The following is a 50597-nucleotide window of genomic DNA, read 5'->3' as shown; positions in this document are numbered from 1 at the left end:
ATCAATAGAGCTTCCTCCAGTTTTGTTATGAGCCATTTTTACAATAGTAAATTAGGGATCTGCAATATTATACGTTAAATATAACATTGCTATTACATTTTAAAGAATTAATATTAAACAGAGAACTTGTGATCTTTAACCCCTGCAGATTCTTATATTCCAGCTTTTCTAAACTTCCTTTAATTTTTCGGGAGTTACTGAGTGGAATTGATTATGGATTATTTGATGGTACAAAACAAGGCATTGAATCTTCCCACGGACTGTCTGTTAATTGTTTTTTATCAGTGCCATCGGCATTCATTATAAAAATAGCGCCATAAGGCTGAAAAGTATCATCATAAAGGGCTGCCTCATCTTTGAAACCATAAATACCGCTACTCCACATAAGGTGTTTACTATCATCAGTCCACATCGCGTGGGCATCATTTGCTGGTGATGTGGTAAGTTGACGCAAATCCGTTCCGTCGGGCCTAATGGTATAAATATCGAAATTATTGTTGTCATGCTTTCTAGTAAAAGAAATTAACTTCCCGTCAGGGGACCAAAAAGGCAGGTTATCATAATCCGTTGTCAGTATTCTAATACTATGGTCTTCCAGATTTAAGATGCGAAGGCCATCATTTTTTGCTCCCCAGGCACGGTAAACAATCTTCTTTCCATCAGGAGAAAAACTGGGAAATCCGGAATTTAGCGTACTGTCAGTTAAAGCAACTAATCCTGTTCCGTCTTTTTTTATCATCATTATTTTTGCCGCACTCGTTTTGCGTGATTGTAAAAAACCGCCATAACCGAAAGCAATCCATTGACCATCTGGCGACCAAGTAGGCATAAAAGCGACACCGTTGGTAGGAGTAAATATCCTTTTCTTGTTCGTTCCATCAGCGTCCATTATAGAAATCCCTGAATCTGTCGCCTTATCGGTAAGAACTAATTTACCATTCTTCGAAAAGTTGGGAAACACATCGGTGTATTGATATTGATAATTTTTATCCCAACTGTAAAGTGGTTGATTTTGCGGTCGGGGGCTAAAATCTACTCTTTCAAACACAACCTTTTCACCATCTGGCGACCAAGTTGGGGAATGGATGTTTCCTTTCACAACCACCGTGTCACCAATGTACATCAAAGCTGGCTTTATACCACCTTTGACAAGATATCCTATTTTGCTATTTTTCAAAAATTGAGGTACCAATTTTAAGCCTGGGCCTGAAGTAATATTGGTTCTTTTGCCTGTCAATAAATCAATAGATACTATTTGCGACGTTGCTTTTTTAGCTAAGTTAGGTCTCCTTGCGTTCCATGTATCTTCCGCTGAGATTTCGTAAAAAACGACACTTTTTCCATCGTGCGACCATTTGGGCGCGCCGGCACAAATGCCCGGTTGTGAAATACGACGAAGCCCGCTACCATCCGGATGAACAATGTATATGCTCAACTCCTGAATATGTTCCCAACCCGTTCCGTTTCCGTGCCCTCTCCATTCTGTGTTACGGTCAGACGAAAAAGCGATCCATTTACCATCCGGGGACCATGAAGGATGGAAAAAGCCGTCCGGTTTTGTTGAGTCTCCCTGTATTGTTGGTTTCCCCGTTAGGTTACTCAATTTGCGGGTTTTTATATCCAAAATCCAAATATTTGCTTTATGAGCAATCCGGGTAGAAACGAATGCAAGTTTCAAAGCATCGGGTGAGAGGGCGGACTGGTCATCCAATGCGGGGCCGTCTGTTAAACGTTCCAAACCAGTTCCGTCGGGATGCACCCGGTAGATGTCAGCCTGGCCAAAACCATTTTGTTCAGAAGTAAAGGAAATCCATTTCCCGTTTGCTGCGTAGGAAGCATGATAGTCAAATCCCGATTTACTCAAAAGCGGGTGTTCGCCGGTACCATCTGAATTTGCAACATATAACTCAGACGACGACGGGCCGATACGGTTCATCAGCATCACTTTTTTAGTTTCTTGATTAACCGTCTGAGCCAAGTTCAAGAGGGGGCATGCAGCCAATAGTCCAACAAAAGGTATTATTACGGCTTTAAAAAATGCTTTTCTCATAGTTTTATTTGTTTAATGACAGTTCAGTCGTTTTTATTGAATTATCCCGGAAGCAATATTTAAGGTTTTACAACCCTAAACCCTCCATTTATAAGTATGTTGCTAAGAACCCCCACAAATTTGAATCAAAAAAATATAATAGACAATTCAGTGAAAATAATCGACCATTTCGGGTTTTGGATCTGAATGTTTTAGATCTAAGCAGTTATCGACAGAAATAATGTAATTATCGGGAATTTTCGACCTGTTGCCGACAAATATTAATATTTATATCAGTTAGCTGTAATATTGTATTAAAATCTGAAGGGGTACAATTATGACTATTATGTTACGTAGGCAGGCAAATCTTCTAAGCCATATAATAGGTTGGCTGTTGTTGTCATTTGTAGTGCTTTTTTACCATCCACTAACGTGGGGGATTACGCTTCCAATAAGGTTTTGGTTAAAACAAATATTATTACTGGGAATGCTTATGGGTGTGTTCTACTTTAACATCTATTTTTTGATACCAAAATTATTATCAAAAAAAGAACGGTTTTGGTATGTCATTTCTGTAATAGTCTTGATCTTGTTATCTACTTTATTAAATAATTATGCTAACCTCGTTTTTAATATTTACGGACTAATAGAAAATAGGCCAACACGAATTAGTCAAAAAAATTTCGGATTGGCTTACGATACCTATATACCTACAGTTATGCTTTTATTGATCGGTTTTGGCACAACGATTAGCTTTATCAAAAAATGGCAAGAGGAAGTAAACCTACGACAGCAATTAGAACAAGAGAATATTAAATCGGCACTCACCTTGCTTAAGGCACAAATTAATCCGCATTTTTTCTTTAATACTTTGAATAATATTTATTCATATACGCTATCTGACGGAGATGTTGCAAGAACGGCAATAACCAACCTTTCAAAAATGATGAGGTATGTACTGTATGATACCGAAAGCGGATTAACACCTTTAACCAAGGAGATGGCTTTTATCAGCGATTATATTGATTTAATGAGATTAAGATTAAGTGCTAAAACAAAAATCGACTACGATGCACCTACTCAAATAAACGGGCATATGATAGCCCCAATGCTGTTTTTACCATTGATCGAAAATGCTTTTAAGCACGGTGTCAGCAATATCATTGAAGGGACGATAACTATCAAAGTTTTTCAAAGCCCCAACAGTATTGTATTAACGGTTACTAATCCTTACTACGAAGCTAAACGATTTAATGAAGATAAAAGCAATGGCATTGGCCTATTAAACACTACCAAACGACTAGAGCTGCTATATCCGGGGAAATATACATTAATTACTGGACTGATTAATAAATCGCTCTACGAAGCAAAGTTAACCCTAATGTTATGATATTAAATTGTATCGCTATTGATGATGAGCCGCCTGCACTTGACCTTTTATGCCGGTTTATTCAGCAAACTCCCTTTCTTATTTTAGGTGCTTCCTTTTCGAACGGAATAGAAAGCTTGCGCTATATTAATGAAAATAATGTGGCTGTAATATTCCTGGATATTCAAATGCCAGATTTAAGTGGAATTGAACTTGCGCGTATTTTAAAAGGAAGAAACACAATTAATACACCAGCTATTATTTTCACGACTGCATTTGACCAGTTCGCATTAGAAGGCTTTAAGGTTGATGCAGTCGATTATCTATTGAAACCATTCGGTTATCAGGAATTTTTAAGGGCGGCAAATAAAGCTTTGAAATGGGCGGAGTTAAATGTAAATTCTTTGAGTATTAAGCCAAAAGATGAAGATGTTATATACCTAAAAGTTGACTCTCAAAAGGTAAAAATTCCTTGCCAGGACATTATTTATATAGAAGGGCTTAAGGATTATGCTAAAATTCACCTTAACACATCAGAGAAAAGCATCCTAACATTAATTACGCTTAAAGCAATGGAAGATAAATTGCCGAAAGGCAGGTTTATGCGGATACACAATTCATTTATCGTTTCGCTTGACAAAATCAGTTCAGTAACAAAGACTACTGTTTTCTTAAATAAAACTATGCTGCCTGTTTCCGATAAGTTTAAGGAGGAGTTTAGCAAATTTATTGATAGGTGGCAATAGTTTTTTTAGTCAATTAAGTTCGCATTATCTTTATAAAAATGAAACACACATAAGAAAGTAAGCCTGCTTAACTATGTTTAGGTTTATTTCGATTTCGTAATAATGAATAAACGAAAAAAGAGCCCCAGCATAAAGTTGTAAAATGTAAAAACTTGAAGTTAAGTTCTCTAAAGGAGTACTGTGAGTTAATATTCACCGACGGTTTCTCCCGAAATTATAATTAGCGCAGATAAGGTTAGACTTGAGATAGTAATTGTGAACTTACTGACGCACGCTGCCAAATACTCACCGCAGGAGGAACAATCTCCATCGAATTAGAAAATCGAGGTGGGGTGGTTAAGTTGATGGTGATTGATAACGGAATAGATATACCGCTCCTCGTCAAAAAATGATATTTGAAAAATTCTCCCGCGCGCACGAAGCATCGCAAAAATATGCGGGTGTGGGTATTGGCCTTCATATTTCCAGCCAGATCGTCCGGCAGCATGGCGGGGATATTGGAGTATATAGCGGGGCAGGAAATGGAGCAAAATTTTGGTTCGAACTGCCACTCTATTTCAATAGCCCTAATAAAGTTTAAAACAATAATAATTACTATGGAATACTCCTATAAGTTGTTTATGTTTATAAATGACTTATAGACAGTAATTAAATTAAAAAGATGTTCAATAATTCGAAATTCATCGATAGGGAACCCGTATATGTTTCTCTACTTGAAGAAATGAGTCAGATAAGAGAATGGTTACAAAAACATCCCTACATGGTTATTGTTGATGAGGATCTTGAAAAAGTTGGTATTGTTACCGCTAAGGATTACCTTAATTACCCTCATCACTGCTTAATCGACTGTGATTTTACAAAACCGATCGTGTCAATGGATCAAACTGCTAATGATGTTTTTTTACTTATGAAAGCATCGGATAACCACTACCTACCGGTACATGTAAATCATCAATTGATCGGCGTGATCAGTCTAATTTCAGTGACCGAATATTTTATGCAGCAAATTAGGTAAAGGGTTCAACAAGATAATCAGGCCAAAGCTGATCAGATCTGTTGATGTAATAATAGTAAAAGTTCCTCTTGGGCCATGAAAAGACCGGGTAAAGGAGCGATTTGGCTTAGATGAGTACTGCAGACCCGGAAATTTCAAAATGACCGATTCAACCCGGATTTTACATCGTGATCGTCCCTTTCCTATTATTGCGATATGTAAGTTTTGAAATAGATCGATACCTAAGTGAACTTTTTCCTTACAAAGGCATCAAAATGATTAAAGTAATAATAAAGCCTTACTATGTGCGAAAGTTATACTATTGTGCCTAATCAAATCTTTCTAAAAACAACCTGATCTGAATGCGATTTTTATAGAAACTCAATAATAAAAAATAATGCCAAGCCAATGAAGTATCCAACTGCGATGGAATTGCTGATCTGCAGGTTTAAAATGGCGGTTTGAGCATCTAAAACATAATGCTCATCAAAGGTAGAAGCTTTAGCCAGTCGAAGATCGCTTACCCTGATCTCACCACATTTCGATCTTGGGATACGGGTAAAATGATCCATTTTTACTTCTAAAAAGTGTGCCCGTAAAAGACAATAAATGTATCCAGATCCTGATACTAAGGTGAAAAATAAAAAAAGTTCACTATACATAATTAGGGGAGATTAGGTAAGTAACGATTGATTAACCGCGGCAGCAAAAAATGAAATTAAGATTCATCTATCTAAGTTGTATTATAAAATCTAATTGTGATTTTATTTAAGATTTTAAATTTTTTTATCATTTTTCTGAAATAATTAATAAAGCTTTATATGAAGGTATATCTTTGGGTATTTTATAATTTTATACGGACGTAAAGAAAAGAGGTTATATGCTTTGTAACTTTTAAATTCAATTAAATATTTCTATCAATAAAATAATCATCAGGTAGTTGAGGAAACAATTATTAGAATGTTGGCCGATGAACAGGTAGGCAGATCTGGCGCAATAGTTATCGAAATTAAAGTTTGAAGAATTGATTGTAAAAAGTACCGACGCGACGGCTGCAAATATCATTAACTCTTTACATAGCTTAGCAAAAAAAGCTTTTGCTAAGACAAACGAAGTTAACAGTTATGTTGCTGAAATAATAAAATAAGCAAATTCTGTATCTTTGATTTTAATTGGCAGGATTTCCCGACTATAATAACTCAAATATTTTTAAATCTTCCCTCTACAAAGTCAAGCAAATTATCAAGTGTACCATTAAATTCATCGAACTTGTTAATTCCTAAAACATGACCCAGTTTTTTTTCGAGTTCATAGCTTATTGTATTTAAGTAAGTTATAAACTTTTTTCCTTTGTCAGAAAGGGTCAATATTTTGATCCTTGCATCTGTTGATTGTTCTTCCGCGCTGACTATATATCCTAATTGAAGAAGTTCGTTAGTCAGACGGTTCATACTTTGTTTGGTCATATCTGCACACGCTGCAAGCTGATTGTTGTTAAAATCGGCTTCAGCCAATTTTATTAGAGCTTGCAAATGTCCCATCTTAATAGCTGTATAGCCGTCTGATGCCCAGCGATGTTCACTAAGAGCCGTCATCAGACGGGTCAACTTATGCAGTTTTGCTGCCAAATTTTGATGTTCCATAATTATTTATCAAATATAGTAAGTGCTATTGACTAAGTAGTCAGCATTGCTTACCTTTGTTTTAAATTTACTATTATGATAGAGATTAACCCTTCAGATATTTCTGTAGAAGCCCGATATAAATTATTAACGGGCAGTATCACACCGAGGCCGATAGGTGTTATTAGTACAATTTCGGCGAATGGAATAACTAATTTCGCACCATTCTCCTATTTCAATATTGCAGGCCATGCGCCAATGGCAGTTTCATTCGCCGTTGCCGGGCCAAAGCCTGACGGGACTGAAAAAGATACGCTGCGAAACGCCAAATTACCGGATGATGGCGGTACCGGTGAGTTTGTAGCCCACATTGCTACCGAATCGTTCGCGACAGCTATGGCTAAATCCGCTTTTCCGCTAACGGAGGATCAATCAGAATTTTATTTCACCGGCTTAACAGCAGTAACAGCCAAAATGATAAGGGCTCCACGGATTAAAGAGGCCCCTATTGCATTTGAGTGTAAAACGATCCAAGTTGTAACGATAGGCAGGTCAAGGTTAATTATCGGTGAGATTTTATATATGCACTTTGCAGAGCAGATACTGCAAGACAACTATCGCGTCGATTATCAGGCCTTAAAAGCTATAGGCCGTATGGCAGGTTCCCGGTATTGCAAAACCACAGACGTATTTGAGATAAAGGACGAAAAGTTTTTCCCGGGTAATAACTAAGCACATGAATCAAGAACTCATCAATCAATTATTGCACCGCGCGCTTGATGAAGCGGGGCGGTTAAACATTGCCATTACAGTTTCGGTAGTAGACAATGGAGGCCATTTGGTCGCTTTGTTAAGACAGGAAAATTGCAGTTATTTCGGCATAGCCGCAAGCAGGAAGAAAGCAGTGACTGCTTCACAATTAAAATTACCAAGCCATGTATTAAATGGTGTTATTAAGCAGTTTCCTGAGCTTCAAAGATCATTGGATCATAATAACGACATAGAATTATTGCCTGGAGGATTTCCGGTTGTGATAAACAGTATCGTCATTGGCGGATTAGGTATATCAGGGGGAAACTTTGATCAGGATAGGATAATTGGAGAATATGCAATAAAGGTAATTTAAAATCTAACGAAGCTGATTTATAGTTGCTCGGCTTTACCAATCGTTATCGGTGTAAGTCAGCAACGATTGAAATGCCGGTTTTATCGCCGAAAGTCTGCGGTGATACTTTTGTAAACTTCCCTTACTTCATTACGAAACCGTATGACCGCTGGATAGCCTAAGGTCAGTCTAAAACTGCCAACATTTTTTTAGTATACAACTGGATACCATTGGGAGGGGGCTGGGCATTCGTGCATACTCGGTAAATGAGGGATAGTCCTATTTTATCTTGCGCCAAAGGAGATGCGGTTATGAACGGATAGTGCTTTCGAATGCTATTTATAACGAGGCTGATTAGTCACAAATTCAAATAATCGGCATTTGGCTGCTAATTTTTACTTTTTTGTACTTAATATTATCTCACATCGTTAATACTTCAACTGCCAAGATTTTAATTTGCTTTATTACATGAAAAAGTTCCTTTTCTTGATTTTGCCTGCATGGGCACTTTTTGGTTTATCTTCATTTCATAACGTCCCTAATAATTTTCTAGGAAATGGTCAGCAACCGCAGGTAAGTGTTGACACAAAAGGGATCGTAAGGGTGGTATTCGGCTCGGCCGATCAGATCTTTTGTGCCACTTCCACTAATCATGGCGTATCGTTTGGCAAACCGTTGCTTGTTGCCAAAGTTCCGGAAATGCATCTGGGTATGTCTAGGGGCCCGCAGCTCGCCAGCTCTCAGAATTACTCAGTGATCACTGCAATGGACAAAACCGGGAACATCCATTGGTACCAACTCAATCATGCTAATGCTAAATGGAAATCTATGGGTGTTGTAAATGACCTGACAGATTCAGCACCCGAGGGACTGATGAATATTGCAGGTGACAATAAAGATAATTTCTATGCGGTTTGGCTGGACACCAGGGCAGGAAACCATAACCAGATCTATTTTTCATCGTTGACCGAGAAAGCGCCGAAGTGGTCAAAAAACATCATGGCTTACCAATCACCCGACCAGCACGTCTGTGAATGTTGCAGGCCAAGCATTGCTGTTAAGGGAACAAGTGTAGCGCTGATGTTCAGGAACTGGCTGGACGGTTCAAGAGACCTTTATGTAACCCGTTCATCCGATCAGGGAAAAACTTTTTCTCCGGCAGTCAAAATGGGTATGGATACATGGAAACTGAACGGCTGCCCGATGGATGGCGGCGGCCTGCACATTAGCCCGTCAAATGCGGTACAGACTGTATGGCAGCGTAAGGGAGAAATTTTTTATGCCACTCCGGGTAATCCTGAAACGTATATCGCCAAAGGACGCACATGCAGTATCGCCGGCAACGGCGCAAATCCGCTGATAACCTATCAGACCGGCGATACCCTAAATGTCGTTAAATTCCCTCAAAAAGCCTCGATGATGATAGGCACTGGTGGTTTTTTGAAAGCGGCCCAGCTTAATGCCAATACCAACTTTTATGTTTGGGAACAGGATAAACAAATCAAATATCGAAAAATGTAAACTTTTTAAACTTTATAGAAGTAGGCGTGGTTATCTTGATTGCCACAAAGGCATATGACTTGTTCAGGTTTGTCGGCAAGAATCCCTCATAAACTAGTTTAACGCCAGGACTAATATCAAGGCCTTGTGGTCTTTTTTCAGCGTCGAAATAATTCATCAAGATACATACCGCATTTTTTGCCATTATTGGATAAATGCTTTCAAACTATGGAGCATCACGGCCTTATGCTCCAGTTTATCCCCTCCGACACCGCAATAAAAGCATATGCCTACGTTTTGGCACGTATCACATCGAGATTGCAAAAAAAAGACCATACAGCCCTGTTTACCTAGATAAAGGATGACCTGAAACGTTTAGAAGGTATTATAAACGACCTTTATACGGTTAATATAATGATTGAAAACAATGATGCGGGTTATTTTAGAAAGAGAGACCTTCATGATGACCCGTATACCAATATTAAAAAAAATATGGTAGCGGCGTTGTAAAACCCATCCGGCCAGAATACTCTCACGGCATTGGCTGTGCCAGAATAATATGTGCAATACGTAGCAATAACGTAGGCACCAATGGCATTACAAATGCAGTAATGATCATGCACATCAAGCAATTTGTTGGCGGGGATGAATGGGATAAGGATGTACCTAATGCCATAATCTTTGCGGTTGATAATGGCGCAAAAATTATCAATATGAGCTTCGTTAAGTACCAGTCGCCCCAAATACAATGGGTAGATGAAGCTGTTAAATATTCCGAAATAAAAGGTGTCCTTTTACTAAGCGGTGCAGGCAATGATGATGTTAACACAGATTCAGTAATCAGCTATCCTACTGCTGTATACAACGACGGTAAAAGAGCTTCCAATGTGATCAATGTTGGCGCATCAGGGTATGATTCTTCTTTAGTAGCAGATTTCAGTAACTACGGAAAAGCCAGCGTGGATATATTTGCCCCCCGAGTAAATATAACTACGACGAGTGTTAATAATGAGCTGTAAACAGCAAGCGGCACCAGCTTTTCGGCACCTATAGTTTGCGGCTTAGCAGCGTTTATATGGAGTTATTATCCTATGCTAAATTACAAACAGATAAAATATTGTATTGAAAGATCTGCTACTCCAATAGATACATAGTAATTAAACCAGGTAATGATCAAAAAGTGCCATTCAGAAGTTTAAGCAAGGCAGGCGGAATTGCGAACGCTTACGGTGCTATTGTGATTGCCGAACAAATATCAAAAACAATCAAACAGCAAGGTCGGCCAATTCTTTACTGATTGTTATACTTTGAACTATTTATAAAGCGCTAAACCAATATCTTGGCTAATTCATAAGTTTTAATTCGAAATCATGAGCAAAATAATATTCACCTGCTTTCTGAGCCTAATTACCGTCAACGGTTTAGCACAAGTGCCACCAAAAAACTGGCAGCTGCTGGATTATGGCAATGACAGTATTCATGGTATGAGTGTAAACAAAGCCAGGGTAACTTTATTAAAAAATTTAAGACCAAAGCGAAAAGTGATTGTGGCCATTATTGATATAGGTATGGATGTTTCGCACCCTGCATTTAAAGGCGCTATATGGACTAATCAAAAAGAGATTTCCGGTAATGGCGTGGACGACGATGGTAACGGCTATATCGATGATGTGCACGGGTGGAACTTTGTTGGCGACTGCGAAGCTGAAACTTACGACTGCGTACGGGAATATGTGAAATATAAAAGCATCTATGAAAATTCAACTGATAGCTTAACGCCCAAATACAGGAATTGGAAAGAAATGAAAAAGCAAACTGAAGAAAATTTGGCTTTCCGGAAACGCATTTTTCAAAGAACCGAACCTGCGATTTCCGCATTGAAGCTGCTTAACACTTATTGGATAAATCTTCTACATACAGATTCAATTTATTTAAAGAACATTCTAAATCGAACCGTTTTGGGCAATGCGGATTCGAATATTATAAAGGCTCAGACCTTGGTATTACCCCGTGTTATGTCAAATGATACTGCTAAAAGAAATAAATTAACGCTTCAAGCGGTTATTAAGGGCTACCAATCAGTAGTCGATCGCTACAAGGGCGAATATGAAACGGCTAATACCATTATAGCTCATAATGATGTAACTTGGTTTCGGAAAAAATCTCCCGGGGATGATCCTTTTACCAATGCTAACGTTTACTATGGAAATGCCCGAATGACCGCGGCCATGTCGCATGGTAACGGTGTAGCAGGAATCATTGCTGCATCACAAACTGACGCTTGCATGAAAGGGATTAGTGACTGGGTAGAAATTATGCCGATTCAGATAGTAACGCCAAAAGTGATAGGTGAAGAACGAGATAAAGATGTTGCTAACGCCATTCGATACGCGGTAAATAATGGGGCAAAAATTATCAATATCAGTTTAGGAAAGCAAACTTCGCCGCAAAAAGAATTGGTGGATAACGCCGTTCGGTATGCAGCCTCTAAAGGGGTATTAATATTTGCCGCTGCAGGTAATGACGCAACAGACAATGACTCAATTATTAATTACCCTTCTTCTGTGTTTGCAAACGGGACAAGGGCTAACAATTTGTTTACGGTTGGTGCCACTACTTATGGTGACGGTCTTGTTTGGCGGCATAGTAACTTTGGCAAAAAAACTGTTGACTTTTTCGCACCTGGAGATGATATTTATTCTACCGCATTTCATGGCAATTACAACAGAGATTCGGGTACAAGTTATGCTTCCCCTACAGCAGCTGGCCTTGCTGCCCTAATCTGGAATTACTATCCGCAATTGGACTTTAAGCAGGTTATGTTATGCATAGAACGATCCGTATTGTGGTCGGAAACTTCAGTCACTAAACCAGGCACAGATGAAAAAGTACCATTTAAACAGTTAAGTCGCACTGGCGGTATAATTAACGCATATAATGCGCTTGCTATAGCTAACAAAATGCATAAATAGCCTTAAAATATGCCACATCATATGTCTTGGTTGAAAAAACGTCCATCCCCAAACTGGGCTCGAACCAGTTAAATAACCTGTGTTAAAATTTTTAATTCTTGAATGAGTTCCAAGGAGCTACATTTTAACAAAAGATGATTAATTGCAATAAGACAGTAGAGAGATACGACCCAATTATTGGAGCAATATGAATAAATTTTTCATTAATGGCACTCGGTAAATCGAATGAGGTTCAACTAGTATTTCGACAAAATTTAGGGTTGAGAAAGATTATAAATGGATAATTGATGCCAAAGAAAGTCAAGGGCACGATATATTTCCTATAAGATAAATAGTATAACAAGGAATGCTATAGTTTATTCAGTCGAAGGATTTTTCTTCATCCGTGAAAGTTTGTTTCAAGAAATCTTGAAGCAGTACCCAAAGGGTAATGGACGTGTTATAAAAAGACGTTTGAAATATATTTTTTAGTTAACTCTCGAAATTTATTTTTAAAGAATAATGTTGGAATGATTAAAGTAACCTGTTCAGCAATTTAGCTTATAAAACAGTAAAAGCACTTTTAATATAAGATAATATTGGTTAGTGGGCCTCTAAGTTACTTGGGGGCTTTTTTGCCTAATTGGCACTATACTATGTCAAAGCCTCCATTCAATCATTAAAACTACTTGCTTACTCATTGATTTAAAAACACTCCTTTTACTGTTATAAGTTTGCTAAACATCATAACAAACTCATGATAACAGTAAAACTTATAACAACAGCATTAGCTATCACGCTCTTCGCGCTCTCGTTCATTTACTGCAAATAAGACAGTGTACCGCCTAAGGATAATAAACATTGCTTATCGGGTTTTGGAATTGGATGATAATAATGTGAAAATTGGTTTACACAGATATCAATTAGGCTTTAGTACACATTAAAGCGCTATCGATTTCGGCGCTGCTGATGGAAGATATACAAGTGAAATCCTGCAACGTGTACTTTTTTATTTCCTGAATGAAGCGGGCTAACTAAGCGAAAGTAATCATGCCTAATGCATTCGCTTCTCAACCTCTTCTTTGTATAAATGCAAGCAAATATTATTCAATATAATTCGAATCGTTACATCTATATCAAATTTACACATCTTTATATACTGTATATCAACAATATATTTAGTCAACCTTAAATCTTCGATTATGAAAAAGCTAATGGTGTTTTTTTTAGCCCTAATGGTGCAATCTCAGATTTATGCACAAATTCCCGCATCTCCAAAGAAGCCGATAAAAGACACCTATTTCGGGATGCAGGTAACAGATAATTATCGCTGGCTGGAGGACACAAAAGATACCGTCGTAAAGACATGGTTCAAAGCACAGGCTGACTATACTAACACACTATTAGACAAGATCCCGGGCAGGGATAGCCTGATCAAAACATTCGAAACTTCTAACCTGCTTAAACCATACAACATCAACTTTGTAGGCAAGAAAGGCGGGAGGTATTTTTATAAGAAAACACTACCTGCTGAAAACGTAGGAAAGTTATATTACCGGGTTGGCGAGAACGGAAAAGAAATCTTGTTGTATGACCCACTACCTGTTGGAGGCAAACCTATTCTATTAATTATTTCTTACCCAGTGAAGATGGCAAAAAGATCGCTATCGGCATCTCTGTCAGCGGTTCGGAAACTTCGACGATCTACATCATGAATGTTGATACCAAAAAGCTGTACCCCGAAAAGATCTTTCCTTCCTGGTTTGGCGTGAGCGGGTGGACACCTGATGATAAAGGTTTTATTTACACGGCTCAAAATAGTGCTGATGTAACGGCGATGAGTTCTATGTTAGACACCCGCGCAATGTATCATACCGTTGGCACAAAGGTGATCACAGATCAACTATTATTCAGCCGGAAAAATGACCCAAAGCTGGCCATCAAGCCCGAAGACCTTTGCCTGATCTATTATTCCGAGGATATGAAATATATCTATGCTATACTGGGTGGTGTCAACCGCGATAATAATATGTTTTATGCCCCTGCCGCCAACCTTTTAAAACCCCGGATCGGATGGAAACGGCTGGTAAAAAAAGTAGACCAGGTTACGGACCTGTTTAATCGCGGTGATGATGTCTATATGCTCACCTACGCAGGTGCTACCCGCTTTAAGATCACCAAAACAAACGTCAATCACCTGGATGTAGCTAATGCTGAAACAATTATTCCTGAACAATCTGCCAAGATCAGCAATATATCACGTGGCAAAGACTTTTTTTACTACACCAGGAATGATGGGATAAATTCCAGAGCTTTTCAGTACAACTTTGAACGCGGCAAAGTGGAAGAAATAAGTCTACCAGTAAGCGGGCAGGCCAAGATCATGCCGATGGACGTCACAAGTAATGAGGTTCTTATTATGGTTACCTCTTGGAAACAGCCTTTTACCATTTATAGTTACAACCCATTAACCGGTATATGCAAACTTTCGGGATGGACGCCGAAGACCGATTATCCCGAGGTAGCTGATATTGTGGTAGAAGAATTAGAGATTAAAAGCCATGACGGTACGATGGTGCCGCTAACCATATTGTACAACAAAAATGTTAAGAAGGACGGAAACGCCATTTGTTATATGACCGGTTATGGTGCTTATGGTTCATCTGGTGACCCGTACTTTAGCACCTATAATTTGGCGTTAATCAATAAAGGAGTGATTGTTGCCGAAACACACGTACGCGGCGGCAGCGAAAAAGGTGAAAGCTGGTACAAGGCCGGATATAAAGTCACCAAACCTAATACCTGGAAGGATTTTATAGCCTCCGGTGAATATCTGATCAACAATCACTATACCAGCGCCAGTCACCTAATTGGAGAAGGTACAAGTGCAGGCGGCATCCTTATTGGCCGGGCAATTACTGAACGTCCGGATCTTTTCGCTGCCGCAATTAGCAATGTAAGCTGTAGTAATGCCTTGCGTATGGAAAACTCACCCAACGGACAAAATAACACAAAGGAGTTTGGCACAGTAAAAGATTCTATTGAAGCCAAAGCACTGTACGAAATGGATGCATTTCAGCATGTGAAGGAAGGAACGGCCTACCTGCGGTAATTTGCGTAGGAGGAATTATGACCCGCGCGTCATTGTATGGCAACCCGGCAAGTTCGCGGCCGCCTTGCAGACTGCGACTTCATCTAAAAAGCCTGTTTTACTTGCGGTAAACTATGACAACGGGCATTTTACCGAAAATAAGCAGATTGCTTTCCGCAATTTTGCCAACATGTTTTCCTTTGCTTTATGGCAAGCAGGTCATCCCGCTTTCCAACCAAATAGGTAGATAATTACGTCGCCCATGATTGGTAAATTATTGCATTACTTTTGTTTAGAAAGTGACAGCGACGCCAAGTTGGATTCGAACCATGATTATATAGTAGCAAAGATCCTCAAATCGTTAATCGAACGGTTCGACTTTAGTCCTTTTCCCGCTATCGACTTAGCTAGACCGAGCAGGACTCGAATTACTAATCATTTAATGTTCCCAATTTCTTCAATTCTGTGAGAAAATGGTTCGAAAATAATCCAATGGGGTTCACAAAGACCACCCAACAGGTCGTCAGTTAAACAAAAAAGGCGCATTAAAAAATGCGTCTTTTTTGTTTAACTATTTTTTCGGCCATTTTCATAAACCAACAAATCACTTCAAATAGAAGCATTTCATTCTAACTGCTACAATATTTAAAGCTGTTGATATTCAACGACTGCCGTCAACAGCGATCTTCGAGCAATAAAGTATAATCTATAATAACGTCCAGCCAGCTCATAAATTGGTATTACGCCGCGGCGTTTTAAGCTTACAACGTTAGTATTATTGAACAATTTTTAACACGTTGGGAAGAGCCGCTTCGCCATCAAGCCCGGTTACTTTTAAATTGTTAATCCCGTGCGCTTCCAATACGTGTGCGAAATACGACGGCCTGTTTACGCCCCATTTTACCGATGAGTTACGAATGGTTATATCTGTAGCCTGGTCCAGGTAAAAACCGGATGTACGCCCTTTGATAAGCCCCTCCACATTGGCCGGGCGGCGGTCATATACTCCCCCCGGGTTATTGGTGGTTTTGTTTAATTGCAGGTCTACGTTATCAAAATAGATCCCTGTTATCTTATCCGCGGTTTCGCCACTTAAGTAAATGCCATTCTCACTCTGGCACTTAATATTGCTAAAGTAGATGTTGTTTACCCTGCCTACCCTACCCTTACTTTCGCCAGGTGGCAGCCTCCAGCCGGCATCCTTGTTGTTGGTGGTTGCCCTGGTATAAGCGGTTACATAAATTGGCTCGGCTTTGCCCCACCACACGTCCGAGAACAGGTGCGCGTCAATCAGGATATTGGAAAACACCACATCGCTTACCGTACCCTCATCCCTGTTTTGGATACCCAGGCCACGGTTACTATTTTTAATGATGCAGTTATTGATAAGTACATGGCTTATGCTATCCATATTTTCTGAACCTATCTTGATAGCGCATGAACTGGATGTCATAGTGCAGTTGCTTACTACAATATTGGTACAGGCACCATACTCCTGATACTCGCGCCTGTTTTTGAGGCAGATACAATCGTCGCCCGATTCGATATAGCAATCACTGATGCGCACGTTCTTGCTGTGGTCAAGGTCTATCCCATCGCTGTTGCGCACCTTGATGCTGTTTAAAAGGGTAATACCGTTTATCACCACGTCGTTACAGCCCACCAGGTGGATGGTCCAGTAAGCCGAATTGCGGATCACCAGGTCGCGGATGCGTAACTGCTTACAATTAATGAGTGTTAACAGGTGCGGGCGCGGGTCCACTACGTTAAAGGGTTTCAATTCATACGAGTCGCCCAGTTCCTTACCCATAAATGTAATGCCATTACCATCAATGGTGCCGCCGCCGCAAAGGGTAACGCCCTCCAGGTCCTTGCCGCCTATCCAGATAGTACCCTCCCCCTTATTGGCACGAAAAGCACTTTCGGTATACAGTTTCTCATCTGGGCTTGCCAATAGGGTAGCATCGGCGGCTACCTCAAACTGGACGTGCGAACGGAGATTAAACGGCCCCGCAAGGTAAATGCCCGCACCTGGTACCAGCACCTTACCGCCCCCGGCGCGCCAGCAGGCATCAATAGCTTTTTGCAGAGCAAGGGCATTATTGGTACGCCCGTCGGCCTTCGCACCGTATTGAGTAATATCAAACACCCGCTGCACCGGGTTAGCCAAAGCAGCAAAGTTGATGGCCAGCGCGGTACATAAAACAATGGTATAAAGGTATTTTTTGGGCTGCATAAGTTGTGTTCAACGGTTAGGTGACAGGCTTTGCGGCCTGTCTGTAGGTTTATTGCCCCAAACCAGGGAAGGTTGATCTTGCAGATAAAGATCCAAAGTACCGCCTTTGATCACATCACTATATTGGATATAATTTTTGGAATAGTCTGCACCATTCAGTTTAACCTTAACAATGTATATTGAGTTTTTTGATTGCTTGTGGCATACGGTAATCAGCCTTTTATTACCAGCCAAATTAATTACAGCCTTATCGAATATTGGCGAGCAAAGTAAATACTGCCCCGATACCGGATTGAGTGGGTAAAAGCCCATCGCTGCAAACATATACCAGGCCGACATTTGGCCGGCATCATCATTACCGCCCAAACCGCCGGGGCCATCGCTGTACTCATTTTGTAATATGGTGCGCACTTCGCGCTGTGTTTTCCAGCTACTGGCCGTGTAATTGTACATGAAGGGGATCTGGTGCCCCGGCTCATTACCGTGCCAATACTCGTTCTTTATGAAGATACTATCCAGCGCATTTTCCATTTGCTTCGCCCCGCCCATCAAAGCGGAAAGCCCGGCTACATCATGCGGTACATAAAAGGTGTATTGCCTTGGTGTGCCTTCTGTAATATAGGTTTGTTTCTTATCGGCGTTAAAAGGGCTTAGCCATACACCGCTTGAAAGCCGCGCCCTTACCGATCTCACAGCGGGATCAAACACATTCTTGTAGTTCATGGCCCGCTTTTGCAATATGTTGTGATCGGATTGCCGCCCAAGCTTTTGCGACAGGAGCGACAGGGCATAATCGTCGTACGCGTACTCCAGCGTTCGGCTCACCTGCTCCATTTTATGAAAGGCATCCTTCACACTATCTTCCTGCGGGATATAGCCATACTTTATATAGCTATTTAGAGCGCGGCGGCCCTTACCTTCTACATAGTCTTCTTTTTTTTCAGGCTGGTCAAACGCGTTGCGCCGCATCAGTTTGTAGGCAAGCAATTCGTTTTTATGACTGATACCCTTTAGATAGGCCGAGGTAAGGATTGACGTGGTATGATCGCCTATCATTTCTGACGTATAACTATTCCAACAGGGGAAGATAGGCAACCAACCCCCCTGTGTACCTTTCAAAATTAACGATTGCACCAGGTTGTTAACTAGTTTGGGCTGCAGAATTTCTAAAAGGGGTATCTGTGCACGGTAAATATCCCAAAGCGAAAAATCATCATAATAATTACCACCGGATAACTTACCCAGTTTATGATCTGAAGAAAATAAGGGATAGGTGCCATCGACATCATTATAAAGGCGTGGGTGCTGCAGAGCATGGTAAAACGACGTATAAAAAATGCGCTTGTCAACTTCTTTACTGGTAGTAACTTCTATCTGTTTTAACGCCTGCTGCCAAACTGCTTTGCATTGTGCAACACTATTTTCAAAATTCCAGCCGGATATTTCTGCCTCCAGGTTTTTACGTGCACCTGCTACACTGCTAAATGACGTACCCACACTAACCCGCACCTTATCGCCTTTGGCTACCTTCAGGCCAATATAAACCCCTATATCCTTTCCTGATGATATACTACTGCCCGACAGGATACTATTTCCCGAGAATGTACCGTAACGGACCAGTTTCCTGTTAATCTTAATTACAAAATAACCGTTAAAACCGGCAGACTTCCCCCAACCCTGGTAAATGCGGTGCACCGGGTTATAGCCGTAGATCTCGCCGCGCTTTTCATCTACCTTAATAAAGCCCTGCCCAAAGTCACTATTAGGTGTTAGCAACAAGTACAGGCTATCGGCAGCGGCGGCAGTAAACTGCATGATACCACAACGCGGTGTAGATGTAACCTCTGCAGTTAATTTGGCCTCAGGTAGGTTTACCCGGTAAAGATAAGGCGTAGCCAATTCATCCGAATGCTTAAACTCGACGGTTTTTTTGCTCACATTTAACTTACCCATACGCGGCATAACGGTTAAGCTGCCATAATCCTGCATGCAGGAGCCACTTATCCAGTGCGTGGCCCTGAAACCGTAAAACAAGTTGTCTTTATAGTAATAAGGCGGTATACATTTCTTTTCGGCAGCCTGCGTTTGTGCCGTCCACTGGGTCATAGCAAGGGGGGTACAAACCGATGGAATGGTGTTGGCAAAATTAGCTTCGACCGAACCATGTTTTAATGCCGACGGCGTTGTGCTGGTAGCCGTACCCGCCAGAGGGTTCACATACTTTACAAGATTGGACTCCTGTGCTAATGCGGTGCAGGTGACCAACAGAAAGGTACAGAAAAGAAAAACTTGTTTTTCGAGCATTAGGGTTTAACTATAATTTAACGGTAGCTGGTAAATGCTGCTTATCAGGCCTCAAGTGATGGTTTCTACTCTGATAACACAGGCATTTTATGCTTTTTAGAACATAGGTTGTAACGGTTAAATTTAATAACAATACTTTGTTTGATAGATTAAAGTTGGTTAAAAAATCGCTCCTTATTAATTGACGGTTATATCTACCAAACCTTTATTTCAGCTATTGCATTTTAATCATCGTTTTAAGATCGCCGGGCAAATCCATTTTTTGCATGGACATTCCAGTGACGTTATTTAAAATGATCGCCGGCGTTTGGTTCACCGTGGGGATGCTTATCTTTTGAAGTTTTAAACCCTTCACATCATCAAAAACGCAGGCCGGCCTAAAATCAACCTTATCTACCGTCAGCTTCAAATTTTTTATGGTGATGCCCGCTGCGTGGCGCACATAAAGGCCCCAGCCGGGCAATTCGCCAAACATGGTAAATTCCGGATAACCGGCTACATTTTCTGTTACAGATGCTAAGTTATCGATTTTTACTTCAGCAATATCGCGGCTTGCGCCGCCCGCGTAATTAATTTCAATGTTTTCTAATACAACATCCTCAACCGGATGGCCCGGTATGCCTGTTATTGATGACGGCACAACGTTATGCGGCGGCACCTTGGGCGGCGGGCCCTCCACAGGATAACCTATATCGGGCTTGCCCGCTGGGATATCTGCCCTTACATTACCAATATAAACATGTTTGAGCGTGCTGTATCTATCATTGGTGTTGCGGTGCCCCAGCCTTAAAAAGATCGCGTTCCCTACGTTGGTCGCCTTTACATCGCGGATATCGATATCCTCCAGCACCGCACCGTCTACACTCTCCAGCGCAATTGCCGACCGGTAGGTGTTGTAAACTGTTAAGTTTTTAACCTTGATGTGCCTGAAACCGCCTATTGAGCCCGTGCCCAATTTAAACCCGCTGGCGCTTGACCGCAAGATGCAATTCTCTACCACCACATTCTCGCACGCGGCAAGCGGGTCTTCTGATTTCAGGCAGATGGCATCGTCTGCCGCGTTAAAGGTGCTGTTAATGATCCTTACATTCTTACTGTCTGTAATATCTATCCCATCATTGTTCCAGTAAGCAGTACTTTGCACCAGCATGCTATCTATCAATACGTTATCACACTTATTGTAGTTTTGCACCCAGCCGGATGCATCTTTCAGGGTGATACCTGTTACCTTAATATTTTGGCAATTATCAAATGAAAGGATAACCGGCCTGTTCTTTTCAGTGGGCCTTTTCACCTTCCATTGCGGGTCGGTAATTTCTCCTTTACTTAACAGATAAAGTACATTTTCTACCAATTCACGCCCCTGCCCGTTTATAACACCTGTACCAGTAATAGCAATATTTTGTTGCCCACCCGCATAGATTAAAGCCAGCGGGCCGCTCTTAGGGTAATCCATCCGGTTGGCCGAGCCTAAAAGTATGGCATTGTCGGCTAAATGCAATTCCACGCCCGACCGTAACTGGAAGGGGCCGGTAACAAAATTACCATCGGGAATCAATACCCTGCCGCCGCCCGCGTTGTGTGCGGCATCAACAGCCTGCTGTATGGCCTTTGTATTTTTAAAATGCTTATCGGCCTTTGCGCCATAGGTAAGTATGTTGTAATCCTTTTTTTGTGCGGTCGCGCTAAGCGTTATCAATCCTAAAAGGGTTATCAGTAGGGATGGCCTCATCTTATTTATGCGTTAGCTTTAAAAAATACACGTCGTTTTGCCTCATCTCAAATTCACCCTGCCAGGCACCATTCTTTACCACAACATCCTGTTGCAAAACAGGACTGCCGTTGGCCAGTTTTTTAAGCTGATTTTCCTGCGTTAAAGAAACATTGCCCGGCGCGCCCATTTCCAGGTAGGCCGAGTATGGATCATTTTGATGATAGCCAATGCGGTAAACCTGCAATTGATAATTACCGTTGGGTACAGATTTGAACTGCAATTTAACTTTTTCGATAATTTTTGCGGGTAAAAGTTTGCTGTAAAAGCGTTGGTTATAGCTGCTATCGGGCGACAGAAGTTTATAATCCCAAACCAAAGCCTGCACGTTGCCCGTTTTATCCTTACAAACCCAAGCGGATGAATCAGGTACGGCAAGCTCAGTATCGCCCAGTTCATTTAAATATTTGTATGCAAAAAACGATGGCTTAAGGATGCCCTGTAAATTGATGAGCCCGAACCCGCCATGAAACGATGTTACCGGTGGCCCTGCTTCCTCAAAAATATCAGTAAAAGTCCAGTATGACATGGAGTTGACCAGCCCTTCGGTTTTCTTTAAGGTATTAAGCAAAAAGGTAGCGTTCTGGTAAGTGTCATGCAACGGGTCTTTAGGGTTGGGTGACGAGTTCCATTCGGTAATATGGATCTCTGCCTTTTTAAAAGCCGAATTCCGTACATCCCAGTTCAGTTTGCGGATGGCGATAGGGATGCCGTCGGGCTCGCGCATTTGGGTAGTTCTTTTACCATACTCATCAAATACCGATTTGGTACCATAGGCATGGGTCGAAATAAAATCCACCAATGCTGGGTACTTTTCAAAACGCTCCAGCGCGTCCTTGATCCAGGTACTGCCGGATGTAGCCGGACCCCCAACTCTGTAACTGGTCGATACCCCTTTTATGGCCTTTGAAGTAACCTCATACAATTTGAAGTAATCATCGATTGTGCCAGAGAAGAATTGTTTAAGATTGGGTTCGTTCCACACCTCAAAGTACCATTGCTCCACTTCTGCCCTACCGTAACGGGCCTCGAAATGTTTAACTAACGCGGTAACCAGTGCTGCCCATTTATCGTAAGATTTTGGTGTGCTAATGTTTCCCTTCCACCAAAAAACGGTCTGATCGTTCTCGGCCAAAGCCGGGGGCATAAAACCAAGCTCAACAAAGGGCCTTACCTTCGTCTTCAGCAAAAAATCATACAACTGGTCTACGTACTGCCAGTTATAAATAGGGTTGCCTGCGCTGTCTTCTGTGTAGACATGCATATCGTCGCTTAACAGGCCATGAAACCTGATGTACTTAAAACCGATGGCATTTTTAGCGGTGACCAGCTGCTGCTGCCATTGCGCCCGTAAACCTTCGGCCGCGCGGCCGGCACCCACGCATTGCTGGTATGCTTTATTTCGGCTGCCCTTTACGTTGTTCAGATCAGCATGGATAACGCGGACACTATCTGCCCGCCCCGCAGATGCCTGCAAGCGCCCGGCAGTGAAACAAATTGCTAAACAAACGAGGATAATAACTTTTACTTTACTCATAAACTATTTATAAAGCACCTCTGCGCTTGGCAGAGGTGCTTTTATCAAAACATTAACTATTAATACCCTGCGTTTTGCGGAAAACTGCCCCTGTTCAAGTCAATTTGTGATTGGGGTAGCGGCCTTAATAAAAATTTAGCATCTAAAACGGTTTTACCCGCTGATGCAGCCTTCAGCTCGTCGTTATAGATCAGCGGCCTGGTCAGTAATTTATTAGAATTGATGTTGCCGATGGTTTCGTAAACACGTTTCAATTCGTACCATCTAAACTCCTCGCCTACCAGTTCCCTTGCACGCTCATCTAAAATTGCGTCAAGTGTGAGTGTACCGGTGTAAAGCAGGTCTGCCGCGTATGCCGCGCCGGTTAGCGGGTTAGTACCTGTTTTGGCAGCACGTGCGCGGATGGTGTTGAACCTGGCCAAAGCCTGGCCCTGGTTGCCAAGTTTCACATAAGCCTCGGCTGCTATCAGGTAAGTTTCGGCCAGGCGGAATACGTAGGTGTCCCTTGCACCGGCATTTTCTGCATAGGTGGTTACAAACGGGTCGCGGAATTTTTTAAACTGCGGATAATTGCGCGCACCCGCCAGGAACGGCGAATTACGGTACTCATCTGGGTTGATAACTATATACTTGCGCTGCGACTTCTGCAACGCTGTAAAGGCAAACGGCGGGTAGTAAAGCAGCGTATCGCCAACGGCATAGTTTTTACCCGCAAAAGAACCGGCAACTTGTGTAAGTACGCCATCAAAAACAGTCGCGGCAAAGCGGCTGTCGCTTGTTCGGTTAAATAAACTGAAAAAATAAGGGTCGGGCGCTACTGCGTTCAATGTTTTACCATAGAATGTGCTGCGGCCTACCAGCGGGGTATTCTGGGTATCCCATAAAAACCACTGATGTAAGCTATTTCCCGCACCATTGGTTAATGCATTGGTGCTATATTGAACAGAAAAGATCACCTCGTTGTTAGCCTGAAAACCGGTAATAGCCGGATCGAAAAGGTCGGAAAATTTTGGTTTGAGGGCGTAGGTTCCGGAGTTGATAAGGGCATCGGCCACCGTGGCTGCTTGCTGGAAATCGTCTGTAGCGGCATAGCTTTTGTAGCCGCGTGTCAAATAAACCTTAGCCAGTAAATGCTGTGCAAACCCTTTGGTAACACGACCAAAATCTGGCGTGGTTGTGGGTAACACAGCAATTGCATCATTCAAGTCCTTTAACACCTGCACATAAACATCCTTTTCTGGTGTGCGGCTAAAGGCTAATGTTACACCGGTAGTACGCGTTGTTACTAGGGGCACATCTCCAAAGGTTTCTACCAGCAAGTAATAATACCAGGCACGCAATGCCTTTGCTTCGGCTACGCGGGTGTTAACAATGTTTAAATCGCCATCGGTTACCTGGGTAGCCCAGTAAATGGTATTGTTGGCTATGTTGATGGCGTTATACAGCTGTTTATAAAAGCTATCCGTATCCCCTAATGATGAATTTAGCAGGCTATTATACAAATTAAGTGCGTTGTTATCATTGATACCCGGCGTACTATATACATCTGTACCGATATTAAAAAAACCAGGGAAACTAATGATTCCCCTTAGTGTAGCATAATTTGATTTGGCCAGATCCTGGTAGCCTGCATTGGTATTGTAATAGGTTTCGGCAGTGCGGTTACCCGGGTTATATTCGTCGGTATACTTTTTACAGCTTGTTATACCGGTCAATAGCATGCTAATGCCGATAATTATATATGTCTTATTAAGATATTTCATATTGATTTCGTAAAAATTAATTTGATTATAGGGTTAAGTTAACGCCCAGTATAAAGGTACGGGTGCGGAAATCCTGGTTCAGGAACGAACTTCCGTCAGGATTCTCGGGGTCCCAGCCAACAAATTTTGTAAATACAAAGGGGTTAAAGGCATTTACATAAACCCTAAGCCCTGCTATCTTAACCTTATTTAATAAATTTTTAGGTACGGTATACCCCAGGGTAATGTTGCTTATCTTGGTGTAAGATGTGTTTTGGAACTGTGCTGCAGTACGCGCGTCGCCATCGGTTTCGCGGGCGGTGTTGGCCCAGGTGTTGCTTGGGTTGGTTGGCGTCCAGTAGTTCCTGTCGAAGGCGCCAAAACGGGCACGGCCCTGATCGCCATTCATTACCTGCTCTAGGAAAACGCTGTTTTGGAAGGTTCCCTGGCGGGTGTAAAGCGTAAAACTAAAATCCACATTGGCAAAGTTGATAGTATTGGTTAAACCGCCAAACCAGTTAGGGATATCGCTGCCCAGTATCTGCCTGTCGTATGAGTCAATTTTGCCATCGGGTACACCGGCCGGGCCGCTAAAATCCTGGATCTTGTATTGCCCCGGGATGCGGTTAAAAGCTTTCGCCTGGTCGGCCTCTTCATTTTGCCAAACGCCGATGATCTTGTAGCGGTAAACAACCCTTGCCTTTTGGCCAATGAACCGGGCGTTACCGATATCATCCTTACCATCGCCATAAAGTTCCAAAATCCTGTTCTGGTTGGCAGAGAAGTTGATGTTGGTTGTCCAGCTAAACTTAGAGGTACGTACGTTAACCGTATTCAGCCCAACTTCAATACCCTTGTTACCCACCGAACCTAAATTGGTAGTGGTAGCGTTGTAACCATTTGCTGCCGGGATCTGTTGGGATAAGATGCTCCCTTTTGATTTTTTGCTGTACAGATCTAACTGCAAACCAATGCGGCTGTTGAACAATTGCATATCCAAACCTAAGTTGTATTCGTCTGTTTTTTCCCAGGTTAAATTCTGGTTGCCAAAATTGGGTGAAAAACCATTCGCTCCCGCCCCGTTAAAATCATATAGGGTTTGGTTAAGGGTAGATTGCGTGCCGTAGGGTTGTAAGAACGCGCTGATGGCCGCGTTACCTGATTTACCGTAGCTTAGCCTTAACTTTAATAGGTTAATAGCACGTATATCTTTAACAAACTCTTCTTCGCTCACTATCCACGCAGCTGCTGCAGACGGGAACCAGCCGCGTTGTTTACCCGGCGCGAACAAGGAGTTTACATCTGTACGGATGGTACCGGTAAGTAAATAACGGTTATTGAACGTGTAATTAGCCCTTCCGTAAAACGACGCGATGGTTTGTTTGCTGTAACCGCTGCCTACGCTAATAATTGGTGCGATACCATTAACCGTAGTAGCTGATTGCAGGTTATACCATAAAGAGCGGAAAGGAAGGCCCTGTACAGAGTTTGAACTAAAATCCTGCTGGTGGTATTCAAAAGTATTACCAAGCGTCACATCAAATTTATGCTTGCCAAATTCGTTGTTGTAAGTGATCAGGTTGTCCCACGTGTAGTTAACCCACTGGTTGGAGCTGGTCGACGCGCTATTGGGCCGGGTACCCAGCTGCTGTTTAGAGAGCATATCGTTATACTGCCCCTGGCGCTGAAAGGTAATATCCGGGCTAAAAGAGCTACGCAGTTTAAGGCCTTTTATTACGTTAGCTTCACCGTAGATATTGGGAAGAACATGCAGGTATTGCTGCTGCCTGATCTCGTTTTCGGGCTCAAATAACGGGTTAGTGATCTGCGTTTCGCCTTCATAGGTGAAGAAGCGTTTATTGCCCGCAGCATCGTAAGCACTGCCTGTAGGCCTTAACCGGTAAGCACTGCGGAAGATCTCGCCACTGCCGGGGCGGATATCTGCAAAGGTAGAATATACCGATGCGCCTACCTTAAAGGTATTGTTAATGTTTTTGTCCAAACCGGCCTTCAGGGTGTATTTTTTTGTGCTCTCGCCTTGTACGGTGCCCTGGTATAACTGGTAGCCTGCCCCCACAAAGTAGGTGGTTTTTTCGTCGCCGCCCGAGACAGAAAGATTGTGATTAGATGAAACACCGTTCCTTTTGATCAGGTTGATCCAGTTGGTGTATTTACCTGCCGCAATATTGCTGAGCTCGGTAGCAGAAAATATTTTATCGTCGGTAACGGGCGTTGTAGGCAACGGTGTACCGTTACGGATAGCGGTAGCCTGCGCCAGTTCATTATAATAATCACGGGCATAGTTTACAAAGGTTGGCCCGTCCATATCCGGCGGCAGGTTGTACGGGTTAACGATACCGGTGTAGCCGTCATATACTATCTTTACGCTGCCTTTGCTGCCCCGTTTAGTAGTTACCAGCACCACGCCGTTTGCACCGCGCGAACCGTAGATAGCCGTAGAGGAAGCATCTTTCAGTACATCTATTCGCTCGATGTCGGCCGGGTTCAAGTCATTCACCGGGTTAGTTGCCGACCCATTTTGGGCGACCGCTATCCCATCAATAACATATAAGGGCTGGGTGCTGCCCGTGATAGAATTAGCCCCGCGGATCTCGATGGAAAAATCGGACCCGGGCTTGCCCGATGAGCGTTTGATATCTACGCCCGGTAACCGGCCCTGCATGGCTTCCTGTGTGCCGGTTGCCCTTGCTTTAACGATCTCGTCGGCCTGGAGGGAATTGACCGTTCCCGTAAGGTCTATCTTTTTCTTGGTACCGTAGCCTATTACCACTACTTCCTGTAAGTTTTGGTTACTTTCCTTTAACACGATACTGATCTGCTGCTGGCCGGATACTGTTACTTCCTGCGGATCGAACCCTACCATGCTGATCTTTAATACTGACGAATTGCCCGCGGTAATGGAGAATTTTCCTTCAACATTGGTTGCTGTAGACACGGTTGTGCCTTTTACTAAAACGGTAACGCCGGGGATTGACACGCCCTTTGCGTCTTTCACGACCCCTCTTACCAGGGATTGCCCCTGCACTTGCGAAAAGCAGAGAAGGGTTAGTAACGAGAGGATGCCGCAAAGCAGTTTTCCCCCCAGATAGTTAAGTCTAAGTTTACTCATAAATTGGGTTTTATAATTGGTTTATAATAATTGGTTCAAAATGGACCCCCGAATTACTGTCAATAGTACATTTAAAATATTCGGCGCAGACAGCGACAGGTTTATTGGTTGAAATTGTGCATTTTATTATATCAATACGTTAAAAGGATGAAGTTTTTTTACTTAATCGTTTAAGTAAAAAACTTTTATACCTATTTATAAATAGTTATCGGGTAGACATTCTTTTAAAAAGTTGCGCTTTCACCACTTTGCTTTCTGCTTCATAATTACTATTTTTCAACACCTTGAATAGCATAGTGGCGGCCTCTTTACCCATTTCAAATGCCTGTTGCGTAATTGTTGTAAGTGACGGATTGAGCAGCGCGGCACAATCCAGGTTGGAGAAACTGATGATCTTGATATCGCCCGGTATATCAACACCCAGGTCGTTACAAATATGATAGCATATTTTTGCCAGTTTTTCTATAGATGATACGATGCCATCTGGTTTCACGTTTTTTACGAGATGAAATAGCTTAGCGTAATTATCATCTCTGTTATTTGTGCAATCTACCACCAGTTCCTGCCTAAAGGGTACGCCAAATTGCTGCAGAGCGCCCAAATAACCTTTAAAACGCTGGTTGCCATTATCAAGCGTTTGCAGCGCGGCCAGGTAAGCTACATTACGGCAGCCACCATCTAACAGGTGTTTAGTAGCCTCAAAAGCGCTGTCGTAATCATTATTAGTAACATGTAATAGGCTGCCCTCGTAGGTACGGTCAAAAAACACTGTAGGCAGCTTCTGCTGGATCTCGTCCAGGTGCGAAAAATTGGCCCCGTCAAAAGATATAGAGATGAGCAGGCCGTCAACACAGCGCCCTAATACATCATTAATAAAAAAAGCTTCCCGCTCGCTGCTGTCATGGCTCAGATAGATGAGCAGGTGGTACCCTTTCTGGCGCGCTGCTTCCTCTATCCCGTTAATGGCCTGGCCAAAAAAGTTGTCGGCTATCTCCGGCAGTATCACGGCTATTGTATTACTCTTTTGCCTGCGCAAGCCGCTGGCAAAGGGATTTGGGCGATAATTAAGTGATTTGGCCAATTCAAAAACACGTGCCTTCGTACTGTTGCTAATCTCGTGGCTATCACGCAGGGCCTTCGATATGGTAGCGGTTGAAACATTTAATGTTTCTGCAAGATGTTTTATCGTTATCTCTCCCATCTTAGTTTACCACCCGGTATCATCCAGATCCATGGCTCAAAAAAGCGGCGAATAATAGCCGCCGATTAGCACAAAGGATCTATCCCTTCGGGTTTAATTTTAAAGGTATAAATTATATTGAGGGGCTTTTATGGAAAAGCCTAATTGGTTTATCAATCAAATATATAATATAGCCCGTAAAGCCAATCTACCCTTTTTGACATATGAGTTATACTTTTTGATACAAAAGCATAATGGGAATATTGCCCCTATTTATTTGAATTAGAAATTAAGTTGTAAAAAACAATCATTTATACTTTCTGTCTGAATCTCATATTCCTACTCCATTGACTACAGGTGATTTTACTGTTTACAGGCCAGCGTACCGGTAATGTAAAAAATCAATATCAACAAACCCAATATCCTCAAGGTTATTATAACAATACATCGCTATCCTATCCCCACGGTAAGCACCCCATGCAAGCTGGTATGCCTCACCAAGGTGCTTGAAACTTTTTCCGTTTTCGCTATAAGAAAATCTGCTTTTACCGTCAAGCCCCCATACAGAACGAAGCCAAACATATTTACCAGTTAATATGGAGCTTGCGGTTCTCATTCCGCTCACATTAACGTTAATGCTCTTCACAGCGCCGTTGCAGCTTATATCAATAGCCGCATAACTTGGTTTACCGAAGTGCGAAAGCCCAACATGCTGGCCGACTACCAAAGCGCTTATGTCCAATTTAATAATAACGTTATTATTCTTGGTTCTGAAAACTCGCTGCGTGAGGGTGTTGCCAGCGGTTATTAAATTATTGCCCTCCAGCGGCCTGAATGCCTTTAGCCTTAACCAGCCTGGCCGCTCGGTTAACGACCATTTATCGTCCCGGGGCTGATAGTTCCACTCCCATTGCTGCTGCAGTTTTGCAGTACTAAAATCATCATTTGTTTCTATAGCTTTATGAGCTTGCACCTTAACCGGCATATCCCCCCGCCAAACCATTTCACCAATATGCGCCGCACTTACCTTACCTATTATGGGCCAGCCATCCACCCAATTTACCGGTAGTAAGCTTACGGCGCGGCCTTCCCAAGCGCCCGTTCCGTGGTGGGTTAAAAAGTACCAGCTGCCCTGCCGGGTTTGCACCAACCCGCCCTGGTTAGGTTCATTAAATTGTTTTTGCGCATAGCTTAGCTGCTTTTTTTCGGCGTATGGCCCGTCTATCTGCTGCGCCCGTTCCATCATTAAAGCACGTCCGTCGGCTTTTACTTCGCTGTAAAGATGATAATAGGTGCCATTGATCTTGTAAAGCTTGTTGGCTTCACTCCCTTCCGACTGATAGATGATCTTATCATACCCAGGCACAATAGATTTACCATCTGGCGTTAGTTTAAACAAGTGGATTTTATAATTATCGGCAAAATTTGTCCCTATCAGATACAACTGACCATCGTCATCCAAAAACGGACAGCAATCGTCCCAGCCCTTCGCCTTCAGTACATGGGTAAGAGGCTGCCAGGGCCCCTCGGGCTTGGTAGCCGAGGTCATAAAATAGCCTTCATCGGGGGTGCCGAAATAGATCCAAAATTTATTTTTGTAATAACGGATAGCCCCTGCCCAGATTCCTATACCGTAACGGTTCATTTTATCCCAGTTCATCTCGGGCGAGATTTCTTTTAAATTGGCTACCGCATGGCTCAGTATCTTCCAGTTAACAAGGTCGCGCGAGTGGAGGATCACAAAGCCGGGCGAATATTGAAATGTTGAAGATACCGCATAATAATCTGCCCCTACACGGATACAGTCGATATCGCTATAATCTGCCGGGATCACTGGATTGGCATATTTACCATTGCCCAGATCGCCCCAGTTTTGCCAATGGCCCCATTTATAAGGCTTGGTGACTTGTTGTGCAAAAGACTGCCGGTTTATGAAACAAAAAAATATAGTAACAGCAAACAGTTTTAAAATCCTTTTAGCGTAATACATCGGTTAATTTGAGTTATATATAGTTGGCGATCCATTGCCAAAAGCTTAATACATTGGTCCGATAGGTTCACAGCTTAACTACAAGCAATTTACAAACGCCTATTGTAGGTTGGGTTAAAGCAGCCAGCCCGTGTACAATAATAAAACTTTATTTTAAGGCACCAAAAGTTCCACAAAACCACTATACACATCAGCGGCTCGCTTGAAACTGTTGCTGGTATAAAAGTGGCGTTTTGCCGGTAACTTCTTTAAAGATCTTATGGAAGCACGAAAAATTCCTGTAGCCACATTCATAGCATACCTGTTTTACCGATAGCTTATTTTCAAGCAATAGTTTGCAAGAGTACCCAATGCGAATATCTGTTAAAAAATCAAAATAGGTTTTACCGGTATAATGCTTAAAGTACCGGCAGAATGAATTAGGGATCATACCTGCGATTGCGGCAACTTCGGCCAGTTGGATCTTGCGCTGAAAATTAGTGAGCGTGTAATTGTAGATAGCGTTTATCCGTTTGTTTTCCGACTCCGGGAACTCATACTTGTAACCGATAGATGAAAGCCCGGTAACCTGGCTGGATAAAGCCATGAAACATAAACATTCTATCAGAGCGATTATCTTATACAGCCCCTCCTTTTGATACACTTTCTCTATTAACGCGGCGGCCTGCTCCGCATCAGTACCGGTAATCACCACCCCGCGCCGCGCCCTTTCCAGGAAGTTCTTCACCGGTCGCGCTTCGGGCAAATGCAGAAAACGCTCCCCAATAAAGTTTTCAAAAAAATGGATCACCGTCGAATAAGGTTCTTCAAAGCCTGTTTCCTCCTGGTCGTAATTTTCAAACTTCCAAAAGTGGGGCAAATTACTGCCCACCAGCACGATATCGCCCGGCCCAAATTGCTTGATGTTATCGCCGATAAACTGTGTGCCCTGCCCGCGATGAAAATGGATCAGCTCTACTTCGGCATGGTAATGCCACCGGTTATTGACGTTGGCCTTCATCTCCTTTCGTACCCCAAAAGAGTGGTCCGGCTCGTACGGTACTTTAAGCAGTTGTGGTTTCATCTATATAAATATTCCTAAAAATAGCATTTAGATTAATTAAATGATAATATTTCTTAACAAAAGGATAATAATCGGCCGCTATCTGTGGTAAAACAACCTTTCTTTGGTTTACCAATTATAATAACTTTTCCTGCTGAATATGAAACAACAAGCGCAAAGCACCTTGTTCCCGGTGATTTTAATTACGTCGTTATTTTTTTTGTGGGGGTTTGCGCACAACCTCGACCCTATTCTTATCCCCCACCTTAAGCGCTCATTTACTCTTTCTACGGTACAGGCTACGTTAGTAGATTCGGCCGTGTTTATTGCTTACTTTATTATGGCTTTGCCTGCGGGGTATATCATGAAAAAGTTCGGCTATAAAACCGGCATCATTACAGGCCTGTTATTTTTTGCTGCTGGCTGTTTTCTCTTTATCCCGGCGGCCAATACGCAGCAATACGTACCATTTTTGGGTGCGCTGTTTGTGATTGCCTGCGGTTTAACAATATTAGAGACCGCTGCAAACCCGTACATGACCGTTTTGGGCGATCCAAAAAGCGCTACCTTCCGTTTAAACTTTGCGCAATCCTTTAACGGGCTTGCTGCAACCCTTGCCCCAATCATTGGTGCCCGGCTCATATTACATAAAGGCAATACAGATAGTCAATTAAGCGCGATGACGACGGGTGCCCGAAAGATCGCCCTGGCGGCAGAAGCATCAACCGTTAAAATGCCCTACCTCGTTCTGGGGATCATATTGGTTTTGATCGCGGTCGCGTTCTCATTCACCAAACTCCCTAAAATTCAAAATAACGACGGCCATACGGCGAGTAAAAACATACTGCATGCCTTTAAACACCGGCACCTGTCTTGGAGCGTGGCCACTCAATTTTTTTATGTAGGTGCACAGGTGTCGGTCTTTAGCCTTTTTATTTTGTATGCTACACATGCCGCGCGGCTATCTGACATTCAGGCTGCCGACTACCTGGGTATTTGCGGCGGCGCATTCCTGGCCGGCCGGTTTGCAGGTACGGCTTTGATGCGGTTTTTTAAATCAGAAAACCTGTTGGCTCTTTACGCCATCATCAATATCGCACTTTGCTTGGTAGCCGTTTTCGCGAGTGGCATAGTAGCGGTATATACGGTTATCGGCATTTGCTTCTTCATGTCAATCATGTTCCCCACCATTTTTGCACTGGGCATTAAAGATCTGAAAGGCGATACCGAATTCGGCAGCAGCCTTATCATCATGTCAATTGTCGGCGGGGCCATCATCCCGCGTTTATTCGGCTACGTAAGCGATGCCACGGGCAATATACAGGCCGGTTACTATGTGCCGCTGTTTTGTTTTGTAGTAGTGGCATTGTTTGGCCTCAAAGGCCACCACGTGCGAAAGCTTGCACCCGCCGACCTAATCGTTTCACCCATTCTATAATTGCTTAATATCATAAACCTTTAAAAAAAATTATCCGGCTATGAGCGCAAAAAAAATATTACAAGGCTTTATCACTGCAGCATTGGTTTGCAGTGCGTATGCGGTGCAGGCACAGGGCCTGCAAATTAATAAGGGCCCTTTTAAACCAACCGATGAATCGTTAAAAGAATACAAATACCCGGAGTGGTTTCGGGATGCCAAATTTGGCATTTGGGCGCACTGGGGGCCGCAGGCAGTACCGCGCCAGGGCGACTGGTATGCCCGCAATATGTACGAGGAGAACAGCCGTCAAAATAAATATCATGTAGCGCATTATGGCACGCCGTCAAAATTCGGGTACAAAGACCTGATACCCTTGTGGAAGGCCGAGAAATGGGATCCTGAAAAATTGATGGCCTTATATAAACGCGCAGGCGCAAAATATTTTGTAAGTATGGGCAGCCACCACGATAACTTCTTTTTGTGGGATTCTAAGATCCATAAATGGAATTCGGTTAACATGGGCCCGCATAAAGATGTAGTAGGCATATGGCAAAAAGCGGCTAAAAAGAACGGCCTGAAATTTGGCGTATCAGAACATTTGGCAGCCAGTTACACCTGGTATCAGTCGTCTCACCGGGCAGATACTACCGGCCCGTATAAAGGCATCCCTTATGATGGGGCTAACCCGCAATATGCCGATCTTTACCATACCAAAGCAGCCCCGGGCGATAATGCCTGGCTAACCACCAACCCCGAGTGGATGAAAGAATGGTATGCCGATGTGAAAGAACTGGTAGATACCTATCACCCCGACCTGCTTTACTCGGACAGTAAACTACCCTTCGATGCTGTAGGGCGTAGCATGCTGGCCAATTATTACAATGGCGATATCAATCATAATGGCGGTAAGCTGACAGCGGTATATGCCTGCAAAGAGGCATCAGATGGGAAATGGGCGCAGGATGTAGAACGCGGCGTGCTCGATTCTATCAGCCCTTACCCTTGGCAAACCGATACATCAATCGGCGACTGGTTTTATCAAACAGGGCAAAAATACCGTACCGGTACCGAGGTGATACAAATGCTGCTGGATATTGTGAGTAAAAACGGCAACCTGCTCATCAACGTGGTGCAAACTCCCGAAGGAGACCTTGAACCCGATGTTTTGGCTATTGTGGAACAAATTGCCGCCTGGATCCCGGCAAACGGCGAAGGCATTTATGGCACCCGCCCCTGGAAAATTTACGGCGAAGGCCCCTCTACCATCAAAACAAACCAAACAAAGGGGTATTTTGGCGGCTTAAGTGATACACATACTTACCAGCCAACAGATATTCGCTTTACCACCAAGGGGAACAACCTTTATGCTTTTTGTATGGATGTGCCTGCAGAGGCCATAAGAATTACTTCGCTCGGGAAAAAATCTAAAGTGAACAGCAAAACCATCAAATCGGTACAACTTTTAGGCAGTAGCCAAAAGCTACAATGGAAACAGGAAAACGATATGCTGGTAATTACCAAACCCGCCAATATGCCTGCATGGACAGTGCTGGGGTTGAAAATAGCCTTAGATTAATCGCCATGGCTGGCATTAAACTACCCGAAGTAATATTTGGCACGAGCGGCCTGGGCAACTTGTATGAAGCTTTGCCCGATAGCGTAAAGCTGGCTATCGTTAAAGAAAGCGTTGCCTGCTCCGCAAAACCGGCTGTGTTTGATACCGCCGGAAAATATGGGGCCGGCCTTTCGCTGGAGTGCCTGGGGAAATGCCTGCAACAAGCCGGGGTTGAACCACATAATGTGGTCATCAGCAATAAACTTGGCTGGCTACGTACCGAATTAAAAACGCCTGAACCAACTTTTGAACCCGGCGTTTGGAAGGATCTGCGATATGATGCAGTGCAAAACATCAGTTATGACGGTATCTTGCAGTGTTACGAGCAAGGCAACCAGCTCCTGCAGGGGTACAAAGCTTCGCTGGTATCGGTGCATGATCCGGATGAATATTTGTTAGCAGCTATCGACGAGGAAGATCGCGCCAAACGATACCGGGATATACTGGATGCCTACCGCGCGTTAAGCGAATTAAAGCAAAAAGGTCAGGTAAAGGCGATAGGGATCGGCGCTAAGGACTGGAAAATTATTGAGTGTATAACAGCCGATGTAGAATTGGACTGGGTAATGATCGCCAACAGTATGACCATACACAGCCACCCGCCCGAACTGATCAGTTTTATGACTGGTTTGCAATGCAGGGGGATAAACATTATCAATTCTGCCGTTTTTAACGCAGGCTTTTTAACAGGGGGCGACTTTTATAATTACCGGCCTGTTGATGTGCAAACTGAACAAGGTAAAGCGTTAAGTCACTGGCGAAATCAATTTAACACAATCTGTAATGATTTTGGGGTGCAACCGGCCGTTGCCTGTGTTTTATTTGGTCTAAGTGCCCCGGGCGTTAGCAGCGTTGCACTAAATACAACAAACCCTGACCGGGTTAAAAAAAATGTGGATATGGCCGCTGCCTTTATCCCCATGGGGTTTTGGCGCAAACTAAGCGATGTGGGGCTAATCGACGCCAGCTACATCCCCTTCATTATCAACCGTGAATGGAAACGGTCGTAACTAAAGAGTAGGCAACTACATTTTAAAGAACGAGGCTATAAATTAGCCTTCAGAATAACTTATTAAACATCTTAAATGAAGATATTAACTTGTATAAAACCGGGGCAATTGACATACGGCGTTGCCGATATGCCCGAGCTGTTGTCCGGTAACGCCCTTATAAAAATTAAACGAATAGGCATTTGCGGCACCGACCTGCACGCCTTTGAAGGTACGCAACCCTACTTTAGCTATCCCCGCATTTTAGGGCATGAGCTTTCGGGCGAATTAATCGATACCGGCGGGGCCGAAGGTTTTGAAAGGGGTGAAGCAGTAACCTTTATCCCCTATTATAATTGCGGGCACTGCATAGCCTGCCGGTTGGGCAAACCAAATTGCTGTGTAAGCATACAGGTTTGCGGCGTACATACCGACGGCGGCATGGCCGAATATATGCAGGTACCTGCGCGCCTACTGGTTAAGGGCGATGGCCTGGGGTATGATCAGCTGGCCTTGGTAGAACCATTGGCCATTGGCGCACATGGTGTGCGCAGGGCCGGGATACAAAAAGGTGAATTTGTGCTGGTTGTGGGTGCCGGGCCCATTGGTTTAGGTATTATGGAATTTGCCCAAATGGCGGGGGGGCGCGTTATTGCTGCCGATACAAACAGTAAAAGATTACTTTTTTGCAGCGAAAAGATAAAAGTTGAATTTACTATTAATGTAAAAACCGATGATATGATCAGCAGGTTACAGGAACTAACAGGTGGCGATATGCCTACCGTGGTAATTGATGCCACGGGCAGCCAAAAGGCCATTAATAATGGCTTCAATTACCTGGCGCACGGCGGGCGGTATGTGTTGGTGGGATTGCAAAAGGGAGAGTTAATTGTAAGTCACCCCGAATTCCATAAACGCGAGGCTACGCTCATGAGCAGTCGTAACGCCACTCGTGAAGATTTTGAACAGGTAATAGCGGCTATAATAAATGGCCGGATAAACCCGGAGAATTATATTACAAACAGGGTTAAATTTAATGAAGTGGCCGATAAATTTGAAAGCTGGTTAAATCCGGCTAATGGTGTAATAAAGGCGATGGTGAGTTTCGGGAGTGATTAATATTTACTTCCCTATTTGTCGTACTTTTTAAGGGCAATGTTGCGGTATTCCTGCGGTGTTAAGCCGGTTTTGATCTTAAACAATTTAGAGAAGTACGGTACCGAATCAAAATTCAATAAATAAGCTACGCTTTTAACAGAGTTTTCGGGGCTTAATAACAACTCTTTCGAGTGCTGTATCTTCAATTGGATAAGATATTGGTTTGGTGCCAGGCCCGTGTATTTTTTAAATTGCTTTCTGAACCAGGAATATCCCACCTGCAATTCCCTGGCAATATCCTCAGGGGGCGAGTTTTGGTTCATATGATCGCGGAGTAAAAACCGGGCCTTCTCAATGATCAGCTGAATGTTGCTTTCGCCTTCAAACGAAGCCTGGGTAAGCTCGGAATGAAGGATACCCAATAAATGCAAGGTTGCGCCGGCAATCAGCGGCTGGTAACCCGGCCGTTCGCTTTTTGTCTTTTCAATAATATCTGTAAACAGGTTAAAAACCGAATCTTTAAGGCCGATATCCAACACAGGTTTTTGTACGCTGAAAAATTTATTAGCTATCAAATTATCTATAATGGGCCCGTTCAACCCTATCCAGTACTCGTGCCAGCCGGTATCCGGGTCTGGTTTATACCTATGCCTTTCATTAGGGAACAAGATAATTACAGAGCCCTCTTTAACCCGGGTTAATTTACAATTTTCAGATTCGAAGACTCCTTCGCCCTGGGTAATATATATGATCTGATACTCGTGCAGCACTCTGCCGTTTTTCCAGGTAAAGTAATAGCTTTTAGGGTGTTCTCTGCTTGGATAGCTGCTTGACTTTAAAATATGCGTGTACCCGGCGTTAAGGATGGTTAAACCCCATGCCTCGTCATCCTGATTTACAGGCAGGTATTTACAATAATCACTCATGCTAATAATTGGTTCCGCAGGCTTCAATGATGCTGTTTAAAGCTGCCGTACGTTCTCAATAAAACTAACATTAAATTCTAATTTAACCAAACCACACCTTTTAAATGCCATAAAGTATAAATCATTTATCAAATTGGATAATCGCGTTGAAGCAGATAGTGCTAAGTTTGAATATATAACCAAAAACGCTTTGAACTTCTGTTCATAAGCTAACCTGATTGATCATATTATAAATGTTGCGAATTTTGAACGTGGCGATATCCCGACCAAAAGTATGCGGACCTGAGTTGCCTCATGGAAAGCGTTATTGATACACCTGCATTTGAAAAACCTAAAAAACACTATAAACGGCCTGCTTGTACCAGGCGTATCATGCAAACCTAACTGCAATAAACATGAGTAAACTTTACGCCAAACCAGCTACTACCTTTTATTTACGCCTGCTGATGCTACTATTAAGTATATCAGTATTGTTTAACCCGGCTGCTGTAAATGCACAGGGCACAAAAACCATCGTTGTAGCAAGCCCGGACGGACAAGTAAGGATCAAGGTGTTTCTGGTTAATCAGATGCTCAATTATACGGTTACCTATAAAAATAACCCGGTTATTCTTTCCTCTGCTATGGGCCTGGTTGTTAACCGTGAAACTATTGGCAATGCCCAACAATTCGGTACGGTAAAAAACTACGCCGTAAACCAAACCTATGGCATCAATGGCGTGCACAGTACGGCTGTTGACCATTGCAATGGCAAGACAGTTCAAGTTATCTCCAATGAAACCCCTTTGACGCTTGATGTAAGGGCTTATAATAATGGGATAGCCTTTAAATATAGCATTGCCAATAAAGGCGAAGCAGTAATCAGTAAAGACCTCACCCAATTTAATATCCCGGAGGGTACTACCGTTTGGTCGCAAGCCAACATCAAATATTACGAAGGATCCTACAGCCAAAAAAATATAGCTGATTTTAAGGCAGGTGATTTAGCAGGCCCGCCAGCCACGCTGCAATTCGCCGGCAATAAAGGTTATGCAGCCATAACAGAGGGCGGGTTAATCGACTTTGCTGGCATGTCGCTTATCGCATCCGGCAATAATGGTTTTACGGCCAACCTCACCGGCGACACTAAAAAAACCGGGGACTTCGATTCTCCGTGGCGGATCGTCGAGATCGGTGCCGATCTTAACTCGCTGGTTAATTGCGATATCGTAACCAATGTTTCTAAAGCGCCAGATGCCACTTTGTTTCCGCAGGGCAACCTCACCACATGGGTTAAACCGGGCAAAAGCGTATGGTCATGGCTGGCAGAAAAGCAAGCGATCACCTCCGGCAATATGAAGCATTTTAGTGACCTGGCCGCCGAACTGGGTTTTGAATATAACTTAGTGGACGAAGGTTGGGGCAACTGGAAAGACGGCGACAGGGACAAATGGGACCTGATGAAAGAATTGGTAGATTACTCGGCCAAAAAGGGCGTTAAAATATGGGTGTGGAAAGCCTATCCGGACAGGGCCGGCATACCGGGAATTAACACGCCCGAAAAACGCCGCGATTTCTTTAAAAAATGTAAAGAACTGGGTATTGCCGGTTTAAAAGTTGATTTTTTTGACTCGGAAGCCCAGGAGATCAATGACTTTTACCAGGTTGCGCTGAAAGATGCTGCCGAATACCAGTTGATGATGGACTTTCATGGGGCCAATAAACCAACCGGCCAAAACCGTACCTGGCCAAACGAATTAACCCGCGAAGCCATCCGTGGGTTAGAAAACAGCCCGCCATGGGCACCAGGTAACGTTACCTTACCATTTACCCGTTTCCTGGCCGGCCCTGCCGACTTTACCCCTATCCACTTTGGTAAAAGGATGGGCGAGGTTACCTGGGCGCACCATGTAGCGACCATGGTGGTATTCACATCGCCCCTGATGTGCCTGGGGGCCGATCCGCAAAGCATTTTAGATAACCCCTGCAAACTAATGATCCAGCAGATCCCGCCAACCTGGGATGAAACCATTGTTTTGCCCCAAAGTAAAATTGGCGACCTGGCCCTTTTTGCAAGGCGCAAGGGCACTACCTGGTTTATTGCAGGCCTAAACGGAAAGAGTGAACCGAAGACTATCAGCATCCCGCTATCATTTTTAAAGAAAGGAAAATACGCGCTTACCACGCTTAAAGATATGCCGGCTGTACAAGCAAACGTGGTTATCACAAATTCAAAAATAGCCGCCGGTGCATCGGTAATTGTCAACATGAATAAAACCGGGGGTTTTGTAATGAAGCTGGATCCGGTAAGCAAATAATTATAAACAAGGTGCGCGGGATGTTCCGTTTGCACACACTTAACTTATATCGTTAAAACAATTACTATGAACCCATCCCGCCTGGCATTGCTACCATTTTGCCTGCTTTTTTTAAATTTTGCCGCCGCGCAGGTTAAAAAGCCCGTTCGTCAAAGCGTTGAGGCTGACCCTGCCTATCAATTTTTAAACCCGCCGCCTGCCGCCAAACCGGGCGTATTGTGGATGTGGATGGGATCTAACTTGAGCAAGGCCGGGATAAGGAAGGATTTAGAAGCCCTGAAAAAGGAAGGCTTTAACCGTACTACCATGTTTAGCCTGGCCGATGTAACCACCCCCTGGGCCGGTTCGATAGCGAACGGGCCTACGCCCGAGATCATCTCCTGGACAGAGCCATGGTGGAAAATGGTACGTTACGCCGCAGAGGAATCTAAACGTTTGGGGATGGATTTCGGCATGTACAATGGCCCCGGGTACGAGTCGAGCGGCGGCCCCTGGATCTCGCCCGAATTATCAATGCAGGAAGTATGCTGGTCGGCAACGCCTGTAAGCGGCAATAGCCATGTTGCCTTAACGCTGAGCCGCCCAAAAGTCGCGTTACGCGGGCATACCCCCTGGCCTATTCACAATCCAAAAACCGGCTTGGCCGAAATACCCGATGTACCAGCCCGGCAAACCTATTATAAAGATATTACCGTATTGGCTATGCCCGCAAAGGGCACGGTTTTGACCAGCCAGGTGATAGACTTGTCTAAAAACATGCAGCCCGACGGCAGCTTAAGCTGGGATGCCCCTGCGGGTAACTGGGTTATTTACCGTTTTGGCCACACCACATCAGGTACGCTTATACAGCCCGCGCAGTGGCAGGCCACTGGTTTAGAATGCGATAAAATGAGCCAGCAGGCTATTGATTTTCATCTTGACCATGTAATTGGCGAAATACAAAACCACATTGGCGATTTGATTGGCACGGGCTTCACCCATTTACACTTTGACAGCTATGAGGCGGGCACCCCTACCTGGACACCGCTAATGCCTAAAGAATTTTTAAAACGCCGGGGATATAGTGTAATGCCTTACCTGGCTACTTTTGCGGGCAGGGTAGTTTGCGATAATAAGTCGGACTCTTTAAAATTCGTCCGTGATTTTGATGCTACTGTTAAAGACCTGTACCGCGACATTTACTTTAAAACAATTGTAAGAAAAGTACATGCCGCCAAACTGCAGTTTTTGTGTGAGCCTTATGGTGGCCCTTGGCGGCAAGACGAAATTATGCCCATGGTAGATAAGGTAATGACCGAATTTTGGACGCACGGCGGCAAATACTCGCCATACGAATTGGAACCAACGGTACAGGCGCTCCGAAAATCGGGCCAAAATATTGTAGAGGCAGAAGCTTTTACAGGCGACCCGAAAGACAGTAAGTGGGACGAAACCCCGGCCTGGATCAAACCAATGGGCGATGCCGCTTTTTGCGAAGGCGTGAACCGGCTGATACTGCACCGCTTTGTGCAACAGCCCTGGGATGCCAAATACCTGCCGGGCTTAACCATGGGGCAATGGGGCACCCACTTTGACCGCACGCAAACCTGGTGGGAACCCGGCAAGGCCTTAGTTGATTACTGGCAGCGCTGCCAGGCCCTGCTGCAATGGGGCAGGATAGCCGCCCCAGATAAAGACGATGTGCGCATAGCAGGCGCGCAGGCCGGCAGTGTGTTAAAACATATCCACCGTACAGATGGCAAAACGGATATATATTTTGTGGCGAATACGGCGCACCAGCCCATCACTGCAACCTGCAGCTTTAAAGTAGCCGGTATGCAGCCCGAATTATGGGACCCGGTAACCAAAACGATGCGCAGCCTGCCCAATTTTAACAGCGATATGGGCCGCACCAGCATTACCCTGAATTTTGATGATGCCCAAAGTTTTTTCGTTGTTTTCCGCAAAAAGGCGGTGGCTCCGGTTTCTGTGGCAAATAACTTTCCATCCAAAAAAGCAGTGCAAAATATCGATGGTTCCTGGTTGGTAAGTTTTGATGCCAAATGGGGTGGCCCGGCGCAGCCTGTAGTCTTTACATCGTTGCAAGACTGGACCAAAAGCACTACCCCCGGCATTAAATATTACAGTGGTACAGCGGTGTATACCAAAACATTTGATCTGGTGGGTAAGGTGAACAATAGTAGTAAAGAAACTTACTACCTTGACTTGGGAGAGGTGAAACACCTGGCGCGGGTAAAGATTAATGGTACCGACCTGGGCGTGGTTTGGACAGCACCCTGGGGCGTTAACGTCCCTGCCGGGATCCTGAAAGCCAAAAACAACAAACTTATTATTGAGGTGACAAACGTATGGGCCAACCGCTTAATTGGCGACGAACAGGAGCCTGCCGACTGCGAATGGTTGCACGGGCAGTGGGGGGGCGACTACTTAAAGCAGTTCCCGGATTGGTTTTTGAAGAATGAACAGCGGCCCTCTAAAGGGCGATACTGTTTTACCACCTGGAATTATTTCAACAAAGATTCTCCACTGATCAACTCCGGTTTAATAGGTCCTGTTACTCTGAAACAAAACGATACAAAATAAAAATGCATGGAAAAGATTTTAATTATACTACTTGCCGGTTTATTTTATATTAATAATTTACAGGCCCAAACGCCGGTAGCGCCACCAGCAGATCCTAAAATGAATTGGTGGAAGCACGATAAATTCGGCATGTTTATTCACTGGGGGCTGTACTCGGTTCCCGCAGGCACCTATCATGATAAAAAGATCAAAGGCATAGGCGAGTGGATCATGAATACCGCCAAAATCCCTGTAGCCGAGTATCAACAATATGCCAAACAGTTCAACCCCGACAAATATGACCCCGAAGCCTGGGTGAGGATAGCTAAAGATGCAGGGATGAAATACATTGTTATCACGGCTAAACATCATGATGGCTTTGCAATGTTCGACTCTAAGGTAACCGATTGGGACGTTGTAGATTCATCACCTTATGGCAAGGATATTATCGGCCCGCTGATTGCCGCCTGCCACAAAGCTGGCTTAAAAATAGGCCTTTACTACTCGCAGGCGCAAGATTGGCACCACCCCGGCGGGGCCGCGAGCGGCGGCCACTGGGATAAAGCACAAGATGGCAGCTTTGATGATTATATCGATAAAATTTCTGTTCCGCAGGTGAAAGAGATCCTGTCAAATTACGGGGGGATAGACGTTTTGTGGTGGGATACCCCGCAGGACATGACCCGCCCCCGTGCCGAAAAATTTGAAGCCGTAATTAAAAACTATCCGGCGCTCATCACCAATAACCGTTTGGGCGGCGGTTTTGACGGCGATACGGAAACCCCCGAGCAATTTGTACCGGCAACTGGTTTCCCCGGCCGCAATTGGGAATCGTGTATGACGATGAACGATACCTGGGGTTATAAATCATACGATGAGAACTGGAAAAGCCCTCAAACACTTATCCGCAACCTTGCGGATGTTGTGAGCAAAGGAGGTAACATGTTATTGAACGTTGGCCCCAATGCACGCGGCGAAATACCACAACCCAGTATAGACAGGCTGGCAGCTGTTGGTAAATGGCTAAAGGTTAACAAAGAATCCATTTATGGCACTACCGCCAGTCCCTTCCCCTATCTTTCGTGGGGGCGAGCTACGCGCAAGGGGCAAAAATTATACCTGCACGTGTTTGACAATCCTGCAGATGGCCGGTTAGTGGTACCCATGAAAAACAAGGTAAGCCATGCCTACTTGCTCGCAGATGCTGCTAAACGCGCGTTAAAGGTTAGCCTGATAAACGGGCGCAACGTAATAATTATACCCGCCAATGCAGCCGATTCAATTGATCGGGTAGTGGTTTTACAATTTGTCGGGCATCCACAAGTTGCCCCATCGCCGGGGTCTGGTAAAAAGGTAATAGCCTCGTCGCAAAAAGACAGCACTAACGCCCCTCAAAACCTTACCGACGGCAACCGTTTCACGCGCTGGCAGGCAGCCAAAGGCGACAAAAAAGCATGGCTGGAAATTGACCTGCAAAAGCCTGTACCTATCTCCACATTGATTTTAGATGAACCATGGCACCCCTGGGAGAATAAAAAACAAGAGATGGAGTTACAGTACAAACAAGGCGAAAAATGGGTAAGCATCCTTAAAAACACAACCGGTGGCAGTGGCTATATAACCGGTTTTAAACCTGTTACAGCGCGGTACTTCCGCTTGCTGATCGAAAATAAAATTGAAGAACCGGTACTTTTAGAATGGCAGCTATACGGGCCCGAATAAACATATGGCATTGGTGATCGCCCGCCAAAAAAATGGGCAATAATTGGGTTTACATACAAAACGACAATACGAAATTAAATAATTGATTATCATTTATTTATGATCAAATACTCTTCAAATTATGTAAACCTTTGTAAACCCAAATTGCTATTGTGCAATGCTGCTAATAGTGCCTCCGTCAGGTTCTTTTAACGAGCTGCAGCAAATATTTTAAACAAAACGGCCGCCTTTAAAAGGCGGCCGTTTCACTTTTTTACTGGGTAGTTGTTAATGCTAATTTGTTACTTAAGGTGTTACCGTAAACTTATACGTGCCTGATCCTGTTTGAACCATCGCCTTTCCGTTTTCATACCCCAATAGTTTGATATCCTTATTTACGGCGATGTCCTTACCGCTTTCGGCTATTTTGCTACCTCTATCGGCGGGAAGGTAAACAACCGCTGTAGTATTCACCGGGATGTTAACGATCATCGCAAAAAGCCCTTCCTTTTTATGCCACTCGTTGCTTATCGTGCCGTAAGGCGACTCGAAGCTGGCCTTTGTTTGTGTTACATCGCCAACAATTTCCGGCCGGATAATGATCTTTTTAAAGGCATTGGCACTGGTATCGGCCCTGATGCCACCTAAGCCGCTGTAAAACCATTCCATCAGGTGGCCCAGCATAAAATGATTGTTGGACGAGATCCGGTTGCCCGCCCATGATTCGGTAAGAGAGGTAGCACCCTGGGCAATCTGGTAACCATAACCCGGCACATCCGAGCGGCTGTTCATATCAAAAATAACATCAGACCGGCCTGCATCGTCCAGCACACGCAGCAGGTAACGGTACCCGATATCGCCTGCTGTAATACCATTATTGTGCGCGCGGATATCTTTCACCAGCATATCTATTACTTTACTCTTGTTAACATCCTCTACCAGGCCCATGTAAACCGCCATAGCATTAGCTGCCTGGCTGCCGGTACCATACTGGCCCTTATCTGCATTGTAAAAGGTTTTATTAAAGGCCGCCCTAACTTGAACGCCCAAGGCCCGGTAAGCCTTTTCATCATCAGCCTTACCCAGTATATGTGCTATTTTGGTTAACAAGGTTAGATCATAGTAGTAAATAGCCGTGCTGGTAATACCTGCCGGCGTTAACTGGGATGGGCCAAGATCCTTTGGGCCGATATCATACCAATCGCCGAGGCCAAAATAGAGGATATGGTTTTTAGATTTTTTCTCCAGGTAAGCTGCATAACGGGTCATCATACTGTAGCTTTCTTCCAGCACCTGTTTATCGCCATACCACTGATAAACGTAATAGGGCATAATGATGCCGTTACTCCCCCACTCGGGCGAATCGCGGAAACCGCCTCCAAATAGTGTGTATTCCGGCGCAATATCAGGGATCAGCCCTTCGGGAGTTTGCGCATTCATCATGTCCTTAATGATCTTGCGGCACAAAGAGGCAATATCATAATTATAGCGGATCGAGCTGCCCACCAGGTGTGCCTCTTCCAGCCAGCCCAGTTTTTCGCGGTGAGGGCAATCGGTAAATATACTTGCGGTATTACTCCTTATGGCCCAGTCTATCAGCGTAAAAGTTTTATTGAACAACTCGTTAGAACAGCTAAACGACCCTATGGTAGCCGCACTGTTACGAGTATGCAAACTTGCCATCTCCGTTATAATCGGTTGGTCACCCTCGTTAGATTCCCTTACCGGTACCGCACCTTCTACCTGTATGTATCTGAAACCGTAGTACATAAATTGCGGGTGCCATTTTTCTACCCCATCGCCTTTGAGGGTATAGTTGAAGTACACCGGTGCCCCTACAGGCGCCTGCAATACCAGGCCATTATTGTCAATAAGCTCCGCGGGGGTTAACTTAACCACCGCGCCGCGTTTACCCTTTACAGTTATCATAGGGATACCCGACGCATTTTGCCCCATATCATACACCCATACACCCGGTTTAGGCTGCGTGATCTTTTTAACATCAAACTTATCGAAAATTTTAAGCGGCTCTTCTTGCTGGGCTTCCAAACTCGGCGGCCCGTCAACAATCACTGCTTTTTTAAACTTGCTGTCGTTAAAACCGGGTTTGTCCCAGCCGCTTTGCGCTAAGGTGGCGTTATAGTCTTCGCCGCCGTATATGCTGGAGAAAGTAACGGGGCCGGGGGCAGTCTTCCAAGTGTTGTCACTTACTATATTTTGTTCGGTGCCGTCGGTATATTCTATCAATGTGCGGCAAATCATTTTTGGGAAGCCGTAGGCACCCTTTAGCTTACGATAACGCTCGCCGGGTACAAAATAAAACCCGTTACCCAGCATCACGCCCAGCACATTGCTGCCCTTTTGCAGCCGGTTAGTGATATCGAAAGTTACATATAAAGCATGTTTGCTATACTGCGTCCAGCCGGGGTCTAAAAAATGATCCCCAACTTTTTTGCCGTTAATATTAAGTTCGAACTGGCCAAGCCCTGTTACAAAAATGGTGGCCTTTTTAATGGTTTTACCCACCTGAAATTCTTTACGCATCAGTGGCAACACATCTTTGCCGGTATTCCATCTTTTGTCGCCGGGGTTATCAGTGGCTGGTACGATGTGCAGCGAATCGGGCATTTTTTCATAGCCGATCCATTGCGCGGCTTTCCAGTCGGTTTTGGCTAACAGGCCCATTTGCCATTTGCCTGCATTGCTCCATGCAGTGGCGTTACCATAATTATCCCATACCATCACCTTCCAATAGTAGGTTTTTGCTGCCTGTAGCGTTTTACCGGCGTAGCTTATTTGGATGGATTGGGCGGAGTTTACCTTTTTGGTATCCCAGACGTTACCGGTGTTATTAGCTAACAAGGCAGAGTCGTCGGCCACCAATACCCGGTAGGCCTTTTGTACACTATTGCGCCGATTAGCTTGTAGTGCCCATTGTAAAACAGGCCGCGGGTTATCTATCCCTAACGGTTGTTTGCGATAATCGCATTTTAACTGATGTACCAACGTTTGTGCGGATGAACCGAGTCCCGCCAAAACCAAAAAAATAAACATCGTAGCCTTCTGCATCCCTTAAAATTTAATTAACACACAACCCGTTAAACATTTTTTGTTCAACGGGTTGCAAGTTATGATATGTATTGAGTTATTAATAGCCCGGATTTTGTGTCAACTGCTTGTTAATATCCAGCTCACTTTGCGGCAGCGGAAATATTAACCTGTTTTGGGTAATATTTGTGTAAGCGTTTGCAGGCAGGTATGGCTGCTGTGTTTTAATGGTTGCCCCAAAGGCAGTCATCACGCTAATGGCCTGGCCGGTACGTACCAGATCAAGCCAGCGGTGATTTTCAAATGCAAGCTCAACACGGCGTTCCTTTGCAATCGCGACCCGCAGATCGGCTTGGTTTGCAGCTATCGTTGCTGCCAGCCCCGCGCGTGATCTTACCTGGTTAAGGTAGGGTATTGCCTGGCCGGCTTTGCCTTGTTCGTTCAAACATTCGGCAAGTAGGAGCAATACGTCTGCATAACGATAAATTATCCAGTCATCGCCGGTATTATTAAAGTTTGCATACGGCCCGTGTGTGTATTTTTTGCAATAAGTATCGGTTACCGTGTTACCATCTCCGTCTATATAGCTGAAGCCGATAGACGCATTTTTACGGGTATCGCCGGTTTCATAAGCTGCAATCAGATTTGGGGTGGGCTTATTCCATCCGCCGGTAGTCTTATTGTCGCCAGATGGGCCTAAAATGTTTTTAACATTTGAAATATTAGGCGCAAACTGAAACGCAAAATTACCCTGCTGCCCTTGTGGACCTTCTAAATACTGCACCTCGAAAATAGATTCAGCCGTATTGCGGGATGCGAATATATTGGCATAGTTAGGCACTAAACTGTAGCCAAGCTTAGTTACATCTGTTAATGCAGTTTCGGCTTCGGGGTAGCGTTTAAGCGTCATGTAAACGTAACCCAGCAATGTTTTTGCAGAACCCTGCGTTACCATGCCTAATGTAGTTTGTTTTGCGGGCAATAAACTTGCCGCGCTTGTTGCATCAGCTATGATCTGTTTGTATACATCATCTGCAGATGAGCGTGGCAGGGCAGTTTCGGCTACTGAACTTACCTCCTTTAAATGCAAAGGTACGCCACCAAAATACTGCACCAGTTCAAAGTAATAATAAGCGCGCAGAAACTGTGCCTGCCCTTTTAAATTAGCTTTTACGGCAGCATCTATTGTTGATGCATCTATTCGGTCTAATATGGCATTGGTACGGGCTATGCCAACATAACAGCTGGCGTATTTATTGGTGCCGTTCATATTGATCGCGATATCCAAAAAGCCCGAAATGTTCCATTTATCGCTAAACTGGCCGCCCTGCAAGCCGGGGCTGGCAAAATAAGTAGCATTGTCTGACCGCATTTCGCCCATCACATAAGCATCGTTGGTGATGCTGCGCAGTGGTACATATGAGCCTACAACCGCCTGGGTATAATCATCGGCAGTTCTAAAGAAAGTTGCCTCGGTTACAGTCGTTTTCGGTACTAATTCTATAAAGCTTTTTTTACAGGCAGATAAGCTTAATGCCAATACGCCTGCTAATAATATCCTAGTTCTCATAATTATATGATTATATATTTATTTTAAATTAACATTTACACCAAAACTGATGGTGCGCGGCACCGGGTATGAGGTATTGTCTATACCGATATTAACAACGCTGCTGCCTTCAACACCGCTTACTTCGGGGTTGGCACCTTTATATTTGGTAAATACGATCAACTGCTGGCCGCTGGTGTAAACACGTATGCTCTTGATATAATTATTGTTTTTCATTGGGATAGAATAGCCTAATGTTACGTTCTTAACCGTAAGGAAACTACCATCGCTTACCCACCGTGAATTGGTGTTACGGGCCAGAGCGGTACCTACCACGATTCGTGGATGCACGCCATCGCCCGGGTCAGCTTCAGATTTCCAGCGGTTAGCTACATCTTTCGTTACGTTAAACACACCGTCCAGATTCTGGGTGTACTCTAACGTACGGTTTTGCAAGTCGCCACCATAAGCGCCTGATACGGTAACGCCAAAATCGAAGTTCTTGTAGGTAAGGTTGTTGGTCATACCGTAGGTAAAATCGGGGTTAGGGTTACCAATAATGGTTTTATCCCTTGCATCTATTATACCATCGCCATTGGTATCAGCATATTTTACCGTACCAACCTGTGATGGCGAATCGCTGCCTGTGTATTTTGCCGAGGCGTCAAAATCGGCCTGATTTTTATAAACACCTATAAATTTGTAGCCATAGAACATACCCAGCGGCTGGCCTATCATTTCTATATTAGCACCATTTGGATCTCTTGGCAAACTGGTGCCGTATGGGCCTAAATCCAGGATCTTGCTGCGTACAAAACTGATATTGAAATTCGTTGACCATCTTAAAGCAGGACCTACCAAATTTTGACTGGTGATAGAAAATTCGTGCCCTTTAAACTGCAGCTTGGCAACATTATCAGCTATACTTGAGAAACCTGATTCGCGGGGAACGTTGATCTGGTACAACAGCGAAGAGGTGGTTTTGTGGAAGTAATCGTAACTAACGCTTATACGGCCTTTAAACAGGCTGAAATCAGCCCCGATATCCAATTG

Annotated in this window: 34 protein-coding genes and 1 pseudogene (1 of these 35 running past the window's edge); 19 read left to right on the top strand and 16 right to left on the bottom strand. The window is 43.8% G+C overall.

The window, feature by feature from the left end:
- Positions 1 to 211: 211 nt before the first annotated feature.
- Entirely contained in the window at positions 212 to 2050 is a 1839-nt protein-coding gene (locus IDJ76_RS09960) for a PD40 domain-containing protein (protein ID WP_191163148.1), read from the bottom strand.
- Positions 2051 to 2375: 325 nt separating this feature from the next.
- On the opposite strand from IDJ76_RS09960, the gene IDJ76_RS09955 reads away from it, so the two are divergent.
- The 4 genes from IDJ76_RS09955 to IDJ76_RS09940 all read left to right on the top strand — a co-directional run bounded on the left by IDJ76_RS09955 (position 2376) and on the right by IDJ76_RS09940 (position 5159).
- The gene (locus IDJ76_RS09955) at positions 2376 to 3419 is read left to right on the top strand and encodes a sensor histidine kinase (RefSeq protein WP_191163147.1); all 1044 of its coding nucleotides are present in this window, start codon (positions 2376 to 2378) and stop codon (positions 3417 to 3419) included.
- Positions 3416 to 4144, top strand: coding sequence for a LytR/AlgR family response regulator transcription factor (locus IDJ76_RS09950; RefSeq protein ID WP_191163146.1), 729 nt, complete (start codon positions 3416 to 3418; stop codon positions 4142 to 4144). The genes IDJ76_RS09955 and IDJ76_RS09950 overlap by 4 nt, the downstream gene beginning before the upstream one ends.
- 388 nt (positions 4145 to 4532) lie before the next feature.
- Entirely contained in the window at positions 4533 to 4724 is a 192-nt protein-coding gene (locus IDJ76_RS09945) for a sensor histidine kinase (RefSeq protein WP_191163145.1), read from the top strand.
- A gap of 141 nt (positions 4725 to 4865) precedes the next feature.
- Positions 4866 to 5159 carry a CBS domain-containing protein gene (locus IDJ76_RS09940; protein WP_191163144.1) on the top strand — a complete coding sequence of 98 codons (294 nt, stop codon included), beginning with the start codon at positions 4866 to 4868 and terminating at the stop codon, positions 5157 to 5159.
- 350 nt (positions 5160 to 5509) lie between these two features.
- Here IDJ76_RS09940 and IDJ76_RS09935 read toward each other — a convergent pair whose 3' ends face one another.
- Positions 5510 to 5710 (bottom strand): hypothetical protein, encoded by a 201-nt coding sequence (locus IDJ76_RS09935; RefSeq protein ID WP_191163143.1) that lies wholly within the window; start codon positions 5708 to 5710, stop codon positions 5510 to 5512.
- 627 nt (positions 5711 to 6337) lie between these two features.
- On the bottom strand, positions 6338 to 6781 hold the full coding sequence (locus IDJ76_RS09930; protein WP_191163142.1) for a MarR family winged helix-turn-helix transcriptional regulator: 444 nt from the start codon (positions 6779 to 6781) through the stop codon (positions 6338 to 6340).
- Positions 6782 to 6856: 75 nt separating this feature from the next.
- On the opposite strand from IDJ76_RS09930, the gene IDJ76_RS09925 reads away from it, so the two are divergent.
- The 8 genes and pseudogenes from IDJ76_RS09925 to IDJ76_RS21220 all read left to right on the top strand — a co-directional run bounded on the left by IDJ76_RS09925 (position 6857) and on the right by IDJ76_RS21220 (position 15654).
- Complete coding sequence (locus IDJ76_RS09925; RefSeq protein ID WP_191163141.1) at positions 6857 to 7492, top strand: flavin reductase family protein; 636 nt, start codon at positions 6857 to 6859, stop codon at positions 7490 to 7492.
- A gap of 4 nt (positions 7493 to 7496) precedes the next feature.
- On the top strand, positions 7497 to 7886 hold the full coding sequence (locus tag IDJ76_RS09920) for a GlcG/HbpS family heme-binding protein (protein WP_191163140.1): 390 nt from the start codon (positions 7497 to 7499) through the stop codon (positions 7884 to 7886).
- A 447-nt stretch (positions 7887 to 8333) separates the two neighbouring features.
- Complete coding sequence (locus tag IDJ76_RS09915; RefSeq protein ID WP_191163139.1) at positions 8334 to 9386, top strand: hypothetical protein; 1053 nt, start codon at positions 8334 to 8336, stop codon at positions 9384 to 9386.
- A 494-nt stretch (positions 9387 to 9880) separates the two neighbouring features.
- Positions 9881 to 10519 (top strand): annotated as a pseudogene (locus IDJ76_RS09910) (S8 family serine peptidase).
- A gap of 216 nt (positions 10520 to 10735) precedes the next feature.
- Positions 10736 to 12337 carry a S8 family serine peptidase gene (locus IDJ76_RS09900; protein ID WP_191163138.1) on the top strand — a complete coding sequence of 534 codons (1602 nt, stop codon included), beginning with the start codon at positions 10736 to 10738 and terminating at the stop codon, positions 12335 to 12337.
- Positions 12338 to 13518: 1181 nt separating this feature from the next.
- Complete coding sequence (locus tag IDJ76_RS20975) at positions 13519 to 14031, top strand: hypothetical protein (protein WP_191163137.1); 513 nt, start codon at positions 13519 to 13521, stop codon at positions 14029 to 14031.
- Entirely contained in the window at positions 13941 to 15428 is a 1488-nt protein-coding gene (locus IDJ76_RS21145; protein ID WP_317173960.1) for a prolyl oligopeptidase family serine peptidase, read from the top strand. Before IDJ76_RS20975 ends, IDJ76_RS21145 begins: the two co-directional genes overlap by 91 nt.
- A 1-nt stretch (position 15429) precedes the next feature.
- Positions 15430 to 15654 carry a prolyl oligopeptidase family serine peptidase gene (locus tag IDJ76_RS21220; RefSeq protein WP_191163135.1) on the top strand — a complete coding sequence of 75 codons (225 nt, stop codon included), beginning with the start codon at positions 15430 to 15432 and terminating at the stop codon, positions 15652 to 15654.
- Positions 15655 to 16182: 528 nt separating this feature from the next.
- Here IDJ76_RS21220 and IDJ76_RS09880 read toward each other — a convergent pair.
- From IDJ76_RS09880 to IDJ76_RS09840, 9 genes are all read right to left on the bottom strand, one after another.
- The gene (locus tag IDJ76_RS09880; protein ID WP_191163134.1) at positions 16183 to 17643 is read right to left on the bottom strand and encodes a glycoside hydrolase family 28 protein; all 1461 of its coding nucleotides are present in this window, start codon (positions 17641 to 17643) and stop codon (positions 16183 to 16185) included.
- Positions 17644 to 17652: 9 nt separating this feature from the next.
- Complete coding sequence (locus tag IDJ76_RS09875; RefSeq protein ID WP_191163133.1) at positions 17653 to 19947, bottom strand: GH92 family glycosyl hydrolase; 2295 nt, start codon at positions 19945 to 19947, stop codon at positions 17653 to 17655.
- A 214-nt stretch (positions 19948 to 20161) separates the two neighbouring features.
- Positions 20162 to 21679, bottom strand: coding sequence for a glycoside hydrolase family 28 protein (locus IDJ76_RS09870; protein WP_191163132.1), 1518 nt, complete (start codon positions 21677 to 21679; stop codon positions 20162 to 20164).
- Between the two features lies 1 nt (position 21680).
- Positions 21681 to 23255: a GH39 family glycosyl hydrolase gene (locus IDJ76_RS09865; RefSeq protein WP_191163131.1), complete on the bottom strand. Its 1575-nt coding sequence runs from the start codon at positions 23253 to 23255 to the stop codon at positions 21681 to 21683.
- A gap of 59 nt (positions 23256 to 23314) precedes the next feature.
- Complete coding sequence (locus IDJ76_RS09860; protein ID WP_191163130.1) at positions 23315 to 25018, bottom strand: RagB/SusD family nutrient uptake outer membrane protein; 1704 nt, start codon at positions 25016 to 25018, stop codon at positions 23315 to 23317.
- Between the two features lie 25 nt (positions 25019 to 25043).
- Positions 25044 to 28127: a SusC/RagA family TonB-linked outer membrane protein gene (locus tag IDJ76_RS09855; RefSeq protein WP_191163129.1), complete on the bottom strand. Its 3084-nt coding sequence runs from the start codon at positions 28125 to 28127 to the stop codon at positions 25044 to 25046.
- Positions 28128 to 28332: 205 nt separating this feature from the next.
- Entirely contained in the window at positions 28333 to 29328 is a 996-nt protein-coding gene (locus tag IDJ76_RS09850) for a LacI family DNA-binding transcriptional regulator (protein ID WP_191163128.1), read from the bottom strand.
- Between the two features lie 349 nt (positions 29329 to 29677).
- Positions 29678 to 31297: a glycoside hydrolase family 43 protein gene (locus IDJ76_RS09845; protein WP_191163127.1), complete on the bottom strand. Its 1620-nt coding sequence runs from the start codon at positions 31295 to 31297 to the stop codon at positions 29678 to 29680.
- A 190-nt stretch (positions 31298 to 31487) separates the two neighbouring features.
- A complete protein-coding gene (locus IDJ76_RS09840) occupies positions 31488 to 32360 on the bottom strand; it encodes an AraC family transcriptional regulator (RefSeq protein WP_191163126.1) in 873 nt (290 codons plus the stop codon).
- Between the two features lie 139 nt (positions 32361 to 32499).
- Between IDJ76_RS09840 and fucP the strand changes: the two genes are divergently transcribed.
- The 4 genes from fucP to IDJ76_RS09820 all read left to right on the top strand — a co-directional run bounded on the left by fucP (position 32500) and on the right by IDJ76_RS09820 (position 37482).
- Positions 32500 to 33777, top strand: a complete 1278-nt coding sequence (gene fucP / locus IDJ76_RS09835; protein ID WP_191163125.1) for an L-fucose:H+ symporter permease — start codon at positions 32500 to 32502, stop codon at positions 33775 to 33777.
- Positions 33778 to 33817: 40 nt separating this feature from the next.
- The gene (locus IDJ76_RS09830; RefSeq protein WP_191163124.1) at positions 33818 to 35335 is read left to right on the top strand and encodes an alpha-L-fucosidase; all 1518 of its coding nucleotides are present in this window, start codon (positions 33818 to 33820) and stop codon (positions 35333 to 35335) included.
- On the top strand, positions 35245 to 36384 hold the full coding sequence (locus IDJ76_RS09825; RefSeq protein WP_224746272.1) for an aldo/keto reductase: 1140 nt from the start codon (positions 35245 to 35247) through the stop codon (positions 36382 to 36384). Before IDJ76_RS09830 ends, IDJ76_RS09825 begins: the two co-directional genes overlap by 91 nt.
- Before the next feature lie 75 nt (positions 36385 to 36459).
- Positions 36460 to 37482 (top strand): zinc-binding alcohol dehydrogenase family protein, encoded by a 1023-nt coding sequence (locus IDJ76_RS09820; RefSeq protein ID WP_191163122.1) that lies wholly within the window; start codon positions 36460 to 36462, stop codon positions 37480 to 37482.
- An 11-nt stretch (positions 37483 to 37493) separates the two neighbouring features.
- On the opposite strand, the gene IDJ76_RS09815 is transcribed toward IDJ76_RS09820, so the two are convergent.
- Positions 37494 to 38387: an AraC family transcriptional regulator gene (locus IDJ76_RS09815; protein ID WP_191163121.1), complete on the bottom strand. Its 894-nt coding sequence runs from the start codon at positions 38385 to 38387 to the stop codon at positions 37494 to 37496.
- A 395-nt stretch (positions 38388 to 38782) separates the two neighbouring features.
- Between IDJ76_RS09815 and IDJ76_RS09810 the strand changes: the two genes are divergently transcribed.
- The 3 genes from IDJ76_RS09810 to IDJ76_RS09800 all read left to right on the top strand — a co-directional run bounded on the left by IDJ76_RS09810 (position 38783) and on the right by IDJ76_RS09800 (position 44968).
- Positions 38783 to 40684 carry a glycoside hydrolase family 97 protein gene (locus IDJ76_RS09810; protein ID WP_191163120.1) on the top strand — a complete coding sequence of 634 codons (1902 nt, stop codon included), beginning with the start codon at positions 38783 to 38785 and terminating at the stop codon, positions 40682 to 40684.
- A gap of 66 nt (positions 40685 to 40750) precedes the next feature.
- Positions 40751 to 43267, top strand: a complete 2517-nt coding sequence (locus tag IDJ76_RS09805) for a glycosyl hydrolase (protein ID WP_191163119.1) — start codon at positions 40751 to 40753, stop codon at positions 43265 to 43267.
- 6 nt (positions 43268 to 43273) lie between these two features.
- A complete protein-coding gene (locus IDJ76_RS09800) occupies positions 43274 to 44968 on the top strand; it encodes an alpha-L-fucosidase (protein ID WP_191163118.1) in 1695 nt (564 codons plus the stop codon).
- A 285-nt stretch (positions 44969 to 45253) separates the two neighbouring features.
- Here the strand turns inward: IDJ76_RS09800 and IDJ76_RS09795 are convergent, their stop codons facing one another.
- From IDJ76_RS09795 to IDJ76_RS09785, 3 genes are all read right to left on the bottom strand, one after another.
- Positions 45254 to 48016, bottom strand: coding sequence for a family 78 glycoside hydrolase catalytic domain (locus IDJ76_RS09795; RefSeq protein ID WP_191163117.1), 2763 nt, complete (start codon positions 48014 to 48016; stop codon positions 45254 to 45256).
- 79 nt (positions 48017 to 48095) lie between these two features.
- Positions 48096 to 49565: a RagB/SusD family nutrient uptake outer membrane protein gene (locus IDJ76_RS09790; RefSeq protein WP_191163116.1), complete on the bottom strand. Its 1470-nt coding sequence runs from the start codon at positions 49563 to 49565 to the stop codon at positions 48096 to 48098.
- Positions 49566 to 49583: 18 nt separating this feature from the next.
- Positions 49584 to 50597, bottom strand: partial view of a SusC/RagA family TonB-linked outer membrane protein gene (locus IDJ76_RS09785; RefSeq protein WP_191163115.1) — the final stretch only. The gene runs 2127 nt beyond the window's last position; the window shows 1014 of its 3141 coding nt (coding positions 2128–3141); its start codon lies beyond the right edge, outside the window; the stop codon is at positions 49584 to 49586.

This window comes from Mucilaginibacter glaciei (genome assembly GCF_014773245.1).
GTDB lineage: Bacteria > Bacteroidota > Bacteroidia > Sphingobacteriales > Sphingobacteriaceae > Mucilaginibacter > Mucilaginibacter glaciei.
The sequence above is the reverse complement of the archived record's forward strand: the minus strand, read 5'-3'. Positions and strand labels throughout refer to the sequence as shown.

What these genes read in the sequence shown, in the direction of transcription:
- IDJ76_RS09960 (WP_191163148.1), bottom strand. Translation starts at nt 2,050, where the DNA reads ATGAGAAAAGCATTTTTTAAAGCCGTAATAATACCTTTTGTTGGACTA.
- IDJ76_RS09955 (WP_191163147.1), top strand. Translation starts at nt 2,376, where the DNA reads ATGTTACGTAGGCAGGCAAATCTTCTAAGCCATATAATAGGTTGGCTG.
- IDJ76_RS09950 (WP_191163146.1), top strand. Translation starts at nt 3,416, where the DNA reads ATGATATTAAATTGTATCGCTATTGATGATGAGCCGCCTGCACTTGAC.
- IDJ76_RS09945 (WP_191163145.1), top strand. Translation starts at nt 4,533, where the DNA reads ATGATATTTGAAAAATTCTCCCGCGCGCACGAAGCATCGCAAAAATAT.
- IDJ76_RS09940 (WP_191163144.1), top strand. Translation starts at nt 4,866, where the DNA reads ATGAGTCAGATAAGAGAATGGTTACAAAAACATCCCTACATGGTTATT.
- IDJ76_RS09935 (WP_191163143.1), bottom strand. Translation starts at nt 5,710, where the DNA reads ATGGATCATTTTACCCGTATCCCAAGATCGAAATGTGGTGAGATCAGG.
- IDJ76_RS09930 (WP_191163142.1), bottom strand. Translation starts at nt 6,781, where the DNA reads ATGGAACATCAAAATTTGGCAGCAAAACTGCATAAGTTGACCCGTCTG.
- IDJ76_RS09925 (WP_191163141.1), top strand. Translation starts at nt 6,857, where the DNA reads ATGATAGAGATTAACCCTTCAGATATTTCTGTAGAAGCCCGATATAAA.
- IDJ76_RS09920 (WP_191163140.1), top strand. Translation starts at nt 7,497, where the DNA reads ATGAATCAAGAACTCATCAATCAATTATTGCACCGCGCGCTTGATGAA.
- IDJ76_RS09915 (WP_191163139.1), top strand. Translation starts at nt 8,334, where the DNA reads ATGAAAAAGTTCCTTTTCTTGATTTTGCCTGCATGGGCACTTTTTGGT.
- IDJ76_RS09900 (WP_191163138.1), top strand. Translation starts at nt 10,736, where the DNA reads ATGAGCAAAATAATATTCACCTGCTTTCTGAGCCTAATTACCGTCAAC.
- IDJ76_RS20975 (WP_191163137.1), top strand. Translation starts at nt 13,519, where the DNA reads ATGAAAAAGCTAATGGTGTTTTTTTTAGCCCTAATGGTGCAATCTCAG.
- IDJ76_RS09880 (WP_191163134.1), bottom strand. Translation starts at nt 17,643, where the DNA reads ATGCAGCCCAAAAAATACCTTTATACCATTGTTTTATGTACCGCGCTG.
- IDJ76_RS09875 (WP_191163133.1), bottom strand. Translation starts at nt 19,947, where the DNA reads ATGCTCGAAAAACAAGTTTTTCTTTTCTGTACCTTTCTGTTGGTCACC.
- IDJ76_RS09870 (WP_191163132.1), bottom strand. Translation starts at nt 21,679, where the DNA reads ATGAGGCCATCCCTACTGATAACCCTTTTAGGATTGATAACGCTTAGC.
- IDJ76_RS09865 (WP_191163131.1), bottom strand. Translation starts at nt 23,255, where the DNA reads ATGAGTAAAGTAAAAGTTATTATCCTCGTTTGTTTAGCAATTTGTTTC.
- IDJ76_RS09860 (WP_191163130.1), bottom strand. Translation starts at nt 25,018, where the DNA reads ATGAAATATCTTAATAAGACATATATAATTATCGGCATTAGCATGCTA.
- IDJ76_RS09855 (WP_191163129.1), bottom strand. Translation starts at nt 28,127, where the DNA reads ATGAGTAAACTTAGACTTAACTATCTGGGGGGAAAACTGCTTTGCGGC.
- IDJ76_RS09850 (WP_191163128.1), bottom strand. Translation starts at nt 29,328, where the DNA reads ATGGGAGAGATAACGATAAAACATCTTGCAGAAACATTAAATGTTTCA.
- IDJ76_RS09845 (WP_191163127.1), bottom strand. Translation starts at nt 31,297, where the DNA reads ATGTATTACGCTAAAAGGATTTTAAAACTGTTTGCTGTTACTATATTT.
- IDJ76_RS09840 (WP_191163126.1), bottom strand. Translation starts at nt 32,360, where the DNA reads ATGAAACCACAACTGCTTAAAGTACCGTACGAGCCGGACCACTCTTTT.
- fucP (WP_191163125.1), top strand. Translation starts at nt 32,500, where the DNA reads ATGAAACAACAAGCGCAAAGCACCTTGTTCCCGGTGATTTTAATTACG.
- IDJ76_RS09830 (WP_191163124.1), top strand. Translation starts at nt 33,818, where the DNA reads ATGAGCGCAAAAAAAATATTACAAGGCTTTATCACTGCAGCATTGGTT.
- IDJ76_RS09825 (WP_224746272.1), top strand. Translation starts at nt 35,245, where the DNA reads ATGGAAACAGGAAAACGATATGCTGGTAATTACCAAACCCGCCAATAT.
- IDJ76_RS09820 (WP_191163122.1), top strand. Translation starts at nt 36,460, where the DNA reads ATGAAGATATTAACTTGTATAAAACCGGGGCAATTGACATACGGCGTT.
- IDJ76_RS09815 (WP_191163121.1), bottom strand. Translation starts at nt 38,387, where the DNA reads ATGAGTGATTATTGTAAATACCTGCCTGTAAATCAGGATGACGAGGCA.
- IDJ76_RS09810 (WP_191163120.1), top strand. Translation starts at nt 38,783, where the DNA reads ATGAGTAAACTTTACGCCAAACCAGCTACTACCTTTTATTTACGCCTG.
- IDJ76_RS09805 (WP_191163119.1), top strand. Translation starts at nt 40,751, where the DNA reads ATGAACCCATCCCGCCTGGCATTGCTACCATTTTGCCTGCTTTTTTTA.
- IDJ76_RS09800 (WP_191163118.1), top strand. Translation starts at nt 43,274, where the DNA reads ATGGAAAAGATTTTAATTATACTACTTGCCGGTTTATTTTATATTAAT.
- IDJ76_RS09795 (WP_191163117.1), bottom strand. Translation starts at nt 48,016, where the DNA reads ATGCAGAAGGCTACGATGTTTATTTTTTTGGTTTTGGCGGGACTCGGT.
- IDJ76_RS09790 (WP_191163116.1), bottom strand. Translation starts at nt 49,565, where the DNA reads ATGAGAACTAGGATATTATTAGCAGGCGTATTGGCATTAAGCTTATCT.